We start from the raw sequence: 57,671 nt of genomic DNA, 5'->3' as shown, positions 1-57,671 counted from the left end.
ACATGCAGATACGGCACGCCCTGCGCCTCCAGAAAAGCGCATGTTTCTTCAAACAGCGCCTCATCTTCCGTCGGGAATCCGGCAATTACGTCCGCGCCGATACCGATATCGGGGCGCAGTTTGCGGGCACGCTCAATCACCCGCGCGGCATCTTCCGCCAGATGGCGGCGCTTCATGCGCTTGAGGATGAGGTCCGACCCGGCCTGAAGCGAGAGATGCAGATACGGCATAAAGCGCGGCTCATGCTCCAGCAGCCGCCAGATGTCCTCGTCAATTTCCACCGGATCAACCGAGGACAGGCGCAGGCGCTCCAGCTGTGGCACCAGCCCCAGCACACGGCGGCACAACTGCCCAAGTGACGGGGTGCCCGGCAGGTCTCCGCCCCATGAAGTCATGTCCACACCGGTCAGCACCACTTCGCGGTAGCCCGATTCGACAAGGGCACGCACCTGCTCGACCACCACGCCGACTGGCGCGGAACGGGACGGCCCGCGCCCGAAGGGAATGATGCAGAAGGTGCAGCGATGGTCACACCCCTGCTGAACCTGCACAAAAGCACGCGTCCGGCCTGCAAATTCCGTCACCAGATGCGCGGCGGTTTCCTTCGCGGCCATGATGTCGGACACCGCAAGCGGCTCGTTCATGGCGGCGGGAGCCCAGCTTTCCGCTTTCAGCTTTTCTTCGTTGCCCAGCACACGTGTCACACCCGGCAGAGTGGCCCAGCGGTCCGGGTCAATCTGCGCGGCACAGCCTGTGACTACAATGCGGGCATCCGGATTGTCGCGATGCGCACGGCGGATGGCCTGACGGGCCTGCCGCTCGGCCTCGCCCGTCACGGCGCAGGTGTTGACGATAATCACGTCTTCCAGCGCCGCCGCATGCTCGCGCATGACTTCGCTTTCCCACGTGTTCAGCCGACACCCAAATGTCAGAATTTCAGGGCGGGTCATGAGGCGTAGGTGGCCAGATCCACCACCCCGTCAAACGCTGTCGCGGCAGGGCCAGTCATCAGCACGTGGCCGTTTTCGGCCCATTCAATCTGCAGAATGCCGCCATCCAGCTCCACCGTGCAACGACGTTCCACCAGCCCGCGCCGCACGGCATTGACCACCGCGGCACACGCGCCGGACCCGCAGGCTTCCGTCACCCCTGCCCCGCGTTCATGCACTTTCAGGCGCATGCTCTCAGGGCTGTCTATGCGGGCAAAACCAATATTGGCGCGATCAGGGAAGAGCGGGTCATGCTCCAGCGCACTGCCATGGCTGAGCATCGAAAAATCTTTCACAAAAAAAGTTGCGTGTGGGTTCCCCATGGAGGCCGCCGCCGGGTCTCCATCCAGAGGCAGATGGAGGGTGTCCATCTCCGCTGCAAGAGGCACAGCCTGCCAGTCCAGCTTTGGGGTGCCCATGTCGACTGTCACCAGCCCGTTCTCTTCAATCCGGGCAGGCAGGGTTCCGGCCCGTGTTTGCAGCACAGGCGTGCGGTTGCCGGTCTGACGAAATACCAGATCCGCCACACAGCGGGACGCATTGCCGCAGGCCCCGGCTTCTGACCCATCGGGGTTGAAGAAACGCACAAACACATGGGCGCCCTCCGCACAGGCCGGGCGGAGCGTTACCAGCTGGTCAAAGCCAATCCCTCTGCGGCGGTCTGCAAGGGCTGCAATCCGCGTGGGGGTGAGGGACAGATGGCCGGCACGCTCGTCGAGAATGACAAAGTCATTCCCAAGCCCGTGCATCTTGGAGAAAGAGGTCTGCATACCGCGCCTTATAAGGCAGATCAGCCCCTAATGCCATGACGGAACAGGGCTGTGAGAGTTAGAGAAAGCGCCCCGGCTCACCACGGCCCAGCACTTCAATTTTATACCCGTCCGGATCGGTCAGGAAAAAGAAGGTGCCGATAATGCGGTTATCGGTTTCCAGCGTCTTGATGGGCGTGGGTGAGAAGCCTGCGGTGTCCAGACGGGCATGTTCGGACGCCAGATCCTCAACAGAAACAGCCAGATGGCCGTATCCATCCCCCAGCGCGTAGGGTTCGGTGCGGCCATGATTAATGGTCAGTTCCAGCTCAAACGTCTGCTCGTCATTAGCCAGATAGATCAGCGTAAAGCTGTCAAACACCAGCCGATCAACCGGCCTGAGGCCAAAGGCGGTCTGGTAAAACGCCAGCGAACGCTCTTCATCAAGAACGCGCAGCATGGAATGGATCATTTTCGCCACAAGACAGTCCCCCTCTGACATCGGCTTCGTCAAAATTTGCAGTGCTCATAACGCGGAAGCCGGTCTTGCTGAAATTATTTTTTAAAAAAATAGTCTTTACGCAAGGCTCGGCAAAATGGTTTCAAACAATAAATGAACCTGTTCCGGGGATAATATTTAAAGAAATGACCACCTTTTCTCTTCTGCCTGCGCCAGCATCTCGCCAGATGCGGACATGGCTTTGTGTTGGCACTATTCTGGCGACAGGGCTGCTCTGCATGCAGCTTTCCGGCACGGCCTACGCAGCAGAAGATGAAGCAGCCTCTCTGGAAGCGCTCGAACACCAGATGGCGCAAATTCAGGAGCAGCAGAAAGCCCTCCAGAAAGCGATGGTGGGCATGCAGAAACAGATTGCCGCCCATCGCGCCGCGCTAACGCATGGCGGCGGCGGTTCCGCCACTCAATCCGCAGTCGGCAACAGCCACCATACGGTAACAACGGCGCGGAACACGGCCACAGGCAGCGGAACAGGCCATAAAGGCTGGTCCCCGGAGACGGGGTCTGACGACGTGGGCATTGAATCCGCCGGCACCACCACAACCGCCATGACCACACCGCACCACACCGGACGCCATGCGACGGGGCCGGATGCACAACCTGTGTTCTCCGGGCAGGATGATCATCCGGATGTGGAAGCCGTGATTGGCCACCGTGCGGAAGACATGATTTCCCGCATTGCTGAGAACAGCGTCGGGCCGCACTCGCGTGAAACCGCAGGCGCACAGGCAGCAGGCGCGCTGGGTGACCACGGCGTGTTCCACATGGGGCCGGTCACCCTCATTCTGGGTGGCTTTCTGGATGCCGCCGCCGTGGTGGAAAACCGCCACGTGCCCTCCGGCACCTTCAACTACTGGCAGGCGATGCCGTACCCCAACGAGTCCCGCTACCACACCAACAATTTTGAAGGCAGCGCGCGCTACAGCCGCATCTCGCTCATGGCACGTGGGAATGTGGATACGCACTCCACCATTTCCGGCTTTTTTGAAATGGACTTTGGGGCTGGTGCCGCCACCACCGATGCGTATGAAAGCAACAGCTACGCCTTCCGCATGCGGCAGGCCTATCTGGCGTATGATAATAGTGACCTGGATTTCCATTTCCTCGCCGGTCAGGCGTGGAGCATGCTCACGCCGGGCCGTATCGGTATTATTCCGCGTCAGGAAAGTTTGCCGGAAACCGTCGAGTCTTCCATGCTGGCGGGCCAGACATGGGCGCGGCAGTTGCAGTTCCGGTTTGTGAAAGATTTCCTCCAGCACCGTCTGTGGCTGGGGCTGTCCATCGAAAACTCGGCCACGCTGTATGACACCACCGGCTTCACCAATGCCGATGGCACCGTCACGCTGCCTAATGGCAAAACCGCCACGGTCAGCAGTAACGGCACGGGCCTGACCAATGATGCCCCCTTCTCCAACGAAATCGCGCCGGATGTTATCGGCAAGGTGGCGTGGGACCCGCACTGGGGCCATTACGAGGCCGTGGGCATCCTGCATTTCCCGCATGACCGCGTGGCCTCCCTCGGGCAGGGCCACAACAATACCGCCATTGCGGGCGGCGGCGGTGGCTCCATGGTGCTGCCGGTTCTGCCGCATAAAGTGGAAGTTCGTCTGGCCGGGTTGGCCGGGGTTGGCATAGGCCGCTACGGCTCCGTGCTGCTGCCTGACGCCACCCTGAAAGCCGATGGCGACGTTGCCCCCATCCCCTCCATTCAGGCCACGGGCGGCGTTATTGCCCACCCCACGCCGCGTGTGGATGTGTATGGCTTCTTTGGTTATCAGGAAGCCGGACGCCGCTATTCCAACTATGGCAGCGGGGCGTACGGCTACGGAAATCCGAACTATTCCAACCTCGGGTGTGAGACAGAATTGTCCACTCTTGGCTGCACGGCCAACACCCGCAGCGTGATGGAAGCGACCGTCGGCGCATGGTATCGTTTCTTCAAAGGACACTACGGAACGGTGGAAGCCGGAGCCCAGCTTGCCTACTCCCGCAGGGACGCCTGGAAGGGTCAGGGCGGGGGTCCGGATACAAGCATGAGTCAGATATTTCTGGACTTCCGTTACCTGCCGTTCCAGTAACACACCACGCTTACCGATAAGCGCTTAGGGCAAAAGTTCTCCGGCCAGGCCTCTGGCCATTCATGCGGGGAACCTTTATCCCCCCATACATCTTGTTGCCTGGACCTAAAGTAGAATGCCTTTTCAGAATGCCCCCGCCTCTCTTGCGAGCGCTCTTGCCGCTCGCGGGTACGAATCCGCAACTCCAGTTCAGGCTGCCGTTCTGGCACCTGACGCCGAAGGTCGGGACCTTCTTGTTTCAGCCCGTACTGGCTCCGGTAAAACCGTTGCCTTCGGTCTGGCCATGGCAAACACCCTGCTGGATGACAATGGCCGCTGCCCCCCGCCGGGCGCGCCGCTGGCTCTGGTGATTGCCCCTACGCGTGAACTCGCCCTGCAGGTGCGTAATGAGCTGGAATGGCTCTATGCCTCCAGCGGTGCACGCATCGTCTCCTGCGTTGGTGGTATGGAACCCCGCGTAGAAGCCCGCGCCCTGAACGCTGGCTGCCACATTGTGGTCGGCACGCCGGGCCGCCTGTGTGACCATCTCTCCCGCGGGCAGCTCAAGCTGTCCAGCCTCCGCGCCGTAGTGCTGGATGAAGCAGATGAAATGCTTGATCTCGGCTTCCGTGATGAGCTGGAAACCCTGCTGAAAGCCGCCCCGCCGGAACGCCGCACCCTGCTGTTCTCCGCCACCATTGCGCGGGACATTGCCAATCTGGCCCGCCGTTATCAGACGGACGCCCTGCGCATTGATACGCAGAGCGGCAGCGCACCGCACACGGACATTACCTACCGCGCGGTGCTGACGGACCAGTCCGACATGGCGAACACCATCGTCAACGTGCTGCGCCAGATGGAGTCTCCCTCCGCCATTGTGTTCTGCCACACGCGTGAAGCTGTGCGGCAGTTGCAGGGTATCCTGACGCAGCGTGGCTTCTCCTCCGTGGCCATCTCCGGTGATCTCGGGCAGAACGAACGTAGCCGCGCCATTGAAAGCCTGCGTCACGGTCAGGCACGCGTCTGCGTAGCGACCGACGTGGCCGCCCGTGGCATTGATATTCCGGACCTCGGTCTGGTGATCCACGCAAGCCTGCCGTCCAACCCTGCAACCCTGCTGCACCGTTCAGGCCGCACCGGGCGCGCCGGGCGCAAAGGCACCTGTGTGCTTCTGGTTCCGCCCTCACGCAGAAGGCTGGCTGAACGGCTGCTGGAAGGCGCGAAAGTTACGGCAGAATGGGGTGGCGCACCGACGCCGGAAGATATTGCCCGCGCTGACGCTGAACGCCTGCTGTCTGCACCGCAGCTCTCCATTGCTGTGCCGGAAGCCGGTGGCATGCATGAGCTGATCACCAAGCTGACGGAAGCCCATTCGGCTGATCAGCTTGCGGCGGCTCTGATTGCCATGTGGCGCGCCAACCTGCCGGAACCTTCCAGCGTACGCGTTATTTCTCCGGGCTCTGTCAAAAAAGCCCCGCGTGAACGCACCCGCCGGGATGACGAAGAGGGTGACCACCGTGGCCCGCGTGAGCCGGGTTCATGGTTCCGCCTGTCTGTTGGCCGTGAAGATCGCGCTGACCCGAAATGGCTGGTGCCGATGCTCTGCCGTCTGGGTGGCATCCGCAAGCAGGATATCGGGGCAATCCGTATTCAGCCGGACCACACGCTGGTGGAAATTGCACAGGATAAAGCCGAGCGCTTCCAGTCCTGCGCTGCTGGCGCCGATGCTGATGAAATCACGGTTGAGCCCTCCGCTCCGCCGCGTGGTGGTGCCAGCCGTGATGGTGGCCGTCCGCCGCGTTCCGGTGGCCCGGGTGGTGCCCCCGGTGGCCGCCCGCCCCGTAAAGGTGGCGGCGGTGGCTTTAGCAAAAGCGGCCCGTCCAGCCGGAAACGCAAAGCCTTCTGATCTGCATCAGATGCAAAAAAGGCCCCTCCCGAAAGGAAGGGGCCTTTTTCTTGCTTAAACGCTCAGCGCCTTACAGCTTGGGCAGAGAGGTTGCATCTTTCCAGTCGGAATTGATGCGGTCTTTCTGGCTCTTCCAGGCATTTTTCGCATTCTGCCCGGCATTGTTCCATTTGTTCTGCGCGTTCTTGCCGGCGTTCGTCACGCTGTCACGCTGAGCTTCCCACTTCTTGCGGGTCTCATCACTCGCGTTGTTCCACTTATCCTTCGCGTTCTGCTCCGCGTTGGTTACCTTATTACCCTGAGCTTCCCACTTTTTGCGGGTTTCCTCGCTTGCGTTATTCCACTTGTCCTTCGCGTTCTGTTCCGCGTTGGTCACTTTATTACGCTGCGCTTCCCATTTTTTACGGGTCTCTTCGTTCGCGTTGTTCCACTTGTCCTTCGCGCTCTGCTCCGCGTTGGTCACCTTATTACCCTGAGCTTCCCACTTTTTGCGGGTTTCTTCGCTTGCGTTGTTCCACTTATCCTTCGCGTTCTGCTCCGCGTTGGTCACTTTATTACGCTGCGCTTCCCACTTCTGGCGGGTGGCATCACTGGCATTATTCCAACGCGCCTTCGCCTGATCCTGTGCGGACTGGCGGGCATTTTTCAGGTTGGATGAAAATTGGTTGGTATCAGTCTTGACGGCATTCCGCGTATTCTCCACTCCCTGCTGCACCTGCTGCTGTGCGCAGGAGGTAAGGGAGAGGCAAGGATCGGCGTAGGCGGCTGTGGCTGAAACCAGAGCCGTTGCAAGCGGCAACCCCATAATGGCGATTTTCCGAATGAACTGCATAAATATTCCTTCCATAGTTCCTGAGCATCCTCAGGAAGACAGGCATGGTTTAGACAGAAAATTTTGTCAAAAAATGGTCCATTCCGCCTCAGCAGGGCAGAGTTGCTCTCATGCCTTCATATCTTTTTCTGTGTTTGGAGAATAAACTCTGATGATCAAGCCTTTTTTACTCTGCAAACACATACGCAGACCTCAAAAACGGGCCAGCCTTGCTTTGGCCACGGCGCTTTGCCTATCTGCAGCCCCGGTCTACGCCGCCCCTGCCGCGCCGCCCGCCGCACCGCATGCCGATGCCCCCAAAACGGCCCCTAAAGAGTTCACCGGTGCTGCCGCGCTGCTGCCGGATGATGCCATAACCCACCACACAGACACGTTTGCCGGCCACAAGATCAGCTACACCGCCCACACGGGCACGCTTGTGCTGCGGGATGATGCTGGCAAACCCACCGCCCGCATTTTTTACGTCGCCTATACGCAGGATGGCGCGGACCCGGCAAAGCGCCCGGTCTCCTTCTTCTTCAATGGCGGTCCGGGGGGTGCTACGGCGTATCTACATCTGGGTGCCGCTGGCCCCACAGCGCTGACCTTCCCGGCAGGCAACCCGACCGATGGTGCCAATGCCCGTCTGGCGATCAACCCTGATAGCTGGCTGCCCGACACCGACATGGTGTTTATTGATGCCCCCGGCACCGGCTGGTCCACCCCGACCGACCCGAAAACAGCCGACAAAACCTTTTATGGTGTCAAGCAGGATGCCAAAGCTTTTGCCAAGACAATTCAGCTCTGGGCCAACACCAATGGCCGCCTGACGTCTCCGCGTTATCTGGTTGGGGAAAGCTACGGCGGTATTCGCTCCATTGAGGTAGCGGAAGCCCTAGCACAGCAGCAGAATCTGATGGTGAACGGCATCATCATGATCTCGCCCGCGCTGGACATGGGGCTTCTGGATACCAGTAACAGCATTCTGGCCTCTGCCCTCACGCTCCCCTCTTTTGAGGCCGCCAAGCTGGCCATGCAGCATAAGCTCGCGCCGGAAACGGCAGTACATCAGCTGGATGAGGCCTACCACTACGCACTTGGCCCGTATCTCTCCACGCTGGCCAACACCCCGCCAACGGGTGATGCCGCGCGTGATTTTTATGAAGACGTCGCCAAGCACACTGGCCTGCCGGAAGAGGTCATCACTAAAGAACGCGGCCAGCCGCAGCCCATGGCGCATGATGTCCGCAGCCGGGATGGACGCCTTTACACGCTGTATGACGCGACCGTCTCCATTGCGGACCCTTTCCCCGAAGGCGTGGATAATGGTGACAGCCCGGACCCGACCCTCTCCGGTTTTGGCCGTGCCTATGGCAGCGCGTTTGAACAGTATGCCAGCAAGACACTCAACTATCGGACGGATCTGTCTTACGAACTGCTGAGCATGAAGGTAAATGCCGCATGGGACTTCCGGGGGGATGGCGAGCCTATGGCACACCAGATTCCCGTCCTGCGCCGCCTGCTGGCCTTAAACCCGACCCTGCGCATTTTTATTGCCAATGGCTATTATGATCTGGCCTGCCCGTTTGCCAGTGCGCGCTGGGTGGCGGAGCATATCCCCGTAGGCCGTAACCGCATTGGCCTGCACACCTACCCCGGCGGCCACATGCTCTACACCCGCCCGGACAGCCGGGCCGCTCTGGCGCGGGATGTGAAAGCCTTTCTGGCGCCCTGAGCCAGCCGGACCAAACCCGCCAGAAAACAAAAAAGGCGGGAGAGGTTTCCCTCTCCCGCCTTTTTCTGACGTTGCTGTAAGCGGACGTCCTTGCCGGATCAGCGCTTGCTGAACTGGAAGGAACGACGTGCTTTGGCGCGGCCGTATTTCTTACGTTCAACCTGACGAGAGTCACGCGTCAGGAAGCCAGCAGCTTTCAGAATGCTGCGCAGGCCGGGTTCGTAGTGCGTCAGCGCGCGGCTGATGCCGTGACGAACAGCGCCAGCCTGACCGGACAGACCACCACCAACGACGGTGCAAACCACGTCGAACTGGTTGTAGCGGTCAGCCACCAGGAAAGGCTGCGTCAGCAGCATGCGCAGCACGGGGCGAGCGAAATACGTACCAACGGGACGACCGTTAACCGTGATGTCGCCTTTACCGGGCTTGATCCACACGCGAGCCACGGCGTCTTTACGACGGCCCGTTGCGTAGGAGCGGCCCTGCGCATCGCGTTTTACTTCATACACAGGGGCTTCCGGAGCCGTGGCAACCACGTCTTTCAGATCAGCCAGCGTGCCTGTACGTTCCTGAGTTTCAGACATGATGCTCAGCCTTTCTGCGCGTTAACGACGTTTTTGCGATTCATAGCCGCAACGTCCAGCTTCTGCGGCTGCTGGCCGTCATGCGGGTGCTCTGCACCAGCGTAGACGTGCAGGCTGCGCATCTGCTGGCGCTGCAGCGGACCACGGGTGATCATGCGTTCAACAGCCTTCACCACAACATGGTCGGGGTTCTTGCCACCCAGACGCTGTGCAATGGTGCGGGTCTTGATGCCGCCGGGGTAACCCGTGTGGTAGTGGAACAGCTTCTGACCAGCTTTGTTGCCCGTCAGCGCCACTTTTTCGGCGTTGATGACAACAACATGGTCACCACAGTCAACATGCGGGGTGAACTGAGCTTTGTGCTTGCCGCGCAGGCGGTTCGCGATGATGACGGCCAGACGACCCAGAGCGAGGCCTTCGGCATCGATCAGGATCCAGTTCTTCGTCACCTCCGCGGGTTTCAGCGAGAGGGTGGTCTTCATGAGAGTGTGATTCCGTTAAGACTATAAGCTTTGAAGATGGGCGCCTTATGCGTGCGCAAAAGCCCTTCGTCAAGAGCAATCGGCGTTCACCCCCGTAAAATCAACAGTTTTTCACACGGTAACATATTACCGCAACCAGACTTGCAGCACCCCCACCCGTGCATTACACGGGGAGATGCGTTGAAGACTTTCTTTGTAAAAACAAGCAGGATTCCTACCTGGTGAAGAAACATGTTCCTGTTACGGTTGCTGGTATTGCAGCCCTTGCCTGTGTTGGATGGCTGGCCGCGCGCCATGCCGAGCATGTTATGCTGGAAAAAAGCATCAACAGCTTCCGTCAGACCTTAGGGCCGGACGCATCCCTCACCTATAAAAAGGCATGGCCCGGCCTGCTGGGCCGGAGTGTGAAGTTTACCGCACTGGTATTCCGGCAGGGGCAGGAAAGCATTACGGCGGATGACGCGGAAATTTCCAAGGTCAGCACCACCGGGGATGACGCCAGACGAATCGGCCATCTGATCTTCCACAAGTTCCAGATGACAGACTCCTCCGGCAACCTGCGCATGGATGATCTGGCTCTGGATGGCGTAACACTGCCCACCAACGGGGATGACAAGCACGGCACACCGCCGCAGGGGCTGGAAATCAAGCATGTGGATGCCAGCAAGCTGCACGGCTTTATCAGCAGCCTGCAATCGGACATCTCGGCCACCCGCCTGACGGTGGATGATTACGGCAATGATGAAGCCTCACATCTGGACGCCCGAGACGTCCGGCTGGCCACCAATGTTGCACCGCAACGCCAGATCAGCGCCAAATCCGTGCTGGTGGACGGTGTGGATCTGGCCGGCCTTTATAATAACCTCACCTACAACATGCCTTATACGCCGCGTAACGGCGTACGGGACATTCAGGTGGACGGGCTGGCAATTGATGGCACAGGCCCGCTGATGCATGTCGCCAAAGTGTCTTCCCACGCGACCCATTCCGAGGCGTCAGAACAGGAAGTCTCAAGCGTTCAGGGGCTGGAACTGTGGCCCTCTGTGCCCAACCTCTCCCAGCTGCCCACGCTGGGCTATGACCATTTCCGTGGGTCGCTGGTGCTGAACCTGACGCATGACTACAAAGCCGAAAAACTGCACATCGACACATTTAGTCTGGATGCCCCCGATATGGGCCGCCTGACGCTGGATGGTGACTTCAGCGAGGCCAATACCCTCGCCCTGCTCTCTGCCGGTGCGGCCGATATGCAGGTGATGAGCATGAACCTGTCCTACAAGGACCACGGGCTGGTGCCGAAAGTGCTGGCAAACTCCGCCAGAGCGCGTGGCGTGACGCCGCAAGAGTTCACAACCTCCCTCCAGACCGATCTGGTCCCGCAGGGGAGTGACCCGAACGCGCCCGTGCCGCAGTTTATCAGCTATCTGGCCCATCCGGGCAGTGGCCCACTGACCGTCACGCTGCGCCCGCAGCAGCCGGTGCCGCTGATGGCCATTGCCGCCAGCCTGAGCATGCTGCCCTCAGCCCCGCAGATCGCACAGCAGCTGGGCCTGACGGTTCACGCCCCTTAACGTCTGCCTGAAAGGGCCTGTCAGATTAACCTGAGACAGACCCTTTCGCGCCCGACGCGATGCCTCAAAACCTTACGGTGTGGGAGCTGGTGAAACTGTGACGGGTGCGCCAGCAGGCGTGCTGGCCGCAGGTACACTCCCCGGGGGAGCCGCGTCCTTCAGCGAAATACGGGGGAAGGGCGCGGACAAAGGCACTGCCAGTTCGCCCCCCGCTCCCGGCGCATTTTTCGGCTTGATACGCAGGTCAAACGTATGATCCTGCTCCGGTGGCCTCAGGCGCTGAATATAGAGTTGCTCATGCCGGTAGGACACCCATACCCGGTTGTGCCGCAGGAAATCCGCCCCCAGCAGCGCGTAGCCGTCCGTTTCAATGGGTGAGATGCCAAGCAGCGGATTGGGATACAGCTCATCACCTATCTGCAGGCTGGCAAAACGGTGCAGATGGCTGCCAACTTTGCTTTTCCCTGTGACACCGCTCGATGTGAAGGTGATATCCTGCGCAAGGTCGTTCTTTGAAACGCCTGCTTTCCGGGCCTGAGACGGCAGCACGGACGTGTGCCAGGCACCACTGTCCAGCATGGCGTCAATCTTCTTGCCGTTCAGGCGTATGGTCGTGCCGATGCGCAGCCCATTCGTCCCCAGATGATACCAGTCGAGCTTTGAAGACGGCCCTTCCCACGTAGGCGTCGGAGTTTTGCACGCGCTGAGCTGGTAGAGCGCAATCTTTCCGCCGGGCAGGTCGAACATCACATCATAAGAGTGCAGAAAGTCCGCCCCAAACAGCCCGACCACTGGCCGGCCCGCAATTGTGCCGCCAAAAGAGCGTTTGGCCTGCGTCAGATAGACTTCACCACTCGTGCCGGACCCCAGCCCCATCTTGTCCGCCTGCATGACGGGGGAGAACATTTCTCCCGTCACGCCGCTGATATTGAGGACGTGCCCGGTATCCACGAGGCCGAAATTTTTGCTGGCCTCTTCCGAAATCATGGAGATATCGGCCCCGCTATCCACAATCATCGCGGCATCATGCCCGTTGATTGTGACCCCAACGATGGGGGAGCCAAATTTATTCAGAACGGGGAGGTCCCCCAGAGTCGAGACCTGACACACCCCGTTCTGTTCTGCACAGCCGGCCAGCGCCAAAAGAGACACCATGCCGATCCAACCTGATTTATGCACGCCCTGCCCTTCTCTCAGTCTGCACGGCAGGACGCACTCAGGTCGCCTCAGCCGCTCTTTTTTGCGGCCCCGCCACGCGGACGCAGCGCGGGAAGCATTTCCCCCGTTACCGCGTAATAAACACGCTCGGCAATATTGGTGGCGTGATCGCCAATACGTTCTAAATTTTTAGCCACGAAGAGCAGATGAATACAGGGGCCGATCTTGCGCGGATCTTCCATCATATACGTCACCAGCTCACGGAACATGGCGGTATAGAGTTCATCAATGGCCGTATCAGAGCCCCAGACCTGCATGGCGCATTCGCTGTCATTATTGACCATGGCCTCAATGGCGCTGTGCAGGTTTTCCTGCACCAGCCGCGCCATGTTGCGCAGCGCACCAAAAGACAGCGCACCATCCAGCGGTTCCACCTTCAGCGCCCGGCGGGCAATGCTGGAGGCGTAATCTCCGATACGCTCGAAATCGCCGGTGATTTTCAGCACGGCAATAATCACACGCAGGTCAACCGCCATGGGCGCACGCAGGGCCAGAATGCGGATGGCAAGGCTTTCCGCCTCGCGCTCCAGAGCATCCACTTCCACATCCAGCTCGGGCGGTTCCAGAGCGGCTTCTTCATCCTGATCCACCACGGCGGCAATAGCCCGCGCCGTCTGGCGTTCCACCAGACCACCCATGCGGGCCACCAGCCCACGCAGACGGTCCAGCTCCTGATCATATCGGGTGACGGTATGCGCGGGTTCGTTCCCCATGAGTGTGTCCTCCCTGTTCAGCCAAAGCGGCCGGTAATGTAATCCTGTGTACGGCTTTCACGCGGGGCGGTGAACATCCGCGCCGTGCTGTCTACTTCCACCAGTTCACCCAGATAGAAGAAGGCCACCTGATCCGCACAGCGGGCGGCCTGCTGCATGTTATGCGTGACGATAGCGATGGTGAACTCGGTTTTGAGTTCATCCAGCAGTTCCTCAATGCGCGCGGTGGAGACCGGGTCCAGCGCACTGGTCGGCTCATCCAGCAAAATCACTTCCGGGCGCACGGCAATGGTGCGGGCAATGCACAGGCGCTGCTGCTGGCCGCCGGACAGTGCGGTAGCGGAGGCCTGAAGACGGTCCTTCACCTCCGGCCACAGGGCCACGCGGCGCAGGGCATCTTCTACCCGCCCGTCCATTTCAGACCGGGACACACGCTCATGCAGGCGGATGCCGAAAGCGATGTTGTCATAGATCGACATGGGGAACGGCGTGGGCTTTTGAAACACCATACCCACGCGGGAGCGCAGGGCGTTCAGGTCCAGCCCGCTGCCCAGAATGTTCTGGCCGGAGAACAGCACTTCACCCGTGGCGCGCTGGCCCGGATAGAGGTCATACATCCGGTTCAGCACCCGCAGCAGGGTGGATTTCCCGCAGCCGGACGGGCCGATCATCCCCGTTACGCTCCGCTCGGGAAAGCCCAGCGTAATGTTATGCAGCGCGTGGGTCTTGCCGTAATAAAAATCCAGATTGTTCACCTGGATGGCAATCGGGCGACCTGACACCGCAGAGGCTGATGCCTCCGCCGCCACATCAGCCGAGGGCATAGCCTGCATGGTGTTCTCGTTCATGTCCGTCCTCCGCGGATGCCAACCCGCACCACAATATTAATAATGAGCACACCGACTGTAACCAGCAGAGCACCAGTCCATGCCTGCTGCATCCAGTCCTGATAAGCGGAGCCTGCATACTGATAGATAGCCACCGGAAGGCTGGCCATCGGCCGCCGCATATCCAGAGACCATTCGGAATTCCCCAGCGAGGTGAACAGCAACGGCGCTGTCTCCCCCGCAACACGGGCAATGGCCAGCAGCACACCGGTCATGATGCCGCCGCGCGCGGCCCGCACGCAGATAAACAGAATAACACGCCATTTGGCGGCCCCCAGCGCAATGCCAGCCTCACGCATGGAGACGGGCACAAGCCGCAGCATGTCTTCCGTCGTGCGCACAATAATCGGCATGGCCATGAGTGAGAGCGCTGCCGCACCGGAAAAGCCGGAGAAGTGACCAAACGGCTCAACCAGCACCATGTAGATAAACAGGCCGATGAGAATGGACGGTGCAGAAAGCAGCATGTCCGACACAAACCGCACAGTGCGGGCCAGTTTGGTGTTCGCCCCGTATTCCGCCAGAAAAATGCCTGTCAGCAGACCAGCAGGCGCACCCAGCAGAATGGACAAACCCGTTTGCAGCAAACTGCCGACAATAGCGTTAGCCAGACCGCCACCTGCCCCCGGAGCCCCCATGGAATGGGTGAACAGGGCGAGCGTGAGACCCGGCAAGCCGTTTTTAAGCAGCGTCCAGAGAATGGAGCCAAGCACAAACACCACAATCAGCATGGCCAGCCAGCTCATGCCGGTTGCCAGCTTGTCGATCATCTTGCGGCGCAGAGCCAGAACGCCGGACCGCTGAGGCCGGTCTGCGGTCTGCGAGACTATCGGACGCGTCATGAGCGTTTTCCTGCGCGTGCTTCACCCCGGGCCAGAAAAATGCGGGACACCCAGAGGGTCACAAAGGAAATTGCCATCAGGATAGCCCCCAGCGCCATCAGCGAGGACAGCTTGAGGCTGCCTGCCGGGCTTTCCGGAAATTCCAGAGCAATCAGCGAGGCAATGGTGTTGGCTGGTGCAAACAGGGACCAGCCAATGTGGTTACTGTCACCAATGACAAAGGTCACCGCCATGGTTTCCCCCATGGCGCGGCCCATGCCCAGCACAATGCCACCCACAACACCCTGCCGGGACCAGGGCAGCACAACCTGGCGCATCACTTCCCAGCGGGTTGCGCCCAGCCCGTAAGCGCTCTCACGCAGTACGGTCGGCATGGAGACAAAGACATCACGCATCACGGCGGTAATGGACGGCACGACCATAACGGCCAGCACCAGTCCGGCTGTGAGCAGACCCGTGCCAAACGGTGCGCCGCTGACCAGCGCAGACAGCACGGGCACATGCCCAAACATGTGGCGGGCGGTCGGCTGCACGTAATGCGCCATGACCGGCACCAGCACAAAAAAGCCCCACATGCCGAAAATGATGGACGGAACAGCCGCCAGAAGCTGCACCGCCATCCCAATAACGGATGAAATGGCGGGCGGTGCGAGCGCCGTCAGCCAGAAGGCAGTGCCAAAGGCCAGCGGCACGGCAATCACCAGCCCCAGAAAACTGCTGGCCAGCGTGCCGAACACCGGAGCCACAGCCCCAAAATGCTGGGTGACCGGGTTCCAGATGGCCGTGACAAAAAAGCTTGGCCCAAAAGTGGAAAAGGCTTTCCACCCCCCTGTGACCATAACGGTGATGATGGCGCCCAGCACAATAAGCACGCTGATGCCTGTCAGAACGACCAGCGTTCTGAACAGGGCATCCCCATCCCATCGCCGGGTTATCTGAGGCGGTTCAGCCTGTGTGGGCTGCTCTGCGGTTCCGTCCATCTGCACTCCGTTCCGATCTACAGGTCGGGATGGGGGAGCAATACTGAACCCCCCGGCTGCCTGCAACCAGAGGCACCCACAATCTCCCCCATACGCAACAAATGTCATGAAACTGTAGTACTTTTACACCGAATATGTCCGCCACCCCTTCCCCACACCCTGACACAGCCCCACTTATGGCGTAGGATGCGCGCCCGCATTGTCGGCCTGCCTGAGACTGGGCCGTTCATTTCTACCCTTTTGTTGTATTGACCAGAGAGACCCCCGCAATGGCCGGTTACCGTTCCCGCACCACCACCCATGGCCGCAACATGGCTGGCGCACGCAGCCTGTGGCGCGCCACAGGCATGAAGGATTCCGACTTCGGCAAGCCGATTATTGCCGTCGCCAACTCCTTCACGCAGTTTGTGCCCGGCCATGTGCACCTTAAGGACATGGGCCAGCTGGTGTGCGAAGCCATTGCGGAAGCCGGTGGCATTGGCCGCGAGTTCAACACCATTGCAGTGGATGACGGCATTGCCATGGGCCATGGCGGGATGCTTTACAGCCTGCCCTCGCGTGAGCTGATTGCGGATGCCGTAGAATATATGGTCAACGCACATTGTGCGGATGCGCTGGTGTGCATCAGCAACTGTGACAAAATCACTCCCGGCATGCTGATGGCCTCCATGCGGCTGAACATCCCGGTGATTTTTGTCTCCGGTGGCCCGATGGAAGCAGGCCGCGTCACGCTGGATGATATTGAACAGCGGGCCGACCTTGTGACGTCCATGGTCGCCGCCGCCAACCCGAGCGTGAGCGAAGAGGATTCGCAGGCCATTGAACGCTCCGCCTGCCCGACCTGCGGCTCCTGCTCCGGCATGTTCACCGCCAATTCCATGAACTGCCTGACCGAAGCCCTCGGCCTTTCCCTGCCCGGCAACGGCACGCTTGTGGCCACGCATGCCGCACGGCGCGAACTGTTTGTGGAAGCAGGCAAACGCATTGTGGATCTGGCCCGCCGTTACTACGAGCAGGACGACGCCAGCGTGCTGCCGCGCAGCATTGCCACCATGAAGGCATTTGAAAACGCGATGTCTGTTGATATCGCCATGGGCGGGTCTACCAACACCGTTCTGCATCTGCTGGCCGCAGCGCATGAGGGCGAAGTGCCCTTCACCATGCAGGATATCGATCGCCTGTCCCGCAAAGTGCCGCATCTGTGCAAGGTCTCCCCGTCCCGCCCGGATGTGCATATGGAAGACGTGCATCGGGCTGGCGGCATCCCCGCCATCATGGGCGAACTCGACCGCCTCGGCCTGCTGCATAACGAAATCCCGATGGTCCATGCCCCGTCTCTGAAAGACGGTCTGACTGCATGGGACATCCGCTCTGCTGACGGTGCCAGCAACACCAACGCTCGTGACTTCTTCCGCGCGGCCCCCGGTGGCGTGCGCACCACGCAGGCGTTCTCTCAGGCCAGCCTGTATAAGGAGCTGGATACGGATCAGGACAACGGGGCCATTCGTGATGGTGCCCATGCCTATAATCAGGATGGCGGTCTGGCTGTGCTGTATGGCAATCTGGCCGAAGACGGTGCGATTGTGAAAACTGCCGGTGTTGCTGCCGGTCTTGAAACCTTCTCTGGCCCGGCTCGTATTTTTGAAAGTCAGGATGACGCCGTTTCCGCTATTCTGAGCGACAAAATCAAAGCGGGCGATGTGGTCGTCATCCGGTATGAAGGCCCCAAAGGCGGCCCCGGCATGCAGGAAATGCTCTACCCGACCAGCTACCTGAAATCCAAAGGGCTGGCCGAAAAATGCGCCCTGATTACCGATGGCCGCTTCTCCGGGGGCAGCTCGGGCCTGTCCATTGGCCATATCTCCCCGGAAGCAGGGGAAGGTGGCGTGATTGGTCTGGTGGAAGAAGGTGACCGGATTGAGATCGACATCCCCAACCGCCGGCTGTCCGTTGCTGTAGCGGATAGTGAACTCTCCGCCCGGCGTGAGCGGATGGATGACAAGGGTGATGCCGCATGGCAGCCGAAACGCGACCGCGTTGTGTCCACCGCCCTGAAAGCCTACGCAGCCCTCACCACCAGCGCCGCCCGTGGCGCAGTGCGTGATCTTGGGCAGTTAACCCGCCGCGTGCCGCGCTAAAACTTAAGTCTCACCCTTAAGACTTCGGGAGGAGGATGTGTTCCGGCCTCCTGAGGGCTTCTTTACCGCGCTCTGATAAAGCGTTGAAAGAAAGCCCTCATCCTGCGCTCTGCCGGATACGACAAAAACCGATCCGTCGCGTATCCCAGCAACCATGCGCCGCCCAGAGCAACGGGGTAACAGCCCCACGCTGCACGCTCTGAAAATCCAGCTCCCTGATAGGCCTGCACGAGACACAGCACTATGAACATATGGGTCAGATAGACCTCATAGCTCATCAAGCCAAATGACCGGAGCCACGCAAACGCTTTGTACTGAAACAGCGCGCCCCAGCCTTTTGAAAACGCAATCAGCAAAGCAGCCACACTCAGGGTCAGGCCGAGAGTCATATCATCCGAGATAGATGGCGGCACAAAAAACGGCAGGACACAGGTCAGAAGGAGGATCGCAGCGCCTGACCAGCCCAGAGCAGGCACCCAGAGCCGCTTGATCCGGTCCGACCGGGCGACAAGAGCCGCCGCCACACCCGCAGAGAGCGCAGACGCCCCGGGGATATACGCCTTATGGCGGCAGATCTGAGACTCTCCTGCCATTGCGTGCATGGCAAAAGGCAAAGCAAACGCCGCCACCCCGAAAAGGACACTCTGCCATTTTTCAGACCGCGGTAGGCTCAGACAAAGGACTGGGAAGACAAGATAGAACATTTCCTCAATCGAGAGGGACCACAGGACATCCCAGTTTGCAGGAAGGTACCCTGTTAAACATTCATACTTATTCAGATACATTCCAAAAGCTGAGCACAGAGCAGCAGTCAGACTCTGGTCGGGCCTGTCAATTACAAACCCTTGCACGCCCCTGATATCCAGCACGACAAGGATACTGAGCAACACCAGCAAACAGGGCACAATGCGCGCAAAACGCCGGGCGTAAAAAGACGGAAGCTGACTCTGCGGCAAACTCCCCCAGCGCCTGATAATTCCGGACGTAATCAAAAAACCGGACACAACAAAAAACGCAAAAACACTGTGGTAGCCCTGATGCGTTATAAACCGCAGCACCCCATACGGCAGAAAATCTGCCAGGCTGGTTTTTGTGAGCGGAAGCCGGATCGCAACATGGTTCAGAATAACCAGAACAATCGCCAGCCCGCGCAGAACATCAATCCCTGCATTTCTTTGGTGGATCTTTGGAGGGGAAAGGGGTGCGCTGGTCATTCATCACAGTTCCATTCAAAACAGTTCGATACTGTAATAAGGAATCTGGTGAATTGATGGCGCTGGGTCCTCAAATAAAAAAGGCGCCCCAAACGGGACGCCTTTTCTGTAAGCGCTGAGAAAAATCAGAGACGTTACTGAGCCGGAGATACTGCCGGGGCAGACACAGCTGGTGCTGCGGGAACGGCAGGAGCCGCGGGAACACCCGGTGCAGCCGGAACTGCAGGCACGGCCGGAACCGTTGCAGCGGCACCAGCAGCAGCGTTGGCCGCATCAGCCGGAGCCTGAACCGCAGCGTTCGGGTCCGCTGCCGGAGCAACCGTGTCGTTCAGGATGACGTAGGAAATGGATTCCGTGCGGGTGATGTCGATAACATCGCCAACCTTCAGCGTTGCCATGAAGTCCTGCATCGCCTTAATGCGCAGCACGGCAATGTGAGACTCACCATCCGTCGTCACGAAGGACAGGGTGTGGGTCGTAAGGTCAATGCTCTGCACAGTTGCGCGTTCACGGCGGAAAGCTGCAATCACGCCGCGCGGGTGGCCATGCACGTAGCCTTTGGCGGTCGTCAGCGTGGATTCCGGCAGGGGGCTGTCCGGCGGGGCAATCTCTGCACCCAGCGTTTCTACAAAGCGGATGCTCAGCTTGTCGCCCGCATTCACATGCGGCAGATCGCGCACGGCAGAACCGTATTCGATGGTGATGAGGTGACCATTGGCTTCACGCAGCAGAAGCTCACGGGCATCATGGTCGACAGTTTCCACAACAGCCTTGGCAGACTGGTTTTTGAGCAGAACAGAAGCCTGCGCATGGGCTGCTGACGGCAGACCAGCAGCAACAACGCCGCCAACTGTCAGCGCACATGCAGCCATGGACCCTGCAGCCAGAGAAGCAAGACGGGAGACGATAGGATGCAACGCCCTTATCCTTTCTTAAATCAGTCTGACAACACAGGGATGCAGACAGCAGTTACACTGAATTTAGTCTGATACAGAGCCGGCACCATAACACAACCCGTTGCCAGCACATTGCTCTACCTCAATGGAGCGTTGGCAGCCCCTGCCCTTTCAACCGGGCATAAAAAAAGCCCGTCCGGCTTGCACCGGGCGGGCTTTGGGTCTGGCCATGTCTGGTCAGAAAATCAGATTTAGCCGCAGCATTTTTTCTTGCGGAAGAAATAAACCGCCGCAGCAACCAGGCCAGCAATCAGCAGACCGCGCATACAGGGGGATTTCGGGCACTTTACCGGACATTTCGGCATATCAGACTATCCTTGCATTCTTTTTCGCCCACCCGATGTGCCGGGCAGACGTCTCAATCTAACCGATCCGCGGCACTCCGTCATGCGCTAACAACCGCATGCCAGCGCCATCACGCGCACCTCTTTAAAAAACGCCCTCGGCACCCCATCGTTCCCGGTTCATGCAGGCCGGAAGCCGCAAGACACCGTTTACGGCAGCAGAATGGTGCTGCCAGCAGTCTTGCGCGACTCCAGAGCCCGATGGGCCTCAGCGGCCTCCGCCAGCGCAAAACGCTGCCCGATGGAGGGCCGCAACACCCCCTGCTCCAGCATGCTGAACAGGGCGGCGGCTGAGGCCTGAAGCTCGGATTTGTCCGCGATATAGGTCATCAGAGAAGGCCGGGTGAGATAGAGGCTGCCATGCGCGCCTAATGTCCCCACATCCACACCTGTCACCGGGCCGGACGCATTGCCGTAGCTCACCATCAGGCCACGCGGTGCCAGACAGGACAGGCTGGCCTCAAACGTATCCCGCCCGATGCTATCATACACCACCGGCAGCATGGCGCCGTCTGTCAGCTCCCGCACGCGCTGGGGCAGGTTATCCGTGCCCACCAGCACCTCCGCCGCACCGCAGGCGCGGGCCAGATCAGCCTTTTCCTGCGTGGAGGTTACGCCGATCACCCGTGCGCCCAGATGTTTGCCCCACTGGCAAAGCAACTGCCCGACCCCTCCGGCGGCGGCATAAACCAGAATAGTCTCACCCTTGCGCACCGGATAAACCTGCCGAAGCAGCATGTGCGCGGAAAGCCCCCGCAGGGTCACGGCGGCGGCCGTCTCGCATGACACATTTTCCGGCAACACAACCAGACGATCAGCCGCAATGGTCCGATACTGCGCATACCCGCCCCGCACCCCGGCATAGGCCACGCGCATTCCGGGTTTGAGGTCCGTTACATCCGGCCCCACGGCCTCAATCACGCCCGCCCCTTCCATTCCCGGAATGGCAGGCAGAGACGGAAATTTATAAAGGCCGGAGCGGAAATAGGTATCAATGAAGTTGACGCCAATCGCCTCCTGCCGCAGCAGGACTTCCCCAGCACCCGGCGTGGGCACGGGCAGGTTTTCCACCTTCAGCACATCCGGGCCGCCTGTTTCATGCACGCGGATAACGGTGTTGGTTTCATCACTCATGGCAAAATACTCCCTGTGCTGAAAAAAAGCCTCAACCGGGCCTGAGTTCGTCAAACCCTGAAAGATTTATCCTGCCCTTCAGGCAGCCTCAGGCTTTTTTGGTGTCGTCTTCGGCCAGAAGCTGGATCAGGGTTTTCAGGTCCGTGCGGAGAACGCCCATGACGAAACCCATGATTTCCTCACCCTGCGCGCCATCATCCGGCAGCGCCGTAATCACCCCGGCTGCCACGCGATATTCCTCACCCGTGCGGGACACAACCTCGCTCTCGCAGCGCTGGATAATCCAGTCAAACGCCCGCATCAGGGCGGGGCTGAGCGGGTCCGTCGCCTCGTCCTTCCCCTGCACAGGCTGATGCTCGGCCAGCAGAACAGCACGGGTGACCACCAGCGCATCCATCTGCAACTGCCGCAGGGCCTTGGGCAGTTCCGCCAGCATGGGGTCCCGTTTTTCCAGCGGTCGCCAGTGTTCACGCCGCGCTTCCTCCACCGCACTCTGCACCTTGCGCAGGGAGGCCACGCTGGCGTCATTCAGATCCTGAATCTGCGCCCAGTCCATCTCATGATTGTGGGCCTGCGTCAGCATCTCGACAATCTGGCGCACGGTGGTCGCGGCATTGCGGAAGGCATCCCGCCGCGCCTGCTCGTGCAGCACAACGTAGGTCACCAGCATGGAAACCCCCACGCCCATCAGAATGGACAGCACGCGCTCAACCGGCAGCAGGTAGGGGTCATTCGGCGTGGCAAACAGGGTGGCGATCATCAGCGTGACCACCCCCATCCGCGTGCCCGGCTTCCAGGAGGCCAGAATGGCCAGCGGCACAAAGGCGATCGCAAAGGATTCCCAGAGCGGCCAGTGGTACAGCATGAGCGTGATGGGCAGAATGCTGGCCGCAGCCCCGATCAACGTGCCAACAAGCTGATACCGCCCGCTGGACAGCGTTTCCGTAATACTGCTCTGGGTGACAATCACTGAAGTAATCAGCGCCCAGCCCGGCTCCTGTAGATTGGTGATCCACGTCACAAATCCGCACAGCCCAACAGATACCAGAAGCCTGATAGTCTGCCGGACAACCGGGTTGCCCAGCCATGGGGCAGACAAAATTTTAAAATGCATCAAAAGCCCGCTCTGCTTTTACAAGACCGGCAGAAAACGCAGAACCGGCTCAGGGGGTGTCCTCACCATTCAGTGGGAACGGCACCCAGCGCAGGCCATCGGCATCATGCACCAGCAGCAGCACGGATTTCTTGTGGGCTTTCTGCGCGTCTTCAATCCGTTTTTTGAGGTCTGCCGGGCTGGTCACTTCCGCCTGCTGAACCTCCGTCACCACATCGCCTTCACGCAGGCCACGATCAGAGGCCAGACCACCGTCCTTCACGGAGGTGACGAGCACCCCTTTCTGGCCAGACGGCAGGCTGTATTTCTGGCGGGCGGCTGCATCCAGCGGCCCGACTGAGAAGCCGAGCTTGGAGAGGCTGACTTCCGCCGCCCCTTTGGGGGTTGCAGCGGGCTTGGCTTCCGGCTCGGCTGCCGGTTCCGGCAGCATCCCGATAGTCACCGGTACATCCACCATTTTACCGTGACGCCACACACCAAGATGCGCCACCGTACCCACCGGCAACTGGGCGGACAGGCGCGGGAGTGCCTTGCCTTCAATAGACTGGCCATCCAGCGTCTGGATCACATCACCTGTCTGGAGTTTGGCTTTGGCGGCAGGGCCGTCTTTTTCCACACCGGCCACCAGCGCACCGCGCGCCGGGCTCAGGCCCAGACCATCCGCAATATCCTGCGTCACGTTCTGAATACGCACACCCAGCCAGCCGCGAGAGACTTTCCCGGTTTTGCGGAGCTGTTCCAAAATCCCGCGCGCCTCATTGGCCGGAATGGAGAAGCCAATCCCCACAGAGCCGCCAGACGGCGAGTAAATGGCCGTGTTCACGCCGATGACGTTGCCGTCCATATCAAACAGCGGGCCACCGGAGTTGCCTTTGTTGATGGGCGCATCCGTCTGGATGAAGTCATCATACGGGCCCTGATCAATATTGCGCCCGCGTGAGGAAATGATCCCCGCCGTTACCGTGCCAGACAGGCCGAACGGGTTGCCAATGGCCAGAACCCAGTCCCCTACCCGGCGCTTATCGCTATCCCCAAAATGGACAGCGGGCAGCGGCTTCTTGCTGTCCACTTTCAGCAAGGCCAGATCGGTCCGGTCATCATGCCCTACGGCGCGGGCGGTCAGCACCGTATTATCCTGCAGCGTGACCGTAATCTTGTCCGCATGGCGAATGACGTGATTGTTCGTCACGATATAGCCCGCCGGATCGATAATGAAGCCGGAACCCAGCGCCTGCATGCGGCGCGGCGGCGCGTCCGGGCTGCTTTGGCGGTTCATAAAGTCGTGAAAGAATTTCTCAAAGGGTGAGCCCTGCGGGAAGTTTGGCATCTGGGGGAGCTGGTCATCCCCGCCATCGCCATCCTCATCGTCCTCATCAGAGCCGCTTTTGACGGTCTGCGTGGTGGAGACGTTGACAACGGCAGGCAGCAACTTAGCGGCCAGATCGGCAAAACTGTCGGGCGCGCCGTTCAGCCGCCCCGCAACCGGAGCCGCCGCCTGAGGTGCTGCCGCCAGAGCAGCCCCCTCCGCAGCCCATGCAGCAACCGGGCCGGAAACCCCCGCCAGCAGCAGGCAGGACAGAGAACCGGCACAAAGGAGATGACTGGACAGGCGCATGGGCGACAATACTCTCAAACGTCAGAAATCACATCGGACCTTAGTCTATCGCACGATCCTGTTCCACCGTCAGCCTGTTTCGAACATCAGGCTGGCCGCGTAGCCCGCTGGCGTTTGCGGTAACCGTCCAGCCAGGCGGCCAGAGCGAACAGAATGCTCAGGCCCGCCACATTCACGACAATCTGCAACAGCCAGCCATCCCCAAACGTGCTGAACAGCAGGCGCGCGTACAGATCCAGCACCGTGCCCACCACAAAAATTTCCAGTGAGTGCCGCCCCACGCGGGCCAGAAGCTGGCCGGTCCGGCTTTCTGCCGCCCATTTACGCGCCGCAGCAGAGGACTGCACCAGATAGAAAATGGCCATTACATCCAGCAGGCGCAGGGGCGAGAGCCAGCTTTTTTCCGGCATGATCATTGTGCCAAACGGCCGCAGATCCGGCAGCCCCCACTGTGCCCAGGGAAAGGCCTGCAGGGCGGAAAACACCAGATACAGCACACAGCATCCGGCCAGAATGTCCAGACGCGGGAAGTCCGCTCCGCGCCGCTCTGTCTCAGCAGACGCAGACGCCCCAAGCGCGAACAGGAACTGCCAGGCAAACGGGTTGAAATACCAGCCATCCGGGTCCAGCCAGTTGGGCAGGTTCAGCCCGGGGTCCAGATTGACCAGCATCCACAACGCACCGGACAGCAGAAGTGCGAGAGAACGATGGATGCGCATCAGCACATAAAACAGCGGAAAGCCGCCCAGAAGGATGATATAAAGAGGCAGAATATTCAGGTTGCTGGGGAGTGCATCAAACATCATGACGCGCCAGACCCAGCTAAGGCCATGTGCGAGTTCCGGCTCCAGAAAATCTACCGGCACCAGTGTATAGTGCCGCCAGGCCCGAACCGTGATGACATAGACCATCACCATAATGGTCTGCCCGATGTAAAGCTGCACACACCGGCGGAAAATGCGCCCCAAACAGACGGCCACGCCATATTTCCGAAAGCCGCGCCCATAGGCCAGCCATGACGCATAGCCTGCCAGCAGAACAAAGATTTCCGCCGCATCGGCAAAGCCGATATTCCGCATGGTAAAACGGTTGAGCAGATTTTGCGGAATGTGGTCCACAAACATCATCAGCAGGGCCACGCCCCGCATGGCGTCAATCCGATGGTCCCGCACGGAGCGGGCCACAGGTGGAGCGGACTGAGGCATGGCTGGGGGCGGGACCGGTTTTTCCAGGGTGGACGGATCGTGCGGCATGGCGCTCATAATAACGGATCGGCCCCTTTTTCCATCAGACTCTGGCGCACTCCAGATATTGGGCGACCATTTCCTTCTTTACGCGCACCGAATTCCTGAAAAAAGCGTCAAAACGATGGGGACCGCAAAACAGCACCCGCTCTTCCCCCTTGACGGCAGGAGCCTCATGCTGTTGCCAACAGGGCAACAGGCCTCTTGTGCCGCAGAGACAGCCAGAGTCAGGACGAAAAACAGTGGTACACTCTTCTCCCCTCAATCATGATGACGTTGCCCGTGTGCTGGATTCCGTACGGGATGCGCAAACAGGCCACTCCCTGCTGGCCCTGAGCAAGCTGGATGGCTTCCGGCTGGAAGAGGGGCGATTGAGTGTTGCGCTGGCTGTCAGCAAGGAGCAGGCCGCCACCCTCGCCCCGCTGTGCAACGAGGCCAAACCCGCGCTGGAAAAACTGCCGGGTGTGCAGACGGCCACCGTCATTCTCACTGCGCATCGTGCGCCTTCCGCACCCGGCGCAGCCCCCTCCGCCCCGGCACGGCCCAAAGCCGGAGGCGGCGGGCATCGTCCGTTTGGCGGCCCCGCCCCGGCCCCGGACGCACCCGTGCTGCCGAATGTGAAAGCCATTATCGCCGTAGCCTCCGGCAAGGGTGGCGTGGGCAAATCCACCACGTCCACCAATCTGGCCATTGGTCTGGCGCAGGAAGGGCTGCGCGTGGGCTTGATGGACGCCGATATTCACGGCCCTTCCCTGCACCGCATGCTGGGCACGGAAGCCAAGCCGGAAGTGCGGGAAGGCCGCCTGCAACCCATGCAGGTGTGGGGCCTGAGCGCTGTGTCCATCGGCATGCTGGTGGATGAAAAGCAGGCCATGATCTGGCGTGGCCCGATGGTGATGGGCGCCATCAATCAGTTTCTGACAGACGTGGACTGGGGCCCGCTGGATGTGCTGGTGGTGGACATGCCCCCTGGCACGGGGGACGCCCAGCTCTCCCTGATGCAGAAAGTACCGCTGGCCGGAGCGGTGATTGTCTCCACCCCGCAGGATATTGCTCTGATTGACGCCCGGCGCGGTGTAAGCATGTTTGAGAAAATGAAGGTCCCTGTTCTCGGCCTGATTGAGAACATGTCCTACTTCTGCTGCCCGAACTGCGGCCACCACACGGAACTGTTTGGCCACGGCGGCGCGAAGAAGGAAGCTGAGACCATGGGTGTGCCCTTCCTTGGGGAAGTGCCGCTGCTGGCGGATATCCGCTCTACAGGGGACGCCGGAACCCCGATTGTGGCCAGCGCGCCGGAAAGCGAAGGCGCTAAAGCCTTCCGCCGCATTGCTCAGGCCACGGCGGCTGCCCTCAAAGACAAACTCACCACGGCAGGCTGACTCTCTACGAGGCGGGTCCGCCCGCCTCACCCCGGCCAGCCTCAGTGCTTTTTAGCAGGCGCTTTTTTACCGCTGGCCGGTTTATTATCGAAAAACGCGCGGCACTTCGGGCTCAGCTTGTCCTTCTTGCGCTCCATGCAGGCGGTAATCTTCTTTTCATTGGGGATTGCCAGCGCGCAGAGCTTGAGCGCATCGCCCTTGCAGGCTTCCGTCTGTTGCTGGCGCAGAGAATCCTCTGCATGGGCCGGAGTCAGCGTGCCGAGCAGCGCCGCGCCACCTGCGGCCAGACAGAGCGTGCGTAAAAATTTTGATGATAAAATAGACATCTCACTGCAATCCATCTTCTGTACAAAAAAGCCCGTCAGCCGCCAGAAACGATGACATTTATGACGATACAGAAGAGTGCTGCCGCGCCACTACACCTCATCCCGAGAGGCTGACCTGCACAGAAAGCAAGGAACTTGACGATTCTGTCAAATTTTAGTGAAGGCAGAGTGTCTTATGGCTATCCGGCCCCTGTGTTTCACACACATGCAAATGCTGGGGTTTCATATCCTTAGGGGCTGTAAAAAACAGATACGCCCACACACCCACCAGCAAGGCCGCCACCACAATAAAAGGGGTGAAGTTTGGCAGCCGTTCGGACGGCGGACGTAGCCCTTTCAGGTCATCCGACGTCGCCAGAAAGGGGGAGGATGCTGGCTTCGCGCCCTCATCCTCTACAAACGGTTCGTCGTGGAATGAAGGGTCCTTCATTGGCTGGGAATCAGCCTTTCAGGACCGCCATCATTTCATCCCACTCGCGCTTGCTCAGGCCAGAGCCGGCCTGTTCTACCTGCTCACCCGCCAGCATGCGGCGGACAATTTTCAGCATCCCGGCAGAGAACGTCACCGCACCGCGACGATAATCCTCAAATGCTGCCGCCGTCTGCGGCACCCAGGCGTGCAGGATTTTCAGCATGGCTTCCGCATAGACGCGGATTTCATACTGCGCGTGCGGGTCCAGCCGCAGGGCCAGAAAGTGCATCAGGTTGTGCAGGTCAATCTTCCAGTACCACTGGGTATAGGTGTTGACCGTCAGATTGATGCGCGCCAGCTCACGGGCCAGACCGTAGCCGTCCCCTTCCGTGCTCAGCATCGTCTCATAATTGCGGTAGGTGCGGATGGCGTCATCTCGCAGGATATCCATCACCGCTGCCGCATCATCCGGAGCCAGCACATCGCCACGGCCCTGACGATTCACCGCACTCTGGGAGGCCATGTGTTCCGGCGCGGGGATATAGAATTCGCTGTCGAGAATCGAATAGCGGGCAGAATATTCATTCACGCTGGCCATGCGGTGACGGATCCACTGCCGCGCCACAAAAATCGGCAGTTTGACGTGGAATTTCATCTCGCACATTTCAAACGGCGAGGAATGGCGATGCCGCATCAGATAGCGGATCAGCCCCGCATCTTCAGACACCTTGCGGGTGCCGCGCCCGTAGGACACACGCGCTGCCTGCACAATGGCGGAATCATCCCCCATATAGTCAATAACCCGCAGGAACCCGTGGTCGAGCACTTCCTGCGGTTCATAGAGCATGGCCTCCAGTGCCGGCACCGTGGGGCGGCGAGTGGAGCTGGTTTCTTGGGCGTGCGCCGCAATTTCGGCGCGTTGGGCATCGGTCAGTGACATGCCTTCTCCCTAGCGCAAAATGCTCTGGGCGAAAATGCCTGATCTCACGCAACAGCGGTCTGACGCACCCTCATAAGAGAAATTTATCATCCAATAATGATGTTCAATTAGACAGCATCAGGCAGAGTATGACACGCAGGCAGAGAAAGCACAGATCCCTTTACCATTAATAAAAAAACAAGAATAATTATAACGAAGTCGAACGGATACTTCAGGTATGGGTCAATTCTTCTCCTCCCTGCTGCCGTTTACGGCACGGGGCGGCTACACGTCTTTCCTCTCTCTGGCTGTTGGCCTTGGGGCCGTCTGCGGGATTCTTGCCAGTCTGGCGCTGACAGGCCTGATCGTGCCCTCGGCTCTCCCCGCCATTGTTGCCCCCATCGGCGCATCGTCCGTTCTGGTTTTTGCTGTTCCGGCAAGTCCGCTGGCAAAACCGTATGCCGTTATCATGGGAAATGGCGTGTCTGCCGCAATCGGGGTGCTGGTCAGCATCGCCATCCCGCATCAGATGCTTGCTGCGGGGCTGGCTGTCGGGCTGGCCATTATGGTGATGACTGCGACTCGCTCACTCCACCCGCCCGGCGGGGCCGCAGCCTTAACAGCGGTTTTACTCCATCCCTCTTCCGCGGGGCCGACTGCCGCCCTCCTGTTTCCGCTGGTGCCAGTTGGGCTTAATTCGATCATTCTGGTCTGTGTCGGCATAGCATTTCACCAGCTTTCAGGCCGCAGCTACCCCCATCATGCCGTGCCCGCTTCACCCCCGGCGGAAACAGCAACCGGCTTGCACCGCGAAGATATTCTCGCGGCACTGCATAAAACCGGGGAAGCCTTCGACATTGAACCCGAAGATCTGGAACGCCTGCTCACGCTGGCGGAAGGGAACAGGGAAGCGCGCCTGTTCTCCGCTCTTGCAATCCGCCCTTGCGCTCCTTATGTTCAACAGTGCCGGAGGGGCTTGCCCCTTGGCTATGGTGATAAACGGAACGTGGAATAATCGTTGTGGACCCGGGGGCAGTACCCGGCGTCTCCACCAATACAATCCGGCCTCACGGCTCGGACGGATGGGGACGAAACAGGCTCGACACGCGTGGTAAAGACCTTCCTTTTGCCCGGCATTGTACCGCCGTTATCGGGCTAAACTTACAAGTGCCAATGATAACACTGAGGTGCTCGCTGTCGCTGCATAAGCGATAAGCGCGGTTCGGGAGGGCACCGGGCAACAGAAGCCCTCCCACTTTACAGCCATGAGATGAGCCGGACTCAGCCCTTACAGTCCCGCATCCGGCAAAACCCCAAAAAGCCCCAGTCCCGCACGGGTCAAGCATAGTTGATCGTCATCCGGCAGACCCTTCGGCCTCCTGCCGTGTTGCAGAATCATAACTTGCCGCCTTGCACTTCCCCACTCTTTCACGCATGGCTGACGGTAGAGTGATATTCAAGACGTCGGCACGTCCAACCGGCGCGAGCGAGGAGAGCTTTCATGGCGGATGACCACGATAACACCCCGGAAAATGGCGCTTTTCCGCCCGAAAGCCTGCTGCCTTATGAAACATGGCTGGAAGACGCCTATCGCGGCGTGATGCTGAGCGCGCTTGAGTATGTGAGCCGTGAAGGCCTTGCGGGCGAACATCACTTTTACCTGACATTCCGCACGGACGTGCCCGGCGTGGTGATCCCCGATCGTCTCCGCGCGCAGTATCCGCATGAGATGACCATCGTGCTGCAGCACCAGTTCTGGGACCTGAACGTGGACCGCGCTGCGGGCAAGGTCTCTGTCGGTCTGTCCTTTGGCGGAGCGGGCTCCATTCTGGAAATTCCCGTGCGCGCCTTTACCGGCTTTGCGGACCCCTCCATCCATCTCAGCCTGCATTTCATGGCAGCAGAACCGGAAGAAGAGTCAGCGCCCGAACCAGAGGCCACCCCGGCCCCATCGGCAGAGAAAGAGGCTGAAGGCTCAGCGGAAAGTGACACCTCCTCACAGGTTGTCAGTCTTGACGCCTTTCGTAAGAAGGGGCCATCACCCGGTTAAGCCCCACTTTTCGGGGCAGGCCGACGGAGAGTTCAGCACATCATGACCAGCCAGCCCCCTCGCCCCCCGGTACCCGCCTTCACCTATTCCCCCATTTTCCCGCTGGGGGAGGACACAACGTCCTATCGGAAGGTGGATATCGCCGGTGTCAGCACATCGGAATGCTGCGGAAAGACCATCCTGCACATCACGCCGGAAGCTCTGACGGAGCTCACGGCGCAGGCCTTTCATGAAGTCGCGCATTATCTGCGCCCTGCCCACCTCAAACAGCTCGCCAGCATCCTCAAGGACCCCGAAGCCTCGGACAATGACCGCTTCGTGGCGCTGGACCTGCTGAAAAACGCTGGCATTGCCGCAGGCGGCGTGCTGCCCATGTGTCAGGACACCGGTACCGCCATTGTCTTTGGCAAAAAAGGCCAGCGCGTGTGGGTTGAAGGTGATGAAGAAGTCGCGTTCTCCAAAGGCGTGTATGAAACCTACACCCGCACCAGCCTGCGTTATTCGCAGATGGCGCCCCTCAGCATGTTTGAGGAAAAGAACACCGGCACCAACCTGCCCGTGCAGTGCGATATTTTCGCCAGCCCCGCCACGCATCATGATGAACAGTTTGACCTGATGTTTGTGGCTAAGGGCGGCGGCTCAGCCAACAAGACCTTCCTGTTTCAGGAAACCCGCGCCCTGCTCGGCTCCGAGCAGAAGCTGCTGGACTGGCTGGACGTGAAGATCAAAACCCTCGGCACATCCGCCTGCCCGCCCTACCATCTGGCCATTGTAATTGGCGGTATGTCCGCCGAGCAGACGCTCAAGACCGTCAAGCTGGCCTCCACCCACTGGTATGACAGCCTGCCCACCAGCGGCAGCATGACCGGCCATGCCTTCCGGGATGTGGAGATGGAGCAGAAGGTTCTGGAACTCACCCGCAAGCTGGGCATTGGCGCACAGTTTGGCGGCAAATATTTCTGCCATGATGTCCGCGTGATCCGCCTACCCCGCCACGGGGCCTCCCTGCCGGTGGGCATGGGCGTGTCCTGCTCGGCAGACCGGCAGATCAAGGCCCGCATCACGGCGGACGGCTTCTTTCTGGAAGAGCTGGAGCATGACCCGGCTCGCTTCCTGCCGGAAACCACGGATGAGCATCTGGAAGGCGAGGCGGTGAAAATCGACCTCAATCGCCCGATGGATGAAATCCGCAAAGAGCTTTCCCGCTATCCGGTCAAAACCCGCCTTGCCCTCACCGGCACAGTGGTTGTGGCGCGTGACATTGCCCACGCCAAATTCCGGGAACGGCTGGAACGTGGTGAAGGCCTGCCGCAGTATCTGAAAGACCATCCGGTTTATTACGCTGGCCCCGCCAAAACGCCGGAAGGCATGGCAACCGGCTCCTTCGGCCCGACCACAGCCGGACGCATGGATTCCTACGTGGCTGAACTTCAGGCGGCGGGCGGGTCTTACATCATGCTCGCCAAGGGCAACCGCTCCAAGGCTGTGAAGGATGCCTGCCAAACCTATGGCGGCTTCTATCTCGGCTCTGTTGGCGGCCCGGCAGCACGGCTGGCACAGGACTGCATCCGCAAGGTTGAAGTGCTCGAGTATCCCGAACTGGGTATGGAAGCCGTGTGGAAAATTGAGGTTGAGGACTTTCCCGCCTTTATTGTTATCGACGACAAGGGGAATGACTTCTACGCTGAACTCAGCTGAACACTAAAGGAGCTGTGTTGACCTCATGCGCTTTACTGTTGACCGGATGGACCACGCGGTCCTGACCGTAAGAGACCTCGAAATTTCCGCCTCCTGGTACCAGCGTGTGCTGGGCATGGAGCGCGAGGAATATGGGCGCAATAACCGCACAGCTCTGCGTTTTGGCGGGCAGAAGCTCAACCTTCGCCCGCAGGACGCAACCGGGTGGGAGACCGCCGTGCATGCCCTGCCCGGCGGGAATGATCTATGTTTTGTCACCGCCGTCACCAGTGACGACGTGGTGGAACATCTGGAAAAATGCGGCGTCAGCGTTGTGCAAGGCCCTGTAGCCCGTCTGGGCGCACTGGGGCCAATCACATCTGTTTATTGCCATGACCCGGACCAGAATCTGATCGAGATTGCGTCTTATCAGGGATAAGCGCACCTCCCATCAAAGTCTGGCACCCTGCTGCGACAACAAGCCAGTCTCAGCTGACCGACTTTGCGAACACATTCTAACAGTTTCTAAAAAAGGCCTCCCGAAAGATCATTCTCTCGGGAAACCTTTTTAGGTATTAAGCCCCGGAACAGACCGTTCGGACACTAAACAAAAATCAGCCCGTCTGCCCCTGCCCACTCTGAGCCGGATGCTGCGCATTGGCATGCTGGCTTGCAGGTTCTGAGGTTTGGGGCTCAGGCGCACTGGCATGGGTTGCTGATGCAGGCGCTCCGTTCCCGTTCCCAAGCCAGCCACCCTGAAAACCAGCTTTCAACAAGCCCTGCCGGATAGCGGGGTTTCGCTTCATGGTGTTCCACACCAGCCCGCTGCGCCAGTTTTCAATCATCAGCAGAATCGGCCCCTGATCGATGCCCAGATAGGCTGTGTCGGACCAGAACGACTTGTCTGCGGTGTGGAAGCTGGGGTTGAAAGCATCCACAAACCCGTAACGGCTGTAAATGTGGTTTCCGTAGCGGTGTTTCATTTCCCGCAGAGCAGGAATGGCAATTTCCGGCGCAAAGGCTACGGAGCCACCAGCAGCCGTCGGGGCAATGGTACCATCATCCTGCGTATAGTCACGCCCTGTCCCGCGTGCAGAATAGGACATAAAGTGGCGCGGCGTGCCACCCACTGTCTGCGTCAGTTCACCCGGCCCATCACTGGCCGTAAGCCCCCACACATCTTTTCCGTAATCCTGCCATTTACCGGGGTTGGTCATGGCATACGTGCGCTGAGCGTAGGTGGCACGGCGGCTATTTTCAAAATAGTCGATGCCTTTTTCCCGGTTCCAGTCATCCTGAATTCCCCGGAAATCAATCCAGGAATGGGTGTACTGATGCCCGAAAAGTGGTGCAAAATTCAGCATCGTCTGGCCGTAATACTCACCCCACCGCCGATCATTCGTCGTCAGCCAGGCCTGCCAGGAGGCCGGTTCCAGCGGATGCTTTTGTGAGCCAAGGGCCAGAATATAGGCCATCATGCCTTCACTATAGCCTTCCCAGTAATTGGGCAGGAACTGATGCTCGGGTGACCACCCCATGCTCAGCCGCAAATCAGGCCGACGCATCCATGCCCAGTCAACATTCTGATAAAGCTGGTTGGACAGACTGCGAATTTCCGCTTCCTGCGGCGTGTCCTGCGTATAATAGCTTTCCGTAAACAAAATACCCTGCATCAGCAAAGCCGTATCAATGCTGGACAGTTCAATATCTTTATTAAAGCGCAGGCCGGTCTTGTTATTCAGAAAATGATAGAAAAATCCGTGATAGCCAGACGAATTTTCTGCACTGTCATTCTGCGGGAGTTTAGTCAGATAACGCAGGGTATTCAGCGTGCGCTCTATGGCCTGCTGGCGGGTAATGTAGCCACGCTCCACGCCAATACCATAAGCTGTCAGACCAAACCCGATGGACGCCACACTGGCCTGCGTCTGGTCCGACGGATAACGGTCCGGCACCAGCCCGGTCTGCGCATCTCCTGCCTCCCAGAACCAGAGGAACGTGCGGTGTTCCAGATCCTCAATCAGCGCCATATCAGTGCGGGTAGGTTTAAACACAATGCTGGTGGAAAGACGGGCGGCCTGCCGCTGCTGGCTGGCGGAAGGCGGGGCCGGAATAGCCGCATTACTCTGCGGTGCGGCCTGCTCTGTGTCTGCCGCCTGTGCAAGGGCAGGATAGGCAGTCAGGCTCCCGGCAACAGCCAGCAGGCTGACCCCAAACGTCAGCCTCTGGGCACAGAGGGGAACCGGTCGGCAGGCACGGGGGAAAGACGAGACAAAGCGCGAAGGCAAGAAAAACCAGTCTGGCAGCATAACGACCAAGGCCCACCCTATGAAAGCATCAGGAGCAACATGAACATCCCTGTTCGCTGGTTATCTCACCAACCAAAAGGGGCATATCCATGTCATACGCCAGCGGAAAAGATGTTTTTTTAGAAGAACATTTTTTCTGCCTGATCAGTTTTACAGTTTTTTGAAAAAACACAGACCACATGCTTCTGCATGGCGTGCATGCCCCGCTTGCAGGCACAAAAAAGCCGCCTGCTCTTTCGGGCAGGCGGCATAATCTGCGGCATGATGAGAACTCATTCCCGAAAAAATGAGTCAATCATGACAGCGTTTTCATGAAAGACCGTAACGGAAAATATTCAGGTCTTCATACGCAATATCAGGTTTCTTGTCGGACATGATATCCGCCAGAACCCGGCCAGACCCACAAGCCATGGTCCAGCCCAGCGTGCCATGACCGGTATTGAGAAACAGATTTTCCAGCCCGGTGCGGCCGATAATGGGCGTGCCATCCGGCGTCATGGGGCGCAGGCCAGTCCAGAAGGACGCACCCGGCACATCACAGCAATCCGGGAACAGATCCGTTACGGAATGTTCCAGCGTCGCCCGGCGCGGAGCACGCAGACGGCGGCTGAACCCGGCCAGCTCTGCCGTGCCCCCCACACGCACGCGGTCACCCAGACGGGTAATGCCGATTTTAAAGGTCTCATCCATAATGGTGGAAACAGGTGCGCGGTCGGCCTGTGTGATATCTGCTGTCAGAGAATAGCCTTTTACCGGATAGATCGGCAGCTTCATCCCCAGAGAGCGCACCAGAGCCGGAGAGAAACTCCCCAGAGACAGAACATAGGAATCTGCCGTCAGCACACCATTGCTGGTGTCCACCCCGGTAATCCGGCCACCTTCGGATAAAAGCTGTTTGATACGGGTGTTATACAGAAACTTCACACCCGCTTCTTCCGCCATTTTGGCCAGACGCTGCGTGAATTTGAAGGCATCCCCCGTCTCATCACCCGGCAGACGCAGGCCACCTACAATCTTGTTAGCCGCATCTGCCAGACCGGGTTCAGCCTGCACACAGGCAGCGCGATCCAGAACTTCGTAAGGCACCTGATACTGTTTGAGAACAGCAATATCCTGCGCCGCACCATCAAGCTGCTTCTGGGTGCGGAACACCTGCAGCGTGCCCTGCTGGCGGTCATCATATTCAATGCCCGTTTTTGCCCGCAGGTCCATCATCACGTCCCGGCTATATTCCGCCAGACGCACCATGCGGCCCTTGTTCCGGTCATACGCCGCAGACGTGCAGTTTTCCAGCATCTGCACCAGCCATGACCACAAATGCGGGTCCGGCATCGGCCAGAACACAAACGGGCGATACGCCATCATCAGCCATTTGATGGATTTCAAAGGTACACCGGGGCCAGCCCAAGGGGCAGAATAGCCGGGGGACACCTGCCCCGCATTGGCAAAGCTGGTTTCCATACCGGCTTCCGGCTGGCGTTCCACCACCGTGACCTCATGCCCGGCCTGCGCGAGATACCAGGCAGATGTCACACCCACAACACCACCACCAAGAACAATAACCTTCATGGCAACCACCTTTAATTTTTGAAAAGTTCAGATGTTCTGTTCAGTATTTTCGTAAACGCGATGATAGCGTCGCCCGAGTGAGGTCAGCACTTCATACCCAATAGTGCCTTCTGCCTCAGCCACGGCATCCACCCCATAAGAGGCATTCAGCAGATCCACGGTATCATCTGCGGCAATCTGCCCTTCCGGGATATGGGAAATATCCACGGTCATGGAATCCATTGAAATCCGCCCGAGAATTGGCAAACGTTGGCCACCAAACCACGCGCACCCCTTGCCTGCCCCTTGCCGCGCGAAGCCATCCGCGTAGCCTGTAGCAATGGTGGCCACTCGCCGCGGGCCATCCGCCTGCCATGTCAGCCCGTATCCTACCCGATCCCCTTTTGAGAGCTGACGAATTTGCAGGATATGGGCCTGAAGTTTCACAACAGACGCAAGCGGGTTGGGGCCAGATGTGTTCGGCGCAATGCCATACAGGGCTGCACCGGGGCGGACGAGGCTCTGGTGAAACGCCTCCCCAAGAAAAATACCTGAGGACGCCGCAAGACTGAGCGGGGCTTTTGGCAACTGGGCAGCATAAGCCTGCAAAGTCTTAAGCTGTTCCGCATTGGCCGGGTTTTCTGGCGTATCCGCACAGGCCAGGTGGCTCATAATCAGGCTGAGCGAAATACCCCGCAACCGCTCCGGCTCCTGCGCCAGCGTTCTTACATCCGCCCCGGAAAGCCCAAAGCGGGACATGCCGGTATCCAGCTGCAACGCCGCATCAAGCGGGCGGCCAAGCTTGTCCGCCAGCGCCTGTAACTGACTGACCTGTTCCAGAGAATTCAGAACGGGGCGCAGACCAGACCGCACACAGTCTTCCGCAGCCTCAGGCCGTGCCCCATGCAAAACCGTAATGTGCGCCGAGGGTGAGACCCATTGCCGCAGGGCAAGGCCTTCATCCACATGCGCCACAAAGAAGTGCCGCGCACCGGCCTGCTCCAACACGGGTGCGACCTGTGCGGCTCCCAGCCCATACGCGTCAGACTTCACCACGGCTGCACAGAGCGCGCCGGGCGTTCTGGCATCCAGCAGACAATAGTTCGCGGCAATGGCCGCGAGATCAATCGTCAAAACAGCGCCGGCCCGATGTGCCGGCCAGTTGGGAGAAACAGAAACACAGGAAGACGCCACAGCAACCACCCAGGACATTTCGATCCCAAAACCTTAACAAAAAGCCGATGGAATATCCTGTCGATCAGTCGCATAAAATGCGACACATCAGGCATAATCCTCTATAAAATGCGTAAAAAAGCAGGATATCGCCTTATGATCTTCGACCGCCTGACAGACTCGATTTTGCGCCACCTTCAGCATGACGGGCGCATGAGTAATGCCGAGCTTGCCCAGAAGGTCGGCCTCTCCCCGTCCGCCTGTTTGCGCCGGGTTAAAATTCTGGAGCAGGAAGGAGTTATTCAGGGCTACCGCGCCATTATCGATAAAAACGCGGTCCACAGCATGTCGACCGTCATTGTGCAGATCACACTGGAACGGCAGACAGACGACTGCCTGCGCCGCTTTGAAAGCCGCGCGCGGGAATGCCCGGATGTGAAGGAATGCTACCTGATGACAGGCGATGCTGACTACCTGCTGCGCGTAGAAGCACGCGATATGTCAGACTACGAGCGGATTCATAAAGAAGAATTGTCCCGGATGCCGGGTGTGGTGCGGATTCAAAGTAATTTTGCAATCCGCCCCGTTGTTCAGCCCTGGAAAAGCTGAACAGCCAGAAGCCTCTTAGGCTTCCGGCTCTTCATCGTCCTGATCATCGGACGTCAGATCACGCCGCACATCCGGAGATTTCAGCAGCGAATCCATATGCATGGCCACATCCAGCGTGGTGTCCGGCTGGAAGTGCAGTTCCGGTGCCGCACGCAGACGCAGCTTGTGCGACATCTGTGTGCGCAACCAGGGCGCCACCCGCTTGAGCGCAGGCAGCAACGCATCAATATCACTGCGACCCAGACGGGCCACAAAGACTGTCGCGTGTTTAAAGTCAGGAGAAAGCCGGACTTCCGTAACCGTCACCGTGGCATCTGCCAGATCCGGGTCCCGGAAGGTGGTGCGGGCGAACAGTTCCGCCAGCACACGCCGCACTTCTTCGCCCACGCGCAACTGGCGCTGAGACGGCCCTAAAGGAGAAAGACCGGCGAGATACCCCGCCGGCCCTCCAATCCCTGCCTTGCCTGATCCGTTTCGACGGCTCATGCAGGCACCAGTTCGCTTTCAAAGCACTCGACCACGTCACCTTCGCGCAGGTCATTGTAACCCGCGAAAGACAGACCGCACTCGTAGCCTTTGGCCACTTCCTTCACATCGTCCTTGAAGCGCTTCAGCTGGCTCAGATCACCTTCATGGATCACCACGCCATCACGCAGCAGACGCACACCACAGCCGCGCTTGACCACGCCTTCTGTAATGTAGCAACCGGCCACTTTGCCGACCTTGGTAATTTCGAAAACCTTGCGGATTTCGGCATAACCCAGGAACTTCTCGCGATGCTTGGGCGCAATCTTGCCGCGTACCAGCTGTTCCACGTCATCCGCCACCTGATAGATGATGGAGTAATAGCGAATTTCCACACCTTCGCGCTGGGCGAGTGTGCGGGCCTGCGCCGTGGCACGCACGTTGAAGGCAATGATGATAGCATCAGACGCCTTGGCGAACTGCACATCACTTTCCGTGATCTGCCCCACCGTGGCATTGAGCACCCGCACGGCCACTTCTTCATGCGCCAGCTTGAGGACTGTGGTCTGAATTGCTTCAGCAGACCCCTGCACGTCGGCCTTGATAAGAACCGCAACTTCTTTCTGCTCACCAGCCTGAATACGGGCCAGCATCTGGTCCAGCGTGCCGCGAGCGGCAACCTGACCAGCAACCTGATGCTCCTTCAGCTTACGCTGACGGAATTCACAGATCTCACGAGCGCGGTTTTCATTTTCCACGACCACAAACGGTGCACCGGCAGACGGCACGCCAGTCAGGCCCAGAATTTCCACCGGCATGGAGGGTGTTGCATCCGCTACCTGACGACCGCGATCATCAATCAGCGCACGCACACGGCCCCACTCGGAACCAGCCACAACAATGTCGCCCTTATGCAGGGTGCCTTTTTGCACCAGCACGGAAGCCACAGAGCCACGGCCACGATCCAGACGGCTTTCAATCACCGCACCTTCAGCAGAACGATCCGGATTTGCCTTCAGGTCCAGAATCTCGGCCTGCAGAAGAATAGCTTCTTCCAGCTGGTCCAGACCCTGACGCTTGGTGGCAGACACTTCAACGTCCTGAACGTCACCGCTCATGGATTCCACAACAATCTCGTGGTTCAGCAGTTCCTGCCGCACCCGGTCCGGGTTGGCACCCGGCTTATCGATCTTGTTGATGGCTACAATAATCGGCGCATTCGCAGCCTTGGCGTGTTTGATGGCTTCAATCGTCTGCGGCATTACGCCGTCATCCGCTGCAACCACCAGCACCACCACGTCCGTAATGGAGGCACCGCGGGCACGCATGGCGGTAAACGCCTCATGTCCAGGTGTATCCAGGAACGTGATTTTCGCACCGGACTTCAGAGTAACCTGATAGGCACCGATATGCTGGGTAATACCACCGGCTTCCCCTGCGGCCACATCCGTGGTGCGCAGAGCGTCAAGCAGGGAGGTCTTACCATGGTCAACATGGCCCATCACGGTCACAACAGGCGGACGAGACTGCAGCTCTTCGGGCTGATCCTCAACACCTTCAATGCCCAGCTCAACGTCGCTTTCGGAAACACGGCGCACGCGGTGGCCGAATTCTTCAACAATCAGTTCAGCCGTATCGGCATCAATGCTCTGCGTGACAGTCGCCATAACGCCGTTTTTCATCAGCGCCTTGATGACTTCCCCCTGACGGGCAGCCATACGGTTGGCGAGTTCCTGCACGGTAATGGTTTCCGGCAGAATAACGTCACGCACCACGCGGACCTGATCGGCACGCAGGCGTTCGAGTTCAGCCTGACGGCGTTCACGCTCACGCTGGCGACGGACAGATGCGAGTGAACGCGTCTTATCATCATCCCCTTCGATCGCGGCCTGCACGTCAATACGCCCTGCACGACGCCCGGAATCACCTTTGCGCGGACCAGCGCTCTTGCGGTTCGGCGGAGCCCCACCACCCGGACGACGGGAGGGAGCACGACGCTGTTCATCTTCACCCTCTGTGCCACGGCCACGCAGACGCAGGGTCTGGGCAGCAGGGGCTTCCGCACCAGCGCCAGCAGCAGGCTGCGGACGCGGCGTTGCCGGTTTGAGCGGACGAGCCGGCATGATAGCGCGTTCAGCCAGAGGCTTCAGGCGGCTAACCGGCGGTGCCAGAGTGACTTCACCCGGGATCGGCACAGCCGACACAACAGGGCCTTTGAGCTCAATCTGCTTGATGGAGTCGATACGAGACTGACGCTCGGCATCTTCAGCCTCAGCAGCAGCTGCGGCCTGCTCTTCTGCAGCGCGCTTTTCGTCTTCTTCCCGACGGCGCGCTTCTTCAGCAGCGGACAGGATCTGAATCTTTTCCTGCTCGCGCCGTTCGGCTTCGCGCCGTTCAGCCTCAGCGGCTGCTTTTGTCTGTTCCGCCAGCACACGCTGGCGCATGGCCAGTTCAGCAGCCGTCAGGGTACGACCACCCCCGGCCCGTCCACCGGCACCTCGTCCACCAGCGCTACCAGGAGTACCGGGGCCACGCTTTTTGCGCACCTCAACCTGTACAACCTTCGAGCGCCCATGGCTGAAACTCTGCCGCACGGACCCGGCATCAACCGTCCGTCCGACTTCCGAACGCCCTGCCGGTCGAAGGGACAGACGCCCCTTACCCTGATCCTGATCCTTGCCTTCGCTCATTGACCCGCCTGTTCACACCCATCCGCCGGAAAGGTCCGACGAACCCGGGAGCCACCATCGGCAACCCCCGAAAAACGCTTATTCTCACAACACAGACGCGAGGCCAGAACCCCGGCCGCCAGCGCCGCATTCACAACTCGCTCCCGCCCAAAAACCTTTGCAAGGTCTTCCGTCGAAAGCGCCTCAACCACGGGGAGGTCCCTGGCGCCCGACACGAGCCGACCAAGTTCATCTCCGCTTCCATCCGATGCGTGAACAATCACGCCAGCACGACGCTGTGTGACCCATTCCCGCACCTTCATAAAACCGCTTATGGACTGCCCGGCACGCCGTGCCAGCCCAAGAAGTTCCATCATCCGCCGGTGCAGACCTGCCTCCACCTGAGCAGACAGATCATCCGGCACCGTAACCTGGCACCGCGCGGCCCGTGCGAACACGCCGCGTTTGCGGGCCTGTTCTATCACATCCCGCCGGGCGCTCAACCATATTCCACGACCGGGAAGGCGGGCGTCCAGATCCGGCACCACAACACCCGAGGGTGACACCACAAACCGTATCATCAGGGCGGGCTGCCCCTGCTCGCGCGTTACTGCGCAACGCCGCAGGGGACCTTTCTCATCATCATACGCTTCGGGCAAATCACCACTCATTGTTCGTCAGGCCCGAAAGATCTGCTTAGCCCTCTTCCTGACCGGAAGGCTTACCCTCTTCTCCATCAAACCAGTGAGCACGTGCCGCCATGATGATCTCATTGGCAGCATCTTCCTCAATGGCATCGGATCCGAGAATCTCGACAAGCTCGTCACCAGCCAGGTCCGCGAGGTCGTCAAGGGTTTTTACACCTTTTTCACCCAACGTCACAAGCATCTGGTTTGTGAAGACCCCGAGATTGGCAATATCGTCCGTCACACCAAGCTCACGGCGCTTGGCATCAAGGTTTTCTTCCTGACGCACCAGATAGCCTTCAGCGCGCTGAACCAGCTCACTGACGACCGACTCGTCAAACCCTTCGATGCCAATCAGCTCGTCCGGATCAGCATAGGCCAGTTCTTCGATCGTGTGGAACCCTTCTGTGACCAGCAGCCCTGCAATGACGTCATCAACGTCCAGCGCTTCCACAAACAGATTGGTCCGACGACGGAATTCTTCCTGACGACGCTCGGATTCTTCAGCCTCGGTCAGGATATCAATATCCCAGCGCGTCAGCTGGCTGGCCAGACGCACGTTCTGGCCACGACGCCCGATGGCCAGCGAGAGTTGCTCATCCGGCACCACAACTTCAACGCGGCCTGCTTCTTCATCCATCACCACCTTGCTGACTTCAGCCGGAGCAAGGGCGTTCACCACGAAGGTGGCAGCCTGCGGGCTCCAGGGGATGATGTCGATCTTTTCACCCTGCAATTCGGCCACAACAGCCTGCACGCGGGAGCCGCGCATACCAACGCAGGCACCCACCGGGTCGATAGACGCATCCCGAGAGATCACGGCCATTTTCGCACGGGACCCGGGGTCACGCGCCACAGCCTTGATTTCGATAATGCCGTCATAGATTTCCGGCACTTCCTGCGCAAACAGCTTGGCCAGAAAGGCCGGATGCGTGCGGGACAGGAAGATCTGCGGCCCACGCGGTTCGTCACGCACATCATAGATATACGCACGGACGCGGTCCGAGTTGCGGAACGTTTCACGCGGGATCAGCTCATCACGGCGCAGCAGCGCTTCAGCAGAGCCGATTTCAACCATCAGGTTGCCATACTCGGTCCGCTTGACGGTGCCGTTGATGACCTCGCCTACGCGATCCTTGAACTCATTGTACTGGCGCTTGCGCTCATATTCACGCACGCGCTGAACAATCACCTGCTTGGCGGTCTGGGCAGCAATACGACCGAAATCGATCGGCGGCAGCGGATCAACCAGATACTCACCAGCCTTGATTTCCGGCTGGAATTTACTGGCGATTGCCAGCGGAATCTGCGTTTCTTCGTTCTCTACCGTGTCGACAACTTCCGTCCAGCGAGAAAGACGGACTTCCCCGGTCCGGCGGTCGATTGTCGCGCGAATATCTTTTTCGTGCCCGTATTTTGCACGACCGGCCTTCTGGATGGCCTGCTCCATGGCCTCCAGAACTTCCTCGCGCTCGATTCCCTTCTCGCGCGAGACAGCATCTGCAACCAGTAGCAGTTCAGGACGGGAAACAGAGGTATCCATACTCTCAGCTCTCCAAAGCAGGCGGCTTGATCAGTGTAACTTGCGCCCGGCCGGATCTTCTTCCCCGGCCTTGCTCTTTTCTTCTTCACCCGTCTCGGTCGGGCGCGCCATCTGCGCACTCGCCTCAATCAGGGCATCTGTCAGGACCAGTCTTGCGCGCCGGATTTCTTCCAGCGGCAGCGCGGCCTCGGTCCCATCATCCAGCCGCAGCCGGGCAATACCATCTTCCGCCCCAAGCACAACACCGGAAAACCGGCGGCGGCCATCAATCGGCACCAGCACTTCGGCCTTGGCCTGATGCCCGGCAAACCGGTTCCAGTCCTTGGCGCGGGTCAGCGGCCTGTCGATTCCCGCAGACGAGACCTCAAGAGTCCACGCCCCCGGGATGGGGTCTTCCACGTCCAGCACAGCGCCTACTGCATGGCTGATGCGTTCACAGTCTTCCACGTTGATCAGCGAACCATCGGTACGGTCAGCCATGATCTGCACGGTCGGGCTTTCACGCCCCAGTACCGCAACACGGACAATTTCATATCCCAGATCCTCCAGCGTTGGCGCCACAAGGGCGACAAGCCGGGCTTCAAGACCGGAATGAGCAGGCAGATCAGCGTCCAATGCAAAAAAGGCGGCCCGTCAAGGCCACCCCCCAAAATTCTGATTCGATGAAAGGATGATCCTTCATGTAGGGGATACACTGCCAGGCTGCAAGGGCGGAAACAGAGTCGAGCCGCCCCGGCCCGCGAATTCGTGAAAAAGAAATTAGTGGGCATGCGTTCTTTTCCGGGCTTTACCAGAAGCTCAGAACTTGCACTTTCCTGCCTGGGTATGTCTGATTGCTTCATGACTCATTCGCCTGACCCCGCATACAAGGCACAGACGGAAAAAGAGGAAAAACCTTCCCATTTCCGCCTCCTCATGGTGGCGCTGGCTACCTGCGCTCTGGTAGCCGGGGCCGGCTATCATTATTCCGGCTCCGGCACCGGGAGCAGCACCGCTCCTCTTGCCGGGGGCGCTGCAGACCAGAATAGTGACACCGCGCAGCCGCGCGACGGTGTGCAGTTGTCCCTGATTGCACCGGACAAGGCTGCGGACGCGCTGGCCATGTCCAGCTTTTCTGAAAAAGAGCAGGCCGATATTCTGGCAGCCGTGAAACGGCGGGAGTTGCGTCTGGTGGCCATGCCGATTTTTGATGCAACCGGTACAGGAGGGACTGTCACCGTGATTTGTGGAACTACGCGCCAGACCGTGCTGCTCCAGCCTAAACCAACGGTTCTCATTCTTCCCATTACAGTCGCCGGAAATGTTGATATCATTCCGTCGTCTGACCCCGGTAATGTCGGGATAGGCAGCGGTGTGGTGACCATGTTTGGCCCGCAGGCTCTGCCCATCATGCATCAGGGTGACACACTTGGCCTGACGGTGATTGCGCAATGAAAGGCCTGCTCCCGGCCCTTAACCGGCTGATGCCGCTGATGATGGTCATTTTTCTGGTGCTTGCCAGCGTCCAGATGGCTATCAGCCTGCACCTCTCGCTGGCCTCCCTGACCCACTTTATGGAGTGGTGCGCACCCGCCTGGCCTGTGCTGGCTGCCGTGGGCGGATTGCTGACAATCGGGGGGCTGTTATTTGAAACACGTGCGGAAGGGCTTGCTCGTAAGGGCCTTTTACGCCGACGGGGGTGGATGATGGACGTTCTCGCCAGACTGACCAACCGCAACGCGCTGGAAGAAATGCTGGCGCGGGAACAGCGGGAAACAACAATTGACGCCGAAGAACTGGCCGCCAACCTGCGCGCCCGCGTCATCGGGCAGGATCAGGTGTGTGAGGATATCGCCACACAGCTGCGCCGCCGTCTGGCGCTACAGGTGCGTGGCAAGCCGGTAGGCATCTTCCTGCTGGCAGGGCCGCCGGGCACCGGCAAAACCTATCTGGCCAAACAGCTGGCCCGCCAGCTTGAGCGCCCCCTGCTGCATTTTGACATGACGCAGATGAGCAGCCCGCACGCCGCCACCCAGCTTTTTGGCTCCCCTAAAGGCTATGTGGGGTCTGACACCTACGGCAAGCTGACCGGCGGCCTGAAGGAAAAGCCGGATGCCGTGGTGCTGCTGGATGAAATTGAAAAAGCCCACCCGGATGTGTTCAAAAAATTCCTGACAGCATGGAATGACGGGCACGTGACGGAAGCCTCCACCGGGCAGCAGATTTCCACCGTCCGTTGTATTTTTGTGCTGACCTCCAACATCGCCACCGATGCGCTGACGGAAATTGCCGACCGCCTGCACAATGACCCTGACCGCATGCGCGCCGAGTCGGTCGAGGCACTGCGTCAGGCTGGTTTTGCGCCGGAAGTGCTCAACCGTCTGGACCGCATCTTTGTGTTCCGCGCCCTGAAGGGGCTGGATATTGCCCGCGTTTCCGCGCTGGAAATTGAAGGCATGATTGAAAGCTACGGCCTGAAAGTCGAAACCGGCGGGATTGATGCCGGCCTGCTGATTGATGTGATGCGCCGCCAGAGCCGCATGGGCGATTCGGCCTCCGCACGAGATCTGGTGCGCTCCATTGAAGACATGATTAGTGAATCGCTGATTGTGGCCCGCCAGCAGGGTGCTGAGATGGTCCGCATCGTGCGGGAAGATGACGGCACGATTACCGCCAAGATTGCGGATGGCACGCCCGATAATGGTGACGCCATTCATGCCCGCCTGACACCCTAAGGCCAGTCTTCCCGACTGGCCTCACCTTCCGCCTTTGAACTGTGTGAACTGAGCAACCCGGCATGTCCGCTTTTACCCGCCTCTGGCAACGGGCGCCCCTGTGGCGCACCGCCCTGATTACCACCGGTGTGTGCGGGGTGTTTTCCGTGCTGTTCCCGGCCCCCTGGCTGGCCAACCGGCTGCCTTATTATGGCACCCTGACCTCCAAGGTCGGCCATATGCTGGGTCGTTCTGCCACCACGCCGGACGCGGCATCAAACGAGCAGGAAGGACGGCGCATGATCTCTCAGCCGCCCATGGATGCGCAGTTTGAAGGCATTATTCCGTTTGCCGGGCGGCAACTCCCGCTCCCTGCGGGGAAGTGGCATCCGGTCCTGAACTATCAGGATGACGTTGACCACGGGGAGGTGCTGACCTCCATCTTCGTGCGTTCAGAACAGGGGGCCGTCACCGGCTTCATCATTGCGCAGGCAACGACGCAATCTCTCCCGACGTCTGAAACAGAACAGTTGCCAGCCCAGTGCCACAACACCTTCAACTTTACGGTGGGAGACCTGCCGCAGGACGGCAACCGGACAGAATGCTGGATGACGTCCCCCATCAAGGTGGCCAACAATCTGTTCCTCACATCCAATCAGGCGCTGCAGGGTATGATGAGCAGCCCGCTCTTCATCCCGCCTGCCCTGCAACGGCTGGGCATGATGGGCTTTCAGCTTCCGCCAGTGCTGGTGGATGCGGCATGGACGCGCATTGAAAAAAGCAAATCTGGAAAAGGCGTGGATTTTGCGACCATTCACACCCTGATCAGCCCGGCGCTGCCCGGCCCGAAAGCGACTGTGCCGGGCTCACCGGAGAACTGGTCACACGGTGGCATGGCGGACGCGCCGGTGGTGGCTGATTTTGTAGGCCGGACCGATAGCTGGCTGAAAGGCTGGCTGCCGTATCTGCGTAAAAGCTATAAAGGCGAGATGGACAGCAGCATTCCTCTGCCACCCGGCATTGCCGTGGACCCCGGCTTTCATAGCTAAAACCGGCTAAGCGATGCTGTAGGCGGCATTAGGCCGCCTACAGCGTCTGTCAGGCTGGCAGATCGTCCCGCAGGACTTCTGAAGAGACTTCCACCAGAAAATCCAGCACCGTACGGGTGCGGAGCGGCAGTGTACGCGGGCCGGTATGCACGGCATAGAAGGGCAGGTTGGGAATGCGCCAGTCCGGAAAAAGCCGGACCAGCTTGCCTTCCTCTACACCCTCACGCACCTGAAATTCCGGCAGCAGGCCAATCCCGATATCTGCCAGAACGGCGGACAGAACAGCCTCGCTACTATTGGCGCGGAACACGGTGGACGGCGCAATCACGCTCTCTTCCTCGTCCCGGAAGAGGTGCCAGTCATGTCGGCCGCCGCCGTAATTATAGACAATGGCCGGATATTCCGGGAGATCGCGGGGGTGCTGCGGTGTGCCACAGCGGGCCAGACAGACTGGAGATGCCACCAGCCACTTGCGGACAACACCCAGTTTGCGGGCAATCAGGGAGCCTTCGGCAATATCCCCAACGCGCACGGCCAGATCCAGCCCTTCTTCCACCAGATCCCCAAATCCATCGCGGATCACGACTTCGACGGAGAGATCGGGGTGCCGTTCCAGCAGTTCACCCAGACGGCTGGTGAAATACAGCCCGAACGCCGTTGTCATCCCCAACCGGACCAGACCGGAGACTGATGCCCGCCGGCGACCGAGAACGGTTTCCGCCGTTTCCAGAATTTCCAGCACTTCATACGCATGCGGAAGCAGGCTGCGCCCGTCTTCCGTCATCATCAGGCTGCGGGTGGTGCGCGCAAACAGCGTTGTGCCGTAATGGGCTTCCAGCAACGCAATATGGCGGGAAATCGTCGGTTGACTAACCCCTGTCTCTCGCGAAACAGCGGAAAAGGAGCCTGTGGCCGCTACGCGGACAAAGCTGTGCAATGCTGAAAGAAGATCCATTCAATCCCGGACTTTTTTGCAGAGATTCCGCCATAATCCGCCGCCACCCTCAGGATATATCGGACCCGGACAGGCCGGTTCCTGCGCCGCATCCACACCCTCAGACAGAAACAGATGATAACCTAAACCTATCAGGTTATTTGTGTCATTTGTGACGCATGCTCCAAAGAGAGACAATATAGTGAGTTCTCTGCCCCGCCATGCCCTTAGCGCATTGGCAGGCGGGTTTAACGCCGCCGGATATGGGGTTGAGAGAGTTTTTTCTCGGCCATCCGCGCCAGACGCACAAACGGCAGACCAAGCAGAAGATACGCCCCGCCCACCATCAGCCCCGTGCCAAAGTAATCAAAATAGGTTGAGGACAGCCGGATATAGGTCTGCGTCAGCTCTGTCAGCGTAATCACGCTGACCAGCGAGGAGTCCTTGAGCAGGGAAATGAAGTCGTTCGTCATAACCGGCATCACCAGCCGGAAGGCCTGCGGCACAACGACGTACCGGAGCGCCTGCACGTGCGTCATGTTCAGCGCGAGGGCTGCTTCCATCTGCCCGCGTGCCACGGACTGCAAACCGGCCCGGTAATTTTCCGCTTCATACGCGGCGTAATTCAGCCCAAGCGCCAGCACCCCGGCCACAAAGGGTGTCAGGTTCAGGCCGCATTGCGGCAGACCGTAAAAAATCAGCAAAATCTGGATCAGCAGCGGCGTACCACGCACAATCTCGACATAGAGCGAGGAAAGCGTGGCCAGCGGAGCCGGGCCGTAGAGCCGCAGCAGGGCAAGCGTCAGCCCCAGCCCGACAGCCAGCACCATGGCACACAGGGAAACCAGAAGCGTCAGCACCGCCCCTTTGGCCAGCAGCGGCAGGAAGCTGGCATAGCGCGCCACTTTGGCGTGCCAGCCTGAGGAACCGTGCAGGGCGGCTACGTAATCATTCCAGCTTGTCGGCTCAATGGCCGGTGTAGACGCATCTTCAGCCCAGGCCGCTGTTTGCGGCGTCCACAAATTCCAGCGCACCAGAATACGATGCAGGCTGCCATCTTTCTTCATGGCCGTCAGGGCGGTGTTCACCTGCTCCCTCAGGGCAGCGTTCTTCCCTTTGGCAAAGGCAATGCCGTAGGACACCGTGCCAATCGGCTCACCCACTACCTGAAGGTCGGGGTTGGTCGCGCCGTAATACTGGGCAATCGGGCCGTCAATCAGCACCGCGTCGGTGCGACCGTTGACCAGATCCATAAAAACGTTGGTTTCTTCATCATAGGTGCGGACCTGCGCCTGAGGATGATTGGCCAGAATCCGCTCTGCCTGCGTCGCCTTCATCGTGCCGATCACATGGCCGTCCAGCGCTTCCAGCGTGGAGAGAGCCGGCCCGTTGCGCCGCACCACAATCCGCTCGGACGTGACATAATAGGGAACGCTGAAATCAATCCCCTCCGCGTGCTCGGGCGTGATTTCAATACCGCAGATGACCATCTCATACAGGCCACGCTGGAGGCCCGGGATCAGGCCATCCCAGTCATTCTGCACAAATTGCAGGGACTTGCCGAGATGCTCGCCCAGAGACTGCATCAGGTCATATTCAAAGCCGGTCAGCCGGGACTGGTCATTGGGGTCATGAAACGTGTACGGCACATCCGCGGAGGCATCTGCCCCCCAGCGCAAAGGCTGTTCCGCACGGGCAGCCTGAGGGGCCACGCCCCCTGCTCCGGCCAGCAGCACCAGAACCATTGCGCACATAATCCACTGCGGAACCGTTAAAAAACGGACCAGATGGCGCCGCATGCCGTGTTTCACAAAACAGTCCTCAAAAAGCGCCGTGTCCGATCATCCGCCGGGTTCACACACAGAGTTTCCGGTGGGCCAGATTCAATAATGTGGCCGCCATCCATATAAACGATTGTGTCCGAGGCCACCTGCGCAAAACGCATATCGTGCGTCACAATAATCTGCGTCATGCCTTCATCATCCAGCTTGCGCATTACGCCCAGCACTTCCTCCGCCACAATGGGGTCCAGTGCCGAGGTCGGTTCATCATACAGCATGATCTCCGGCCGCATGGCCAGCGCGCGGGCAATGGCTGCCCGCTGCTGCTGCCCGCCGGAGAGAGAAACAGGGTAACGCTGCGCCACCCGGCCCAGCCCGACTTTTTCCAGCAGAGCCATGGCTTCATCCCGCTCGGCAGGCCCGGTCTCGCGCTTTACAACACGCGGGCCAAGCAGGACGTTATCCAGCACGCTCAGATGCGGGAAAAGATTAAAACTTTGAAAAACCATGCCCACATGGGTGCGGAGCCGGTGGGCCACCTGCTCATCCGCACGCCGCCAAGGCCCGCCATCCCGCGCAATGGTAACACCCATGGCGTTGATGGTGCCACGGTCGGGAATTTCCAGAAAATTCAGGCAGCGCAGAAACGTCGATTTCCCGCAGCCCGAAGGGCCGATGATGGAGACCAGCTCCCCCTTGCGGACCTGAAGGGAGACGCCCCCCAGAATGGCACCGTCTCCAAAGCTTTTGTGAATATCCTGTGCGTCGAGCACAACAGGTTCATTTTCAAGGCAAAAAGCCGGCCCGGAGTTATCCGGGCCGGCATTCTGATGTCCCGATGGAACAAGAAAGTCGTCAGGCAGCTTTGGTCATCCCACGCAACACATACTGAAGGATGCCACCATGCCGGTAATACTCAACTTCGTCCAGTGTATCGACGCGGCACAGAAGCTCCACATCCTGCGTGGATCCATCAGCCCGCGTAATCGTCATGGTCACGTCCATGCGCGGGGTGATTTTTTCCAGACCGTTGATGGTGATGGTCTCATCACCCTTCAGGTTCAGGGTCTGGCGCGTCACGCCATCCTTGAACAGCAGGGGCAGCACGCCCATGCCTACAAGGTTGGAACGGTGGATACGCTCAAAGCTTTCTGCAATCACAGCCTTGATGCCCAGCAGCAGGGTGCCTTTGGCCGCCCAGTCACGGGAGGACCCCATGCCGTATTCCTTGCCGCCGAACACAACCAGAGGGGTGCCCTCTTTCTTGTATTCCATGGCGACATCATAGATCGCGCCTTCCTTGCCATCCGGGAAGTGCTTGGACAGTCCCCCTTCCGTGCCGGGCAGCATCTCGTTCTTGATGCGGATATTGGCAAAGGTGCCACGGACCATCACGCGGTCATTCCCGCGGCGTGAGCCGTAGGAGTTGAAGTCCCGCGGTTCCACACCGTGTTCCATCAGATACCGGCCAGCCGGAGAGTCTTTCTTGATGGCACCGGCAGGAGAGATATGGTCGGTCGTGATGTTATCACCCAGCAGCGCCAGAATGCGGGCGTTCTCAATGTTGCCCGGCGCGGTGGGTTCGTGCGTGATGTCCTTGAAGTACGGCGGATCCTGCACGTAGGTGGATTTGGAATCCCACTTGTAGGTTTCAGACCCGGTGGCCACCTTGAGGTCCTGCCACTCTTTGGTGCCCTTTGACACGTTCTTGTAGCGGTTGATGAACTCTTCACGGTTGATGGACGAGCCGATCAGATCCGCAATTTCCTTGTTGGAAGGCCAGATATCTTTCAGATAAACGGGCTTGCCATCCTGGGACGTGCCCAGCGGCTCCGTGGTGATATCTTTCCGCATGGTGCCCAGCAGAGAGTAGGCAACCACCAGCGGCGGGCTGGCCAGATAGTTAGCGCGCACGTTGGGAGAAATACGGCCCTCAAAGTTACGGTTACCAGACAGAACAGACACCGCAACGAGGTTGTTGTTCTCAATGGCGTCCACAATGTGAGACGGCAGCGGGCCGGAGTTCCCAATACAGGTGGTGCAGCCATACCCCACCGTGTTGAAGCCCAGTGCGTCCAGATCTTCAGACAGTTTGGAACGGTCCAGATAGTCCGTCACCACCTGAGAGCCGGGAGCCAGAGAGGTCTTCACCCACGGTTTCGGCTTCAGGCCAAGAGCGCGCGCCTTGCGGGCCACCAGACCTGCGGCAATCAGCACCGCCGGGTTGGAGGTGTTGGTGCAGGAAGTGATTGCAGCGATGACAATATCGCCCTGACCAATTTCGTAATTGGTCCCGGCCACCGGCACTTTCTTGTTCGCGTCGTTCGCCGGCACGCCCAGAGAAGAAGTCAGCTCTTTTTCAAACGCCGTCTTGGCTTCCTTCAGCACCACGCGGTCCTGCGGGCGTTTGGGGCCGGAGATGGACGGCACAACCGTGGACAGGTCGAGTTCCAGAATATCGGTAAAGACCGGTTCCGGCGTTTCTGCTGTGCGGAACATATCCTGCGCACGCAGATATTCTTCCGTCAGTTTAATGCGGTGTTCGTCACGGCCGGTTTCACGCAGGAAGTCCAGTGTGAGCGTATCAACCGGGAAGAAACCGCAGGTTGCGCCATATTCCGGAGCCATGTTGGCAATGGTCGCACGGTCAGCCACCGGCAGGTGGTCCAGAGCCGGGCCAAAGAACTCAACAAATTTGCCAACCACGCCTTTTTTGCGGAGCATCTGCGTGACTGTCAGCACCAGATCGGTTGCCGTCGCACCCTCAGGCATTTTGCCCGTCAGGCGGAAACCGATCACATCCGGCACCAGCATGGCAATCGGCTGGCCGAGCATTGCGGCTTCAGCCTCAATCCCGCCAACACCCCAGCCCAGCACGCCAAGGCCGTTGATCATGGTGGTGTGGCTATCCGTGCCATACAGTGAGTCCGGATAGACATATTCTTTGCCATCCACATCCGCCGTCCAGGCAACCTGCGCGATGTATTCCAGGTTCACCTGATGGCAGATGCCCGTATCCGGCGGCACGACCGAGAAATTCTCGAACGCTTCCTGACCCCAGCGCAGGAACGCATAACGCTCACCATTGCGCTCGAATTCCAGCGTGATGTTTTTCTGCAGCGCGTCCTGCGAGCCGTAGACGTCCACCATCACGGAGTGGTCAATCACCAGATTGACCGGCACCAGAGGGTTCACCTTCTGGGGGTTGCCGTTCAGCTTCACAATCCCGTCGCGCATGGCAGCAAGGTCAACCACTGCCGGCACACCGGTAAAGTCCTGCATCAGAATGCGAGAGGGCTTGAACGGCACCTCTTTGCTGCTGTGGCCTTCCGGCAGCCAGCCAGCAATCGCCTTGGCGTCATCCACACTGTAGGAATGGCCGTCTTCAAAGCGCAGCACATTTTCCAGCAGCACTTTCAGCGAAACAGGCAGACGGCTGACGTCGCCGATGGTCTTTGCCGCTTCCGGAATGGAAAAATAATGATAGGTCTTGCCATCAACCGAGAGCGTGCGACCTGTCTTGAGTGAATCGTGCCCAACCGTCTTCATAGTTACCCTTCTCCCCGATCACAGCCGATGGCTGGTGATACGTTCCGGAGCCGGCACGCCGCCAGGTGCGGCGTTTTGCGCTCACCCGGTCTTCCGGGCGGCCGGCTTGATATCCCGATGACGTTAGAACATACCGGCAGTCTGGCGCGGCACAAGCGGGCTGGCGACCACGAGAACGCGAGCAGGCCCGCTTTGGCGGTGTTTAACTGGTAACAATAAGGAGAAGTCCCATCTCCGAGCTTTCTTCAGAGCCCTCACCCCGGCTGGTGGCAGAGTCTCTCTCGGTTTTCCGGGGGGATCGGCTGGTGCTGGATGATGTCAGCCTGACGCTGGAGCGCGGCGGCGCACTGCTGCTGACCGGCCCCAATGGCGCCGGAAAGTCCACTTTACTGCGGGTTCTGGCCGGATTACGCCGCCCGGATGGCGGCGCGTTGCTGTGGGACGGAGAGCCGATTACGGAGGACCGCACGGCCCATGCAGCCCGCGTGGCGTATCTGGGGCATCAGGATGCGTTAAAGCCCAGCCTGACGGTGCGGGAAAATCTGGCGCTGTTCGCCCGCGCCGGCGGTGGGGACATGGATGCCGCCCTGAAAGCCGTGGATCTCCTGCACCTTTCCACCCTGCCTGCCCGCCTGCTATCTGCTGGCCAGAAGCGCCGCACGGCCCTCGCCCGCGTCCTTCTGGCGCAGGCTCCGCTGTGGCTGCTGGATGAACCCAGCCTCGGGCTGGACGCCGCCGCTGTCGAGCTGCTGGGGGAGGCCATTGCCACCCACCGCGCACAAGGCGGCCTTGTGGTCGCCACAACGCATGTGCCTCTGCCTTTAGGGGAAGTCAGCCATCTGGCTCTGCCCGGCATGCCAGACCAGAGTCGTGGCTGGTGGGGTGCTGACGAGACTGATCTGACAGGAGACGCCGCATGATGGGCCTGTTTTGCGCTCTGATTGCCCGAGACCTGCGGCTGGCCCTGCGGCACGGGGCCGACACACTGGGCGCGGTTCTCTTCTTTATCCTAACGGGCACACTGTTCCCGTTAGCACTTGGCCCCTCGCCGGACCTGCTGCGCCATATGGCTCCCGGTATTATCTGGGTCTGCGCCCTGCTGGCCGCCCTGCTGCCGCTGGACCGTTTGTTTGGCGCGGAACTGGAAGATGGATCGCTTGATCAGCTCCTGCTGCTGGGCCTGCCGCCCTCACTGGTGGCCCTCGCCAAAATCACCGCGCACTGGCTGACCACCGGTGTGCCTCTGTTGGTGGCCGCCGTGCCTTTGGCCATCATGCTCGGCCTGCCCACGTCCACCCTGCCTATTTTGCTGGCGGGGCTGCTGCTGGGGTCCATGGTGCTGTCTCTTATCGGCGGCATGGGGGCATCTATTGTGCTGGGAGCCCGACGCGGCGGTGTGCTGTTGCCCCTGCTGGTTCTGCCGCTCATTACGCCTGCGTTGATTTTTGGCGCCGCTGCCATTGATGCCGCCCGCACCGGGCTGCCCTGGGCACCAGATCTGGAATTGCTGGGGGCCTTTCTGGCCGCCGCCATTCCCCTGTGCCCGCTGGCAGCCGGAGCGGGGCTACGCGCTGCGGTGGAATAACCCCACTCGCAGCCCCTTAGGGGGCCGGGTTGGAGTGCACCTGATGGATGGCGTTGATTTTCTCTTCCAGCTCCGGTGTGATCTGCACCTTCACTGAGGTCAGAGCCGTCATAAGCTGCTCCACGCTGGTGGCACCGATGATGTTGGAGGTCACAAACGGGCGGGAGGTCACAAACGCCAGTGCGAATTGCACAGGGTCAATCCCCTCGGCCTTCGCAAGATTCATGTAAGCTTCCACCGCGACATCCACACCCGGCTTTTCATAACGCTGCCCGCGATTAAACAGGGTGGTGCGCGCCCCCGCAGGCCGGGCGCCGTTCAGATATTTTCCGGTCAGATAGCCTTGCGCCAGCGGGGAATAGGCCAGCAGACTGACCTTCTCCCGCACCGCCATTTCCGCCAGACCAATTTCGAAAGTTCGGTTGATCAGATTATAGGCGTTCTGAATGGATGCTACGCGGGGTGCCCCGTCTTTGGTGCAGGCCAGAGACTTCGCCACACCCCATGCCGTTTCATTCGACAAGCCGACATGCCGGATCTTGCCTTCCGCCACGAGGTCTCCCAACATACCCAGCGTTTCTTCCAGCGGCACTTCATCGGCGTCTGAAACGGTTGTAAAAGTTGTCCCACCCTCGCCAAACAAACCGATTTTCCGATCCGGCCAGTGCAGCTGATAAAGGTCGAGATAATCCGTACCCAGCCGCCGCAGGGAATGCTCCAGCGCATAACGAATCTGGCGCGGGGTCAGCCGTGCTTCCTCACCACCGGGCCGGAACCACGGGGAGGAACTGCGCCCGACAACTTTGCTGGCCAGAATAATCTTGTCCCGGCTACCACGGGCTTTCAGCCAGCTACCCACAATGGTTTCCGTCGCCCCATAGGTCTCGGCACGCGGTGGAATGGAATAAAGCTCGGCGGTATCAATAAAGTTGACGCCATGCTCCAGCGCCAGATCCAGCTGCGCGTGCCCTTCCGCTTCCGTATTCTGCTGGCCAAACGTCATGGTGCCCAAACAGATTTCACTAACCAGAATGCCGGTGCGGCCAAGTTCACGATACTGCATGCCATAGTCCCTTCGGAGTGTTTGAAGAAAATTGTATCCCGAAACGGCTAATCTTCCCAGCGGAGACCCTGAGAAGAACCGCCGCACACTTCCGCCAGCGCAGTTCTGAAAGTGTCTGAATTCTGAAAAAATATTTAGCCAGTTGCCGGACAGAACGCTGACACCCGCCCAGCTCTTCACAAACCCGATAGCGTCCTGCCTGCCTCATAACGGCACCGCATATGCAGGCCTACAGGTGTCTTACCGGGGCTGTTAGAGTCTGCGATCTCAAACAGTTGTGGAGAAACCGAATGCTGGACACTGTCCTTTTTTCACCCAAACAGGTTCAGGAGCTCATCTCCACGGGCAACGCCGTTTTTATTGACGTGCGTGACCGCAAGGATTTTGAGGCCGGCCACCTGCCCGGTGCCGTCAATATGCCGGATATTTTCACCTATCTTGCAGAAACGACGGATGACGGCCTCAAGACCCTTCAGGACAAATTTGTTGACCTGTTCTCGGACTATGGTCTGGACGGCAAGAAAACAGCCATCATTTACGAGGACGCCCTGCATACACGCTATGGCGGGTCATGCCGTGGTTACTGGATTCTAAAATATCTGGGCTACCCGAAAGTGGGCATTCTTGATGGTGGCCTGATGGCGTGGAAACAGGCTGGTGGCGCTCTGACAACAGAAACCACAAAGCCTGAACGAACAGTTTTCCCAATCAGCATTCAGCCACACCTGATGGCAACGTATCAGGATGTTCTGCACGCGCTGACGAACCCGAACGTCAAACTGCTGGACAACCGGGACAAAGTGGAATGGCTGGCAGAAAGCTCATCCCCTTACGGTGTGGACTTCGCCCCGCGCAAAGGCCGCATTCCGGGCGCTGTGTGGATCGAATGGTATGACTTCATGAAAGTTTCTGACGGACAGGCGTCTTTTCGGTCCAAAGAGGACATTCTTGAACTCGCCGCATCCCGCAGCCTGCAACCAGATGATGATATCATCATCTACTGCTTTAAAGGGGCACGGGCCGCCAACACTTATGTTGCGCTCTCTCAGGCTGGTTTCAAAAAGCTGCGGATTTATATGGGGTCCTGGAACGAATGGTCCCGTAACCCGGAACTACCGATTGAGGGGGGCATTCCCAAAGCGGCCGCTCCTTTAGAAAACGCATAAGAAAAAGCCCCGGTTACAGATGCGTAACCGGGGCCAGCTCTCAAACCAGCGTTTTATTTTGCCTGCGGAGCAGCCGCAGCCTGCTGTGGCACCGCCTGAACATTGACGGACGCATAACGCACGGCGTTTTCCGCGTCCCGCAAAGCTTCACTCGCTTTATACGGATTGCTCTTAATGAATTTGGCCGCTCTGGCCACATCCTTGCGGGTCTGCTCAAGCGGCACTGCGGCAATAATATAGTCTGCATCAATCCCGGAAACTTTCAGCACATCTCCGGCCCGCG

The 57,671-nt window shown here is 59.4% G+C and carries 49 protein-coding genes, 1 other RNA gene and 2 pseudogenes (1 of these 52 running past the window's edge); 18 read left to right on the top strand and 34 right to left on the bottom strand.

Annotation, left to right across the window (positions count from 1 at the left end; genetic code table 11):
• The 3 genes in view from mtaB to AD930_RS07075 are tightly spaced (at most 58 nt apart) and all read right to left on the bottom strand, a layout consistent with a single transcriptional unit that may run on beyond the window.
• Positions 1-950: the 5' portion of a tRNA (N(6)-L-threonylcarbamoyladenosine(37)-C(2))-methylthiotransferase MtaB gene (gene mtaB, locus AD930_RS07085; RefSeq protein WP_061505656.1), read on the bottom strand. Its footprint begins 295 nt before the window's first position; 950 of the gene's 1,245 nt are visible here — the first part of the coding sequence; its start codon is at positions 948-950; the stop codon falls past the left edge of the window.
• On the bottom strand, positions 947-1,759 hold the full coding sequence (gene dapF / locus AD930_RS07080) for a diaminopimelate epimerase (RefSeq protein ID WP_061505655.1): 813 nt from the start codon (positions 1,757-1,759) through the stop codon (positions 947-949). The genes mtaB and dapF overlap by 4 nt, the downstream gene beginning before the upstream one ends.
• Positions 1,760-1,817: 58 nt before the next feature.
• The gene (locus AD930_RS07075) at positions 1,818-2,219 is read right to left on the bottom strand and encodes a VOC family protein (RefSeq protein WP_061505692.1); all 402 of its coding nucleotides are present in this window, start codon (positions 2,217-2,219) and stop codon (positions 1,818-1,820) included.
• A gap of 164 nt (positions 2,220-2,383) precedes the next feature.
• Between AD930_RS07075 and AD930_RS07070 the strand changes: the two genes are divergently transcribed.
• Together AD930_RS07070 and AD930_RS07065 are read left to right on the top strand one after the other, a co-directional pair.
• Positions 2,384-4,333, top strand: coding sequence for a hypothetical protein (locus tag AD930_RS07070; RefSeq protein WP_061505654.1), 1,950 nt, complete (start codon positions 2,384-2,386; stop codon positions 4,331-4,333).
• A 115-nt stretch (positions 4,334-4,448) separates the two neighbouring features.
• A complete protein-coding gene (locus AD930_RS07065) occupies positions 4,449-6,218 on the top strand; it encodes a DEAD/DEAH box helicase (RefSeq protein ID WP_061491787.1) in 1,770 nt (589 codons plus the stop codon).
• 70 nt (positions 6,219-6,288) lie between these two features.
• Here the strand turns inward: AD930_RS07065 and AD930_RS07060 are convergent, their stop codons facing one another.
• On the bottom strand, positions 6,289-7,050 hold the full coding sequence (locus AD930_RS07060; protein WP_061505653.1) for a type 2 periplasmic-binding domain-containing protein: 762 nt from the start codon (positions 7,048-7,050) through the stop codon (positions 6,289-6,291).
• A 151-nt stretch (positions 7,051-7,201) separates the two neighbouring features.
• Here AD930_RS07060 and AD930_RS07055 point away from each other — a divergent pair, with 151 nt between their 5' ends.
• Positions 7,202-8,764: a S10 family peptidase gene (locus tag AD930_RS07055; RefSeq protein ID WP_061505652.1), complete on the top strand. Its 1,563-nt coding sequence runs from the start codon at positions 7,202-7,204 to the stop codon at positions 8,762-8,764.
• 98 nt (positions 8,765-8,862) lie between these two features.
• On the opposite strand, the gene rpsI is transcribed toward AD930_RS07055, so the two are convergent.
• Both rpsI and rplM read right to left on the bottom strand, forming a co-directional pair.
• Positions 8,863-9,348, bottom strand: coding sequence for a 30S ribosomal protein S9 (gene rpsI, locus AD930_RS07050; protein ID WP_043549344.1), 486 nt, complete (start codon positions 9,346-9,348; stop codon positions 8,863-8,865).
• A gap of 5 nt (positions 9,349-9,353) precedes the next feature.
• Positions 9,354-9,830: a 50S ribosomal protein L13 gene (rplM, locus tag AD930_RS07045; RefSeq protein WP_025827672.1), complete on the bottom strand. Its 477-nt coding sequence runs from the start codon at positions 9,828-9,830 to the stop codon at positions 9,354-9,356.
• A gap of 221 nt (positions 9,831-10,051) precedes the next feature.
• Here rplM and AD930_RS07040 point away from each other — a divergent pair, with 221 nt between their 5' ends.
• Positions 10,052-11,401 (top strand): hypothetical protein, encoded by a 1,350-nt coding sequence (locus tag AD930_RS07040; protein WP_061505651.1) that lies wholly within the window; start codon positions 10,052-10,054, stop codon positions 11,399-11,401.
• Between the two features lie 72 nt (positions 11,402-11,473).
• Here AD930_RS07040 and AD930_RS07035 read toward each other — a convergent pair whose 3' ends face one another.
• The 5 genes from AD930_RS07035 to pstC form a co-directional block, all read right to left on the bottom strand.
• Positions 11,474-12,556: a retroviral-like aspartic protease family protein gene (locus AD930_RS07035; RefSeq protein ID WP_061505650.1), complete on the bottom strand. Its 1,083-nt coding sequence runs from the start codon at positions 12,554-12,556 to the stop codon at positions 11,474-11,476.
• A gap of 71 nt (positions 12,557-12,627) precedes the next feature.
• Complete coding sequence (gene phoU / locus AD930_RS07030) at positions 12,628-13,332, bottom strand: phosphate signaling complex protein PhoU (RefSeq protein WP_043549347.1); 705 nt, start codon at positions 13,330-13,332, stop codon at positions 12,628-12,630.
• Between the two features lie 17 nt (positions 13,333-13,349).
• On the bottom strand, positions 13,350-14,156 hold the full coding sequence (gene pstB / locus AD930_RS07025) for a phosphate ABC transporter ATP-binding protein PstB (RefSeq protein WP_061505691.1): 807 nt from the start codon (positions 14,154-14,156) through the stop codon (positions 13,350-13,352).
• 20 nt (positions 14,157-14,176) lie between these two features.
• Entirely contained in the window at positions 14,177-15,061 is an 885-nt protein-coding gene (gene pstA / locus AD930_RS07020; RefSeq protein ID WP_061505649.1) for a phosphate ABC transporter permease PstA, read from the bottom strand.
• Positions 15,058-16,041 carry a phosphate ABC transporter permease subunit PstC gene (pstC, locus tag AD930_RS07015; RefSeq protein WP_043549348.1) on the bottom strand — a complete coding sequence of 328 codons (984 nt, stop codon included), beginning with the start codon at positions 16,039-16,041 and terminating at the stop codon, positions 15,058-15,060. The genes pstA and pstC overlap by 4 nt, the downstream gene beginning before the upstream one ends.
• 269 nt (positions 16,042-16,310) lie before the next feature.
• Between pstC and ilvD the strand changes: the two genes are divergently transcribed.
• Positions 16,311-18,179: a dihydroxy-acid dehydratase gene (gene ilvD / locus AD930_RS07010; RefSeq protein WP_061505648.1), complete on the top strand. Its 1,869-nt coding sequence runs from the start codon at positions 16,311-16,313 to the stop codon at positions 18,177-18,179.
• 62 nt (positions 18,180-18,241) lie between these two features.
• Here ilvD and AD930_RS07005 read toward each other — a convergent pair whose 3' ends face one another.
• From AD930_RS07005 to AD930_RS06980, 6 genes are all read right to left on the bottom strand, one after another.
• The gene (locus AD930_RS07005; RefSeq protein WP_061505647.1) at positions 18,242-19,393 is read right to left on the bottom strand and encodes an acyltransferase family protein; all 1,152 of its coding nucleotides are present in this window, start codon (positions 19,391-19,393) and stop codon (positions 18,242-18,244) included.
• A gap of 134 nt (positions 19,394-19,527) precedes the next feature.
• Positions 19,528-20,265: a hypothetical protein gene (locus tag AD930_RS07000; RefSeq protein ID WP_061505690.1), complete on the bottom strand. Its 738-nt coding sequence runs from the start codon at positions 20,263-20,265 to the stop codon at positions 19,528-19,530.
• 578 nt (positions 20,266-20,843) lie between these two features.
• Entirely contained in the window at positions 20,844-21,827 is a 984-nt protein-coding gene (locus AD930_RS06995) for a quinone oxidoreductase family protein (protein ID WP_061505689.1), read from the bottom strand.
• Between the two features lie 88 nt (positions 21,828-21,915).
• Positions 21,916-22,941 (bottom strand): FUSC family protein, encoded by a 1,026-nt coding sequence (locus AD930_RS06990; RefSeq protein ID WP_231866729.1) that lies wholly within the window; start codon positions 22,939-22,941, stop codon positions 21,916-21,918.
• Between the two features lie 49 nt (positions 22,942-22,990).
• Positions 22,991-24,556 carry a DegQ family serine endoprotease gene (locus AD930_RS06985; RefSeq protein WP_061505646.1) on the bottom strand — a complete coding sequence of 522 codons (1,566 nt, stop codon included), beginning with the start codon at positions 24,554-24,556 and terminating at the stop codon, positions 22,991-22,993.
• A gap of 86 nt (positions 24,557-24,642) precedes the next feature.
• Positions 24,643-25,761: an OpgC family protein gene (locus AD930_RS06980; protein ID WP_244150521.1), complete on the bottom strand. Its 1,119-nt coding sequence runs from the start codon at positions 25,759-25,761 to the stop codon at positions 24,643-24,645.
• Between the two features lie 281 nt (positions 25,762-26,042).
• On the opposite strand from AD930_RS06980, the gene AD930_RS06975 reads away from it, so the two are divergent.
• On the top strand, positions 26,043-27,182 hold the full coding sequence (locus tag AD930_RS06975) for an Mrp/NBP35 family ATP-binding protein (RefSeq protein ID WP_061505645.1): 1,140 nt from the start codon (positions 26,043-26,045) through the stop codon (positions 27,180-27,182).
• Between the two features lie 41 nt (positions 27,183-27,223).
• On the opposite strand, the gene AD930_RS06970 is transcribed toward AD930_RS06975, so the two are convergent.
• The 3 genes from AD930_RS06970 to thyX all read right to left on the bottom strand — a co-directional run bounded on the left by AD930_RS06970 (position 27,224) and on the right by thyX (position 28,860).
• The gene (locus tag AD930_RS06970; RefSeq protein WP_061491892.1) at positions 27,224-27,508 is read right to left on the bottom strand and encodes a hypothetical protein; all 285 of its coding nucleotides are present in this window, start codon (positions 27,506-27,508) and stop codon (positions 27,224-27,226) included.
• A 154-nt stretch (positions 27,509-27,662) separates the two neighbouring features.
• On the bottom strand, positions 27,663-27,938 hold the full coding sequence (locus tag AD930_RS06965; protein WP_061505644.1) for a hypothetical protein: 276 nt from the start codon (positions 27,936-27,938) through the stop codon (positions 27,663-27,665).
• A 10-nt stretch (positions 27,939-27,948) separates the two neighbouring features.
• On the bottom strand, positions 27,949-28,860 hold the full coding sequence (gene thyX / locus AD930_RS06960; protein ID WP_043549365.1) for an FAD-dependent thymidylate synthase: 912 nt from the start codon (positions 28,858-28,860) through the stop codon (positions 27,949-27,951).
• 217 nt (positions 28,861-29,077) lie between these two features.
• Here thyX and AD930_RS18545 point away from each other — a divergent pair.
• The 5 genes and pseudogenes from AD930_RS18545 to AD930_RS06935 all read left to right on the top strand — a co-directional run.
• Positions 29,078-29,536: pseudogene (locus AD930_RS18545) on the top strand (HPP family protein); the annotation flags it as partial.
• 228 nt (positions 29,537-29,764) lie between these two features.
• Positions 29,765-30,096, top strand: a transfer-messenger RNA (tmRNA) gene (ssrA, locus tag AD930_RS06950).
• A gap of 244 nt (positions 30,097-30,340) precedes the next feature.
• Entirely contained in the window at positions 30,341-30,889 is a 549-nt protein-coding gene (locus tag AD930_RS06945) for an SspB family protein (RefSeq protein WP_061505642.1), read from the top strand.
• Positions 30,890-30,931: 42 nt separating this feature from the next.
• Positions 30,932-32,587, top strand: coding sequence for a fumarate hydratase (locus AD930_RS06940; protein WP_043549367.1), 1,656 nt, complete (start codon positions 30,932-30,934; stop codon positions 32,585-32,587).
• A 25-nt stretch (positions 32,588-32,612) separates the two neighbouring features.
• The gene (locus AD930_RS06935) at positions 32,613-33,005 is read left to right on the top strand and encodes a VOC family protein (protein WP_043549369.1); all 393 of its coding nucleotides are present in this window, start codon (positions 32,613-32,615) and stop codon (positions 33,003-33,005) included.
• A 175-nt stretch (positions 33,006-33,180) separates the two neighbouring features.
• Here AD930_RS06935 and AD930_RS06930 read toward each other — a convergent pair whose 3' ends face one another.
• The 3 genes from AD930_RS06930 to alr all read right to left on the bottom strand — a co-directional run bounded on the left by AD930_RS06930 (position 33,181) and on the right by alr (position 37,635).
• Positions 33,181-34,680 carry a glucoamylase family protein gene (locus AD930_RS06930; protein ID WP_373320449.1) on the bottom strand — a complete coding sequence of 500 codons (1,500 nt, stop codon included), beginning with the start codon at positions 34,678-34,680 and terminating at the stop codon, positions 33,181-33,183.
• Between the two features lie 504 nt (positions 34,681-35,184).
• A complete protein-coding gene (locus AD930_RS06925) occupies positions 35,185-36,444 on the bottom strand; it encodes a D-amino acid dehydrogenase (RefSeq protein WP_061502357.1) in 1,260 nt (419 codons plus the stop codon).
• Positions 36,445-36,471: 27 nt separating this feature from the next.
• The gene (gene alr / locus AD930_RS06920) at positions 36,472-37,635 is read right to left on the bottom strand and encodes an alanine racemase (protein WP_061505641.1); all 1,164 of its coding nucleotides are present in this window, start codon (positions 37,633-37,635) and stop codon (positions 36,472-36,474) included.
• A gap of 117 nt (positions 37,636-37,752) precedes the next feature.
• Between alr and AD930_RS06915 the strand changes: the two genes are divergently transcribed.
• Positions 37,753-38,205, top strand: coding sequence for an Lrp/AsnC family transcriptional regulator (locus tag AD930_RS06915; RefSeq protein ID WP_061502361.1), 453 nt, complete (start codon positions 37,753-37,755; stop codon positions 38,203-38,205).
• Between the two features lie 15 nt (positions 38,206-38,220).
• Here the strand turns inward: AD930_RS06915 and rbfA are convergent, their stop codons facing one another.
• The 5 genes from rbfA to rimP are packed head-to-tail and all read right to left on the bottom strand — an operon-like array spanning position 38,221 to position 44,183.
• A complete protein-coding gene (gene rbfA / locus AD930_RS06910; RefSeq protein ID WP_061502362.1) occupies positions 38,221-38,691 on the bottom strand; it encodes a 30S ribosome-binding factor RbfA in 471 nt (156 codons plus the stop codon).
• On the bottom strand, positions 38,688-41,360 hold the full coding sequence (gene infB / locus AD930_RS06905; RefSeq protein ID WP_061505640.1) for a translation initiation factor IF-2: 2,673 nt from the start codon (positions 41,358-41,360) through the stop codon (positions 38,688-38,690). Before infB ends, rbfA begins: the two co-directional genes overlap by 4 nt.
• Positions 41,357-42,010: an RNA-binding protein gene (locus tag AD930_RS06900; RefSeq protein WP_043549377.1), complete on the bottom strand. Its 654-nt coding sequence runs from the start codon at positions 42,008-42,010 to the stop codon at positions 41,357-41,359. Before AD930_RS06900 ends, infB begins: the two co-directional genes overlap by 4 nt.
• Positions 42,011-42,035: 25 nt before the next feature.
• Complete coding sequence (gene nusA, locus AD930_RS06895) at positions 42,036-43,568, bottom strand: transcription termination factor NusA (RefSeq protein WP_043549380.1); 1,533 nt, start codon at positions 43,566-43,568, stop codon at positions 42,036-42,038.
• Positions 43,569-43,598: 30 nt separating this feature from the next.
• On the bottom strand, positions 43,599-44,183 hold the full coding sequence (rimP, locus tag AD930_RS06890; RefSeq protein ID WP_061491882.1) for a ribosome maturation factor RimP: 585 nt from the start codon (positions 44,181-44,183) through the stop codon (positions 43,599-43,601).
• Positions 44,184-44,408: 225 nt separating this feature from the next.
• On the opposite strand from rimP, the gene AD930_RS06885 reads away from it, so the two are divergent.
• The 3 genes from AD930_RS06885 (at position 44,409) to AD930_RS06875 (ending at position 47,310) form a co-directional block, all read left to right on the top strand.
• Positions 44,409-45,002 (top strand): hypothetical protein, encoded by a 594-nt coding sequence (locus AD930_RS06885; protein WP_061505687.1) that lies wholly within the window; start codon positions 44,409-44,411, stop codon positions 45,000-45,002.
• On the top strand, positions 44,999-46,282 hold the full coding sequence (locus AD930_RS06880; protein WP_043549384.1) for an AAA family ATPase: 1,284 nt from the start codon (positions 44,999-45,001) through the stop codon (positions 46,280-46,282). The genes AD930_RS06885 and AD930_RS06880 overlap by 4 nt, the downstream gene beginning before the upstream one ends.
• A gap of 62 nt (positions 46,283-46,344) precedes the next feature.
• Positions 46,345-47,310 (top strand): hypothetical protein, encoded by a 966-nt coding sequence (locus tag AD930_RS06875; RefSeq protein WP_061502369.1) that lies wholly within the window; start codon positions 46,345-46,347, stop codon positions 47,308-47,310.
• A 49-nt stretch (positions 47,311-47,359) separates the two neighbouring features.
• Here AD930_RS06875 and AD930_RS06870 read toward each other — a convergent pair whose 3' ends face one another.
• From AD930_RS06870 to acnA, 4 genes are all read right to left on the bottom strand, one after another.
• Entirely contained in the window at positions 47,360-48,265 is a 906-nt protein-coding gene (locus tag AD930_RS06870) for a LysR family transcriptional regulator (protein WP_061505639.1), read from the bottom strand.
• Positions 48,266-48,492: 227 nt separating this feature from the next.
• Positions 48,493-49,989: an ABC transporter substrate-binding protein/permease gene (locus tag AD930_RS06865; RefSeq protein ID WP_156476916.1), complete on the bottom strand. Its 1,497-nt coding sequence runs from the start codon at positions 49,987-49,989 to the stop codon at positions 48,493-48,495.
• 62 nt (positions 49,990-50,051) lie between these two features.
• On the bottom strand, positions 50,052-50,798 hold the full coding sequence (locus tag AD930_RS06860; protein ID WP_061490233.1) for an amino acid ABC transporter ATP-binding protein: 747 nt from the start codon (positions 50,796-50,798) through the stop codon (positions 50,052-50,054).
• Positions 50,799-50,880: 82 nt separating this feature from the next.
• Complete coding sequence (acnA, locus tag AD930_RS06855) at positions 50,881-53,574, bottom strand: aconitate hydratase AcnA (RefSeq protein WP_043549389.1); 2,694 nt, start codon at positions 53,572-53,574, stop codon at positions 50,881-50,883.
• A 266-nt stretch (positions 53,575-53,840) separates the two neighbouring features.
• Between acnA and ccmA the strand changes: the two are divergent.
• Both ccmA and ccmB read left to right on the top strand, forming a co-directional pair.
• A pseudogene (ccmA, locus tag AD930_RS06850) lies at positions 53,841-54,494 on the top strand (heme ABC exporter ATP-binding protein CcmA); the annotation flags it as partial.
• Complete coding sequence (ccmB, locus tag AD930_RS06845; protein ID WP_082781740.1) at positions 54,491-55,159, top strand: heme exporter protein CcmB; 669 nt, start codon at positions 54,491-54,493, stop codon at positions 55,157-55,159. The pseudogene ccmA and the gene ccmB, both read left to right, overlap by 4 nt.
• Positions 55,160-55,175: 16 nt before the next feature.
• Here the strand turns inward: ccmB and AD930_RS06840 are convergent, their stop codons facing one another.
• Complete coding sequence (locus tag AD930_RS06840) at positions 55,176-56,222, bottom strand: aldo/keto reductase (RefSeq protein ID WP_061505638.1); 1,047 nt, start codon at positions 56,220-56,222, stop codon at positions 55,176-55,178.
• Positions 56,223-56,515: 293 nt separating this feature from the next.
• On the opposite strand from AD930_RS06840, the gene AD930_RS06835 reads away from it, so the two are divergent.
• Complete coding sequence (locus AD930_RS06835; protein WP_208598582.1) at positions 56,516-57,388, top strand: sulfurtransferase; 873 nt, start codon at positions 56,516-56,518, stop codon at positions 57,386-57,388.
• 53 nt (positions 57,389-57,441) lie between these two features.
• Here the strand turns inward: AD930_RS06835 and AD930_RS06830 are convergent.
• Positions 57,442-57,671 (bottom strand): YfdX family protein (locus AD930_RS06830; protein WP_156476913.1); only part of this gene is annotated, 230 nt, incomplete at its 5' end.

The organism is Acetobacter malorum (assembly GCF_001580615.1).
Taxonomy (GTDB): domain Bacteria; phylum Pseudomonadota; class Alphaproteobacteria; order Acetobacterales; family Acetobacteraceae; genus Acetobacter; species Acetobacter malorum.
Note: the sequence above shows the minus strand (reverse complement) of the source record. Positions and strands in the feature narration are given on the sequence as shown.

Excerpts from the sequence above, each read along its gene's own strand:
- AD930_RS06880 (WP_043549384.1), top strand. The coding sequence starts at position 44,999 with ATGAAAGGCCTGCTCCCGGCCCTTAACCGGCTGATGCCGCTGATGATG.
- rpsI (WP_043549344.1), bottom strand. The coding sequence starts at position 9,348 with ATGTCTGAAACTCAGGAACGTACAGGCACGCTGGCTGATCTGAAAGAC.
- AD930_RS07035 (WP_061505650.1), bottom strand. The coding sequence starts at position 12,556 with ATGGTGTCTCTTTTGGCGCTGGCCGGCTGTGCAGAACAGAACGGGGTG.
- AD930_RS06990 (WP_231866729.1), bottom strand. The coding sequence starts at position 22,941 with ATGCATTTTAAAATTTTGTCTGCCCCATGGCTGGGCAACCCGGTTGTC.
- AD930_RS07060 (WP_061505653.1), bottom strand. The coding sequence starts at position 7,050 with ATGCAGTTCATTCGGAAAATCGCCATTATGGGGTTGCCGCTTGCAACG.
- AD930_RS06925 (WP_061502357.1), bottom strand. The coding sequence starts at position 36,444 with ATGAAGGTTATTGTTCTTGGTGGTGGTGTTGTGGGTGTGACATCTGCC.
- AD930_RS06885 (WP_061505687.1), top strand. The coding sequence starts at position 44,409 with ATGACTCATTCGCCTGACCCCGCATACAAGGCACAGACGGAAAAAGAG.
- AD930_RS06840 (WP_061505638.1), bottom strand. The coding sequence starts at position 56,222 with ATGCAGTATCGTGAACTTGGCCGCACCGGCATTCTGGTTAGTGAAATC.
- AD930_RS06945 (WP_061505642.1), top strand. The coding sequence starts at position 30,341 with ATGGCGGATGACCACGATAACACCCCGGAAAATGGCGCTTTTCCGCCC.
- AD930_RS06875 (WP_061502369.1), top strand. The coding sequence starts at position 46,345 with ATGTCCGCTTTTACCCGCCTCTGGCAACGGGCGCCCCTGTGGCGCACC.
- rplM (WP_025827672.1), bottom strand. The coding sequence starts at position 9,830 with ATGAAGACCACCCTCTCGCTGAAACCCGCGGAGGTGACGAAGAACTGG.
- AD930_RS07005 (WP_061505647.1), bottom strand. The coding sequence starts at position 19,393 with ATGACCAGCGCACCCCTTTCCCCTCCAAAGATCCACCAAAGAAATGCA.
- AD930_RS07000 (WP_061505690.1), bottom strand. The coding sequence starts at position 20,265 with ATGGCTGCATGTGCGCTGACAGTTGGCGGCGTTGTTGCTGCTGGTCTG.
- AD930_RS06965 (WP_061505644.1), bottom strand. The coding sequence starts at position 27,938 with ATGAAGGACCCTTCATTCCACGACGAACCGTTTGTAGAGGATGAGGGC.
- AD930_RS06940 (WP_043549367.1), top strand. The coding sequence starts at position 30,932 with ATGACCAGCCAGCCCCCTCGCCCCCCGGTACCCGCCTTCACCTATTCC.
- nusA (WP_043549380.1), bottom strand. The coding sequence starts at position 43,568 with ATGGATACCTCTGTTTCCCGTCCTGAACTGCTACTGGTTGCAGATGCT.
- AD930_RS06985 (WP_061505646.1), bottom strand. The coding sequence starts at position 24,556 with ATGCGCCTGTCCAGTCATCTCCTTTGTGCCGGTTCTCTGTCCTGCCTG.
- infB (WP_061505640.1), bottom strand. The coding sequence starts at position 41,360 with ATGAGCGAAGGCAAGGATCAGGATCAGGGTAAGGGGCGTCTGTCCCTT.
- AD930_RS06900 (WP_043549377.1), bottom strand. The coding sequence starts at position 42,010 with ATGAGTGGTGATTTGCCCGAAGCGTATGATGATGAGAAAGGTCCCCTG.
- AD930_RS06970 (WP_061491892.1), bottom strand. The coding sequence starts at position 27,508 with ATGTCTATTTTATCATCAAAATTTTTACGCACGCTCTGTCTGGCCGCA.
- pstC (WP_043549348.1), bottom strand. The coding sequence starts at position 16,041 with ATGGACGGAACCGCAGAGCAGCCCACACAGGCTGAACCGCCTCAGATA.
- ilvD (WP_061505648.1), top strand. The coding sequence starts at position 16,311 with ATGGCCGGTTACCGTTCCCGCACCACCACCCATGGCCGCAACATGGCT.
- AD930_RS07055 (WP_061505652.1), top strand. The coding sequence starts at position 7,202 with ATGATCAAGCCTTTTTTACTCTGCAAACACATACGCAGACCTCAAAAA.
- alr (WP_061505641.1), bottom strand. The coding sequence starts at position 37,635 with ATGTCCTGGGTGGTTGCTGTGGCGTCTTCCTGTGTTTCTGTTTCTCCC.
- ccmB (WP_082781740.1), top strand. The coding sequence starts at position 54,491 with ATGATGGGCCTGTTTTGCGCTCTGATTGCCCGAGACCTGCGGCTGGCC.
- AD930_RS06995 (WP_061505689.1), bottom strand. The coding sequence starts at position 21,827 with ATGAGTGATGAAACCAACACCGTTATCCGCGTGCATGAAACAGGCGGC.
- AD930_RS06935 (WP_043549369.1), top strand. The coding sequence starts at position 32,613 with ATGCGCTTTACTGTTGACCGGATGGACCACGCGGTCCTGACCGTAAGA.
- AD930_RS06980 (WP_244150521.1), bottom strand. The coding sequence starts at position 25,761 with ATGCCTCAGTCCGCTCCACCTGTGGCCCGCTCCGTGCGGGACCATCGG.
- AD930_RS06915 (WP_061502361.1), top strand. The coding sequence starts at position 37,753 with ATGATCTTCGACCGCCTGACAGACTCGATTTTGCGCCACCTTCAGCAT.
- dapF (WP_061505655.1), bottom strand. The coding sequence starts at position 1,759 with ATGCAGACCTCTTTCTCCAAGATGCACGGGCTTGGGAATGACTTTGTC.
- AD930_RS07065 (WP_061491787.1), top strand. The coding sequence starts at position 4,449 with ATGCCTTTTCAGAATGCCCCCGCCTCTCTTGCGAGCGCTCTTGCCGCT.
- pstB (WP_061505691.1), bottom strand. The coding sequence starts at position 14,156 with ATGCCCTCGGCTGATGTGGCGGCGGAGGCATCAGCCTCTGCGGTGTCA.
- phoU (WP_043549347.1), bottom strand. The coding sequence starts at position 13,332 with ATGGGGAACGAACCCGCGCATACCGTCACCCGATATGATCAGGAGCTG.
- AD930_RS06865 (WP_156476916.1), bottom strand. The coding sequence starts at position 49,989 with ATGGTTCTGGTGCTGCTGGCCGGAGCAGGGGGCGTGGCCCCTCAGGCT.
- pstA (WP_061505649.1), bottom strand. The coding sequence starts at position 15,061 with ATGACGCGTCCGATAGTCTCGCAGACCGCAGACCGGCCTCAGCGGTCC.
- AD930_RS06870 (WP_061505639.1), bottom strand. The coding sequence starts at position 48,265 with ATGGATCTTCTTTCAGCATTGCACAGCTTTGTCCGCGTAGCGGCCACA.
- rbfA (WP_061502362.1), bottom strand. The coding sequence starts at position 38,691 with ATGAGCCGTCGAAACGGATCAGGCAAGGCAGGGATTGGAGGGCCGGCG.
- acnA (WP_043549389.1), bottom strand. The coding sequence starts at position 53,574 with ATGAAGACGGTTGGGCACGATTCACTCAAGACAGGTCGCACGCTCTCG.
- thyX (WP_043549365.1), bottom strand. The coding sequence starts at position 28,860 with ATGTCACTGACCGATGCCCAACGCGCCGAAATTGCGGCGCACGCCCAA.
- AD930_RS07070 (WP_061505654.1), top strand. The coding sequence starts at position 2,384 with ATGACCACCTTTTCTCTTCTGCCTGCGCCAGCATCTCGCCAGATGCGG.